The sequence below is a fragment of the Gangjinia marincola genome, assembly GCF_039523415.1.
GTDB lineage: Bacteria > Bacteroidota > Bacteroidia > Flavobacteriales > Flavobacteriaceae > Gangjinia > Gangjinia marincola.
Genome location: NZ_BAAAFG010000013.1, coordinates 1 through 57,671, shown reverse-complemented (window position 1 = coordinate 57,671; position 57,671 = coordinate 1). Strand labels below are relative to the sequence as shown.

At 37.1% G+C, this 57,671-nt stretch carries 51 protein-coding genes, 3 tRNA genes and 1 pseudogene (1 of these 55 running past the window's edge); 26 read left to right on the top strand and 29 right to left on the bottom strand.

All coding sequences use genetic code 11. The features are described from left to right. The 3 genes in view from ABD000_RS06025 to ABD000_RS06015 are tightly spaced (at most 49 nt apart) and all read left to right on the top strand, a layout consistent with a single transcriptional unit that may run on beyond the window. A protein-coding gene (locus ABD000_RS06025) for an alpha-amylase family glycosyl hydrolase (protein ID WP_343764858.1) crosses the window boundary here: on the top strand, positions 1–261 show its 3' end. It extends 1,155 nt beyond the left edge of the window; the window shows 261 of its 1,416 coding nt (coding positions 1,156–1,416); its start codon lies beyond the left edge, outside the window; its stop codon occupies positions 259–261. A 49-nt stretch (positions 262–310) separates the two neighbouring features. Then, positions 311–856: a hypothetical protein gene (locus tag ABD000_RS06020; RefSeq protein WP_343764857.1), complete on the top strand. Its 546-nt coding sequence runs from the start codon at positions 311–313 to the stop codon at positions 854–856. Continuing rightward, entirely contained in the window at positions 849–2,261 is a 1,413-nt protein-coding gene (locus tag ABD000_RS06015) for a DUF5723 family protein (protein WP_343764855.1), read from the top strand. The genes ABD000_RS06020 and ABD000_RS06015 overlap by 8 nt, the downstream gene beginning before the upstream one ends. A 4-nt stretch (positions 2,262–2,265) precedes the next feature. Here the strand turns inward: ABD000_RS06015 and lhgO are convergent, their stop codons facing one another. Further along, positions 2,266–3,492, bottom strand: coding sequence for an L-2-hydroxyglutarate oxidase (lhgO, locus tag ABD000_RS06010; protein WP_343764854.1), 1,227 nt, complete (start codon positions 3,490–3,492; stop codon positions 2,266–2,268). A gap of 120 nt (positions 3,493–3,612) precedes the next feature. Here lhgO and ABD000_RS06005 point away from each other — a divergent pair, with 120 nt between their 5' ends. Next, positions 3,613–4,380, top strand: a complete 768-nt coding sequence (locus ABD000_RS06005) for a hypothetical protein (protein WP_343764853.1) — start codon at positions 3,613–3,615, stop codon at positions 4,378–4,380. A gap of 16 nt (positions 4,381–4,396) precedes the next feature. Continuing rightward, the gene (locus tag ABD000_RS06000; protein WP_343764852.1) at positions 4,397–4,822 is read left to right on the top strand and encodes an ABA4-like family protein; all 426 of its coding nucleotides are present in this window, start codon (positions 4,397–4,399) and stop codon (positions 4,820–4,822) included. Here ABD000_RS06000 and ABD000_RS05995 read toward each other — a convergent pair whose 3' ends face one another. The 6 genes from ABD000_RS05995 to tgt all read right to left on the bottom strand — a co-directional run bounded on the left by ABD000_RS05995 (position 4,823) and on the right by tgt (position 12,142). Then, positions 4,823–6,082, bottom strand: coding sequence for an asparagine synthetase B (locus ABD000_RS05995; protein WP_343764851.1), 1,260 nt, complete (start codon positions 6,080–6,082; stop codon positions 4,823–4,825). It abuts the gene before it with no gap. A 162-nt stretch (positions 6,083–6,244) separates the two neighbouring features. Next, the gene (gene dnaB / locus ABD000_RS05990; RefSeq protein ID WP_343764850.1) at positions 6,245–7,789 is read right to left on the bottom strand and encodes a replicative DNA helicase; all 1,545 of its coding nucleotides are present in this window, start codon (positions 7,787–7,789) and stop codon (positions 6,245–6,247) included. A 168-nt stretch (positions 7,790–7,957) separates the two neighbouring features. Next, positions 7,958–8,911 (bottom strand): acetyl-CoA carboxylase carboxyltransferase subunit alpha, encoded by a 954-nt coding sequence (locus ABD000_RS05985; RefSeq protein WP_343764849.1) that lies wholly within the window; start codon positions 8,909–8,911, stop codon positions 7,958–7,960. Between the two features lie 59 nt (positions 8,912–8,970). Then, positions 8,971–9,882 carry a DMT family transporter gene (locus tag ABD000_RS05980; RefSeq protein WP_343764848.1) on the bottom strand — a complete coding sequence of 304 codons (912 nt, stop codon included), beginning with the start codon at positions 9,880–9,882 and terminating at the stop codon, positions 8,971–8,973. Next, positions 9,869–10,945 carry an LptF/LptG family permease gene (locus ABD000_RS05975; protein WP_343764847.1) on the bottom strand — a complete coding sequence of 359 codons (1,077 nt, stop codon included), beginning with the start codon at positions 10,943–10,945 and terminating at the stop codon, positions 9,869–9,871. Before ABD000_RS05975 ends, ABD000_RS05980 begins: the two co-directional genes overlap by 14 nt. 66 nt (positions 10,946–11,011) lie before the next feature. Further along, positions 11,012–12,142 (bottom strand): tRNA guanosine(34) transglycosylase Tgt, encoded by a 1,131-nt coding sequence (tgt, locus tag ABD000_RS05970; RefSeq protein WP_343764846.1) that lies wholly within the window; start codon positions 12,140–12,142, stop codon positions 11,012–11,014. Between the two features lie 223 nt (positions 12,143–12,365). Between tgt and ABD000_RS05965 the strand changes: the two genes are divergently transcribed. From ABD000_RS05965 to ABD000_RS05955, 3 genes are all read left to right on the top strand, one after another. Continuing rightward, on the top strand, positions 12,366–13,211 hold the full coding sequence (locus tag ABD000_RS05965) for a transketolase (RefSeq protein WP_343764845.1): 846 nt from the start codon (positions 12,366–12,368) through the stop codon (positions 13,209–13,211). A 159-nt stretch (positions 13,212–13,370) separates the two neighbouring features. Next, on the top strand, positions 13,371–14,324 hold the full coding sequence (locus ABD000_RS05960; protein WP_343764844.1) for a transketolase family protein: 954 nt from the start codon (positions 13,371–13,373) through the stop codon (positions 14,322–14,324). A 109-nt stretch (positions 14,325–14,433) separates the two neighbouring features. Further along, complete coding sequence (locus ABD000_RS05955) at positions 14,434–15,039, top strand: outer membrane beta-barrel protein (protein WP_343764843.1); 606 nt, start codon at positions 14,434–14,436, stop codon at positions 15,037–15,039. A 70-nt stretch (positions 15,040–15,109) separates the two neighbouring features. On the opposite strand, the gene ABD000_RS05950 is transcribed toward ABD000_RS05955, so the two are convergent. Continuing rightward, positions 15,110–16,375 (bottom strand): FKBP-type peptidyl-prolyl cis-trans isomerase, encoded by a 1,266-nt coding sequence (locus ABD000_RS05950; RefSeq protein ID WP_343764842.1) that lies wholly within the window; start codon positions 16,373–16,375, stop codon positions 15,110–15,112. A 78-nt stretch (positions 16,376–16,453) separates the two neighbouring features. On the opposite strand from ABD000_RS05950, the gene ABD000_RS05945 reads away from it, so the two are divergent. Both ABD000_RS05945 and ABD000_RS05940 read left to right on the top strand, forming a co-directional pair. Beyond that, on the top strand, positions 16,454–16,831 hold the full coding sequence (locus ABD000_RS05945) for an RNA-binding S4 domain-containing protein (protein WP_343764841.1): 378 nt from the start codon (positions 16,454–16,456) through the stop codon (positions 16,829–16,831). Positions 16,832–16,833: 2 nt separating this feature from the next. Further along, positions 16,834–17,337, top strand: coding sequence for a phosphoribosyltransferase family protein (locus ABD000_RS05940; RefSeq protein ID WP_343764840.1), 504 nt, complete (start codon positions 16,834–16,836; stop codon positions 17,335–17,337). Here ABD000_RS05940 and ABD000_RS05935 read toward each other — a convergent pair. Beyond that, positions 17,329–17,850 carry a shikimate kinase gene (locus ABD000_RS05935; protein ID WP_343764839.1) on the bottom strand — a complete coding sequence of 174 codons (522 nt, stop codon included), beginning with the start codon at positions 17,848–17,850 and terminating at the stop codon, positions 17,329–17,331. The two genes, ABD000_RS05940 and ABD000_RS05935, sit on opposite strands and share 9 nt — an antisense overlap. Before the next feature lie 119 nt (positions 17,851–17,969). Here ABD000_RS05935 and ABD000_RS05930 point away from each other — a divergent pair. The 11 genes and pseudogenes from ABD000_RS05930 (at position 17,970) to ABD000_RS05880 (ending at position 25,730) form a co-directional block, all read left to right on the top strand. Further along, a tRNA-Lys gene (locus ABD000_RS05930) sits at positions 17,970–18,042 on the top strand. An 80-nt stretch (positions 18,043–18,122) separates the two neighbouring features. Continuing rightward, positions 18,123–18,195: transfer RNA gene (locus ABD000_RS05925), tRNA-Lys, on the top strand. Positions 18,196–18,245: 50 nt separating this feature from the next. Continuing rightward, positions 18,246–18,328: transfer RNA gene (locus tag ABD000_RS05920), tRNA-Leu, on the top strand. 55 nt (positions 18,329–18,383) lie between these two features. Then, a pseudogene (locus ABD000_RS05915) lies at positions 18,384–18,593 on the top strand (GIY-YIG nuclease family protein); the annotation flags it as partial. A 221-nt stretch (positions 18,594–18,814) separates the two neighbouring features. Then, positions 18,815–19,708 (top strand): MerR family transcriptional regulator, encoded by an 894-nt coding sequence (locus ABD000_RS05910; protein ID WP_343764838.1) that lies wholly within the window; start codon positions 18,815–18,817, stop codon positions 19,706–19,708. 3 nt (positions 19,709–19,711) lie between these two features. Beyond that, positions 19,712–21,190 (top strand): phytoene desaturase family protein, encoded by a 1,479-nt coding sequence (locus tag ABD000_RS05905; protein ID WP_343764837.1) that lies wholly within the window; start codon positions 19,712–19,714, stop codon positions 21,188–21,190. After that, positions 21,187–22,026, top strand: a complete 840-nt coding sequence (locus ABD000_RS05900; RefSeq protein WP_343764836.1) for a phytoene/squalene synthase family protein — start codon at positions 21,187–21,189, stop codon at positions 22,024–22,026. The genes ABD000_RS05905 and ABD000_RS05900 overlap by 4 nt, the downstream gene beginning before the upstream one ends. Before the next feature lie 2 nt (positions 22,027–22,028). Further along, a complete protein-coding gene (locus ABD000_RS05895) occupies positions 22,029–22,475 on the top strand; it encodes a sterol desaturase family protein (RefSeq protein ID WP_343764835.1) in 447 nt (148 codons plus the stop codon). Between the two features lie 10 nt (positions 22,476–22,485). After that, entirely contained in the window at positions 22,486–23,958 is a 1,473-nt protein-coding gene (gene crtD / locus ABD000_RS05890; protein WP_343764834.1) for a 1-hydroxycarotenoid 3,4-desaturase CrtD, read from the top strand. Beyond that, positions 23,951–24,604, top strand: coding sequence for a carotenoid biosynthesis protein (locus tag ABD000_RS05885; protein ID WP_343764833.1), 654 nt, complete (start codon positions 23,951–23,953; stop codon positions 24,602–24,604). Before crtD ends, ABD000_RS05885 begins: the two co-directional genes overlap by 8 nt. Then, complete coding sequence (locus ABD000_RS05880; protein WP_343764832.1) at positions 24,591–25,730, top strand: lycopene cyclase family protein; 1,140 nt, start codon at positions 24,591–24,593, stop codon at positions 25,728–25,730. The genes ABD000_RS05885 and ABD000_RS05880 overlap by 14 nt, the downstream gene beginning before the upstream one ends. Here ABD000_RS05880 and ABD000_RS05875 read toward each other — a convergent pair whose 3' ends face one another. From ABD000_RS05875 to ABD000_RS05845, 7 genes are all read right to left on the bottom strand, one after another. Continuing rightward, positions 25,731–26,441, bottom strand: a complete 711-nt coding sequence (locus ABD000_RS05875; protein WP_343764831.1) for a DUF3291 domain-containing protein — start codon at positions 26,439–26,441, stop codon at positions 25,731–25,733. A gap of 98 nt (positions 26,442–26,539) precedes the next feature. After that, on the bottom strand, positions 26,540–27,295 hold the full coding sequence (locus ABD000_RS05870) for a hypothetical protein (RefSeq protein WP_343764830.1): 756 nt from the start codon (positions 27,293–27,295) through the stop codon (positions 26,540–26,542). 158 nt (positions 27,296–27,453) lie between these two features. Further along, positions 27,454–29,724 carry an aconitate hydratase gene (locus ABD000_RS05865; RefSeq protein ID WP_343764829.1) on the bottom strand — a complete coding sequence of 757 codons (2,271 nt, stop codon included), beginning with the start codon at positions 29,722–29,724 and terminating at the stop codon, positions 27,454–27,456. A 214-nt stretch (positions 29,725–29,938) separates the two neighbouring features. After that, positions 29,939–30,892: an AAA family ATPase gene (locus tag ABD000_RS05860; RefSeq protein WP_343764828.1), complete on the bottom strand. Its 954-nt coding sequence runs from the start codon at positions 30,890–30,892 to the stop codon at positions 29,939–29,941. Between the two features lies 1 nt (position 30,893). Next, a complete protein-coding gene (locus tag ABD000_RS05855; RefSeq protein WP_343764827.1) occupies positions 30,894–32,348 on the bottom strand; it encodes a peptidylprolyl isomerase in 1,455 nt (484 codons plus the stop codon). Continuing rightward, entirely contained in the window at positions 32,341–33,207 is an 867-nt protein-coding gene (locus tag ABD000_RS05850; RefSeq protein ID WP_343764826.1) for a peptidylprolyl isomerase, read from the bottom strand. The genes ABD000_RS05855 and ABD000_RS05850 overlap by 8 nt, the downstream gene beginning before the upstream one ends. Continuing rightward, positions 33,194–35,155, bottom strand: a complete 1,962-nt coding sequence (locus tag ABD000_RS05845; protein ID WP_343764825.1) for a peptidylprolyl isomerase — start codon at positions 35,153–35,155, stop codon at positions 33,194–33,196. The genes ABD000_RS05850 and ABD000_RS05845 overlap by 14 nt, the downstream gene beginning before the upstream one ends. 185 nt (positions 35,156–35,340) lie before the next feature. On the opposite strand from ABD000_RS05845, the gene ABD000_RS05840 reads away from it, so the two are divergent. Together ABD000_RS05840 and ABD000_RS05835 are read left to right on the top strand one after the other, a co-directional pair. Next, positions 35,341–35,790, top strand: a complete 450-nt coding sequence (locus tag ABD000_RS05840; RefSeq protein WP_343764824.1) for an SRPBCC family protein — start codon at positions 35,341–35,343, stop codon at positions 35,788–35,790. Next, positions 35,787–36,401, top strand: coding sequence for an alpha-ketoglutarate-dependent dioxygenase AlkB family protein (locus ABD000_RS05835; RefSeq protein WP_343764823.1), 615 nt, complete (start codon positions 35,787–35,789; stop codon positions 36,399–36,401). Before ABD000_RS05840 ends, ABD000_RS05835 begins: the two co-directional genes overlap by 4 nt. Here ABD000_RS05835 and ABD000_RS05830 read toward each other — a convergent pair. Further along, positions 36,373–36,804 carry a hypothetical protein gene (locus tag ABD000_RS05830; protein ID WP_343764822.1) on the bottom strand — a complete coding sequence of 144 codons (432 nt, stop codon included), beginning with the start codon at positions 36,802–36,804 and terminating at the stop codon, positions 36,373–36,375. The genes ABD000_RS05835 and ABD000_RS05830 overlap by 29 nt on opposite strands. Positions 36,805–37,030: 226 nt before the next feature. Here ABD000_RS05830 and ABD000_RS05825 point away from each other — a divergent pair, with 226 nt between their 5' ends. Further along, positions 37,031–37,318 (top strand): TIGR03643 family protein, encoded by a 288-nt coding sequence (locus tag ABD000_RS05825; RefSeq protein ID WP_343764821.1) that lies wholly within the window; start codon positions 37,031–37,033, stop codon positions 37,316–37,318. Here ABD000_RS05825 and ABD000_RS05820 read toward each other — a convergent pair. Beyond that, a complete protein-coding gene (locus ABD000_RS05820; RefSeq protein WP_343764820.1) occupies positions 37,315–38,100 on the bottom strand; it encodes a S1/P1 nuclease in 786 nt (261 codons plus the stop codon). The two genes, ABD000_RS05825 and ABD000_RS05820, sit on opposite strands and share 4 nt — an antisense overlap. Before the next feature lie 80 nt (positions 38,101–38,180). Between ABD000_RS05820 and ABD000_RS05815 the strand changes: the two genes are divergently transcribed. Then, entirely contained in the window at positions 38,181–39,443 is a 1,263-nt protein-coding gene (locus ABD000_RS05815) for a DUF819 family protein (RefSeq protein WP_343764819.1), read from the top strand. 57 nt (positions 39,444–39,500) lie between these two features. Beyond that, positions 39,501–40,235 carry a DUF4369 domain-containing protein gene (locus tag ABD000_RS05810; RefSeq protein ID WP_343764818.1) on the top strand — a complete coding sequence of 245 codons (735 nt, stop codon included), beginning with the start codon at positions 39,501–39,503 and terminating at the stop codon, positions 40,233–40,235. A gap of 56 nt (positions 40,236–40,291) precedes the next feature. On the opposite strand, the gene ABD000_RS05805 is transcribed toward ABD000_RS05810, so the two are convergent. From ABD000_RS05805 to ABD000_RS05755, 11 genes are all read right to left on the bottom strand, one after another. Beyond that, complete coding sequence (locus ABD000_RS05805; protein ID WP_343764817.1) at positions 40,292–40,558, bottom strand: hypothetical protein; 267 nt, start codon at positions 40,556–40,558, stop codon at positions 40,292–40,294. Between the two features lie 46 nt (positions 40,559–40,604). Further along, complete coding sequence (locus ABD000_RS05800; protein ID WP_343764816.1) at positions 40,605–41,582, bottom strand: type I phosphomannose isomerase catalytic subunit; 978 nt, start codon at positions 41,580–41,582, stop codon at positions 40,605–40,607. Continuing rightward, the gene (locus ABD000_RS05795) at positions 41,575–42,033 is read right to left on the bottom strand and encodes a peroxiredoxin (protein ID WP_343764815.1); all 459 of its coding nucleotides are present in this window, start codon (positions 42,031–42,033) and stop codon (positions 41,575–41,577) included. Before ABD000_RS05795 ends, ABD000_RS05800 begins: the two co-directional genes overlap by 8 nt. Next, the gene (locus ABD000_RS05790; RefSeq protein WP_343764814.1) at positions 42,033–42,443 is read right to left on the bottom strand and encodes a 6-pyruvoyl trahydropterin synthase family protein; all 411 of its coding nucleotides are present in this window, start codon (positions 42,441–42,443) and stop codon (positions 42,033–42,035) included. The genes ABD000_RS05795 and ABD000_RS05790 overlap by 1 nt, the downstream gene beginning before the upstream one ends. Further along, positions 42,440–42,964 carry an isopentenyl-diphosphate Delta-isomerase gene (idi, locus tag ABD000_RS05785; RefSeq protein ID WP_343764813.1) on the bottom strand — a complete coding sequence of 175 codons (525 nt, stop codon included), beginning with the start codon at positions 42,962–42,964 and terminating at the stop codon, positions 42,440–42,442. Before idi ends, ABD000_RS05790 begins: the two co-directional genes overlap by 4 nt. Positions 42,965–43,050: 86 nt before the next feature. After that, positions 43,051–45,495, bottom strand: coding sequence for an OmpA family protein (locus tag ABD000_RS05780; RefSeq protein ID WP_343764812.1), 2,445 nt, complete (start codon positions 45,493–45,495; stop codon positions 43,051–43,053). A gap of 16 nt (positions 45,496–45,511) precedes the next feature. Continuing rightward, entirely contained in the window at positions 45,512–46,444 is a 933-nt protein-coding gene (locus ABD000_RS05775; protein ID WP_343764811.1) for a PorP/SprF family type IX secretion system membrane protein, read from the bottom strand. 19 nt (positions 46,445–46,463) lie between these two features. Beyond that, positions 46,464–51,602: a DUF7507 domain-containing protein gene (locus ABD000_RS05770; protein ID WP_343764810.1), complete on the bottom strand. Its 5,139-nt coding sequence runs from the start codon at positions 51,600–51,602 to the stop codon at positions 46,464–46,466. A 174-nt stretch (positions 51,603–51,776) separates the two neighbouring features. After that, positions 51,777–53,759, bottom strand: coding sequence for an OmpA family protein (locus ABD000_RS05765; protein ID WP_343764809.1), 1,983 nt, complete (start codon positions 53,757–53,759; stop codon positions 51,777–51,779). A gap of 5 nt (positions 53,760–53,764) precedes the next feature. Next, the gene (locus tag ABD000_RS05760; RefSeq protein ID WP_343764808.1) at positions 53,765–54,700 is read right to left on the bottom strand and encodes a PorP/SprF family type IX secretion system membrane protein; all 936 of its coding nucleotides are present in this window, start codon (positions 54,698–54,700) and stop codon (positions 53,765–53,767) included. Positions 54,701–54,819: 119 nt separating this feature from the next. Continuing rightward, positions 54,820–57,671, bottom strand: a 2,852-nt coding sequence (locus tag ABD000_RS05755) for a DUF7507 domain-containing protein (protein WP_343764807.1), incomplete at its 5' end; no start/stop codon positions are given.

The following is a 57,671-nucleotide window of genomic DNA, read 5'->3' as shown; positions in this document are numbered from 1 at the left end:
TGGAATGGTAAGTACGGCGGAGTTATGAAACGTATTAAAAATGATAAAATGGATAAGATTGTATCATTTTATCGGGAAATGGAGAGTGATACCGTGATTACATTGGTAAACCTTAGTGATTCAAAAGTCAATGTAATTTTAAAAAATAAATCAATTCAAGGAGTGTATACTAATATTTTTGAGCATCGAAACGATACAATTTCAACACAGCGTCCTATGGAAATAAAGCCCTGGGGATTTAAGGTGCTTTCAAATCAGTGATTAAGCATAGTAACAGCAATATAAAAGCGCTAAAACCGTTTTAAAATAAATGAAACTCAACACGATTTACAGCTACTTTTGTCTAATTACGATCTTATGTGTAAGCTGCGTTGAGGATATTGATTTAAATCAAACAGAAGATATTGTACTATCCCCAGTTGTAGAATTAGATCTTATTTTTTTTAATCTTGATGAAACTGATCTGCTGGATCAAGACACAGGAACAGTCTTTAGCGCTATTCAAGATACAACGAGATTGGAATTTTTAGACGATTCTTTTATACGCGATAATCTCATTCGAGTTGATCTAGTCTTTGAATTTGAGAATTCGTTTAACCAATCTTTTAGCGGGGAAGCAGTTTTTTTAAACGAATCAAATGATCCTCAATATACTATTCCTATTGAAGTAGCAAGTTCGCAAGGAAATACAGAATCTACAATAATAACTCAAACGCTAACACAAGAAGATATACTTCTTCTCAACAATTCAAATCAATTAGCTATTTCTTTACAATTGAATGAAAATGGTGCGCCGGTTTTAGGTGCAATAGCCTTACAAAGCAAAGCCACTTATTATCTAGTTTTTAATGAGTAGGTATCTTTTATTTAGTTGTATTTTTTTTACCCAACTGTTTTTTGGGCAACATAAACCTCAGTTTTTAGACAAACGTGATCTGCCACAGTCCCTAATGCTCAATCCGGGAGCTGCTGTAGAATTTGATAAACATATAGGAATTCCTTTTTTATCAGGATTTTCGATCACCGGGGGTTCTTCAGAATTAAGTGTATACGATATTTTTCAAGAAGGTGGAGATATCAATCAGCGCGTAAGAGATGCTATTTTCACTCTTTCTGATCGGGATTTTTTCTCACTCAATCAGCAATTAGAAGCGATATCATTTGGTTGGCGAGGAACTGACAGTGGAAATTATTATTCTGCAGGAGTCTACCAAGAATTAGATGTCATGAGCTATTTTCCGAAGGATCTAGCTCTTTTAGCCTATGAAGGAAACGCAAATTATATTGATGTTCCATTTGATTTATCACACCTATCTACAGCGGCAGAACTCTTAACGATATATCACGTTGGGATCAATAAAAAAATCAAACCAGACCTACAGATTGGCGGACGGGCAAAGTTATACTCTAGCATTGCCAACCTCAACAGTACAGGTAATGAGGGTACATTCATTACGCGCACCACACCTGATGGACCCAACTTCTATAGACACGAAATCAATAATGCAGATGTTGCCGTAAATACTTCTGGGATTTATTCACTCACCGAGGAAAGCACTAACAGGACTACCCAGACCTTAACCAGAGCTTTTTTAAGTAGAAACTTAGGTGTTGGAATTGATCTGGGAGCAACTTATTTTGTAACTAATCGATTAGCTGTTTCTGCAAGTTTGCTGGATATAGGATTTGTAGCGCATTTAAATGATATAAGAAATTATCGGCTTTCAGGAGATTATACTTTTGACGGTATCGAATTCCAATTCCCCTCATTATTAGACGGTGTCGAACCTACTGATTACTGGGAAAACCTAGAAAGTAGTTTTGAAGAAGATGTCCCCTTTCAAGATGAACTGGAAGATACATACGTCACTTGGAGACCTGTGAAATTTAATGCTACAGGAAGCTATGGTTTTGGTAGTAAACGACCTGATTTTTGCGACTGCACGCAAACTAAAACTAAAAAGTTTAAGAACTATATTGGACTACAGGCATACGCAATAAAACGACCTAAAGGAATACAGGCAGCAACTACCGTCTATTTAGATAAAGAATGGGGGAAACTGTTGTCCACACGATTCACTTATACCGTTAATTCATTTTCAGCTACTAATCTTGGAGCATTATTTTCTATGAACTTGGGTAATTTTAATATGTACCTAGCGGCAGATAACATCTTATCCTATGAAAATCTCGCTGAAAGCACGCATGCCTCTATACAACTGGGCATGCAGATCGTAGTAGATAACATTTTTCAAGAATAGATTATCATTGTAATTTAAACTTCTCCTCTACCATCTCTACGACCCGATCCCCTATCGCCAGGGATGCGGTAGCCGCTGGGCTTGGTGCATTTAATATATGTATACTATCTTTTCCAAATTCGATTTTAAAATCAGTGCGAGTATCTCCAGCTTCATTTAACAATACTGCTCTAACACCACTTCGGGCGGGTTGAATATCGTTCAAAGTAAGCGAGGGTATCAAACCTTGTAAGGTCCTTAGAAATTTACGCTTAGAAAAAGCCCGCCTGTACTCCTCTATTCCAAAACGCCAATGCTTAAAAAAAAGTCGCCAGGTACCGCTGTAACTTAATGATTCATAGGTATCTTTTAGATTAAAAGATGTTCTACGATACCCTTCTCGTTTAAATGTAAATACTGCATTAGGACCGCATTCGATTCCGCCATTAATCATTCTGGTAAAATGGACCCCTAAAAAAGGAAATTGAGGATTGGGTACAGGATAGATGAGATGCTTTACTTTATGTTGTGCTTGCGGAGTTAATTCATAGTAATCCCCCCTAAATCCAACGATACGATCTGTTGTTTTTATTCCTTGCTTCTTGGCCAGCCGATCAGAAAACAAACCACCACAAAATACCATATATTTTGTTTTAAATAAAGCCGAAGCTGTTTTTAAAATATGACCGTTTTTACTTTCCTTTATGCTAATCACCTCCTGATTAAACCTAATTTGACTGGTTGGATTAATAGATGTTATTTTCTTAGCGAGTGTCTTTGCCACTGTCTGGTAGTCAATGATACCAGAGTCACCTACAAATATTCCGGCAACACCTTCACAATAAGGTTCTATTTCTTGAATCTCTTCTGCGGTTATCTTCCGTACGTTTTTTAGACCATTTTGTTTTCCGGTTTCAAGAATATCATCCAATTGCGAAAGCTCAGATACTTGAGTCGCTACTATTATCTTTCCGCAGATATCATAAGGAATTTCGTTTTCCTCCGCGAAAGCGATCATCTGTTTGAGACCATCCCTACAGTTTAATGCTTTAGAAGAACCGGGTTTATAATAAACTCCAGAGTGCAAAACTCCGCTATTATGCCCTGTTTGGTGAACCCCTGCATGTGCCTCTTTCTCAAGAATAAGTAAGTTTAAATACGGCCATTTTGACTGAATTTTATACGCTGATGCTAACCCAACGATACCTCCGCCAATAATAATAATGTCAAAAAAAGGTTTATTTAATTTCATTTTTTTTGTCGAAAACTATTTTGGTATAATTATCGTATATATCGTTAAAGAAAGACGTTATATTAATTAATATTCTATAATTTTTCAATAGCTTACATTTACAACCTAAAATAGAACGATTTGACTAAAAAAATTCTTTTTACCGTATTATTTTTTTCTTGTCTATGTTTTCGTGCTCAAGTTGGTATTAATACCGCTGATCCAGATCAATCCAGTATGCTGGATGTTGAAGCGACAGATAAAGGAATTTTGATTCCCCGATTAACGACAGCACAACGTGACGCTATAACACTACCGGCAACCTACCTTATCATTTTTAATACTGATGAGTTAGGATTACAATTTAACTTTGGAACTCCGCAAGATCCAAAATGGAGTACAATTTTAAGTAATGCAGAACGTGGATCCAGAGGATCGCTCAATTACAATGCACCCACTCCTACCAGCGGGCAACCCACCACATTTACCGGTACCACGGTAAATACCGGATCACCAGTAATAAAAAAACTGGATATTACTACTACAGCAAGTGACCTAAGGGATTTTGTTTCTACCGCAGATAATCGATTACAGTATACAGGAGACGTAACACGATTTTTTAGAGTAACCTACGCGGTATCCTTTTTTGCTTCTACCAATAATGTGATCTGGGCGTTTTACGTGGCCAAAGGCGATGATGAAGCAGTTGAGCCAATACTTTTAGAAGATACCAAATCTTACGTTCTTACTACAGGAACAGGAAATGACATTACCATCCCCGTAGTTGGATCGATAGAGCTGGCTCCCGGCGATTATATTGAAACCTGGGCAGAACGATATCAAGGAGGTGGAAATACGAACAGTACGATTTCACTTGAAGTGATCTCCCTCAATTTGGTTATTGACTAATTCGTATCTTTCTTAAATGGAAGAAATTTTTACGACAGTCAATATTGTAGCACTGAGTAGTTGGCTTTTACTTGCGATATTTCCCTATCGCAAATGGAGTAAAAAAGTATTACTTTCTCTTGTTATTTTTGGGCTATCCATCTTATATACCACTTTAATGATATCGTATTTTGATCCTGGGACGATGGACCAATTTTCTACCGTTAAAGGCTTAGTTGCTCTATTTGGTAATCAAGATACTGTTGTTATTGGATGGATACACTATTTGGCATTCGATCTGTTAGCCGGAATTTATATTACCAGTCAAGCTGAAAAAATAAAACTAAATAGAATACTCCTTACTCTTTGTTTAGTCTTTACATTTATGATGGGACCACTTGGATTTTTACTGTTTTTGATTATTCGAAGCATAAAAACAAAGCGATTACTTCACGATTTCTAATTAAGTTTTTTGCTTTTTCTTTTTTGCAGCAGGAAAGAGTACATTATTTAAAATAAGCCGATACCCCGGTGAAGTGGGGTGTAAGGATAATTCTGTTTTTGGATCACCTACTCTGTGTTGATAATCTTCAGGATCGTGACCGCCATAAAAGGTGAAAAATCCTTTTCCTTTGATTCCATGAATATAACGTGCTTCACCATTGCGTTTATTCTCCCCCATAATCAATACAGTTGGTTTTATTTCGTCCCTGTCATACGATGTAGTTTGTCCCATAAAACCTTTGACAAGCGTGGTATGATTTTGTGTTAACATCGTAGGAATTGGATCCCACTTTGCCGAATAAGTCATCAACGTAAAGTAATCTGTTTCTTTATTTATTTTGCGTTTACGCGTCATGTCTATAGAAGAGAATTCATAAACGGTAGGCTTACGTTCTAAGATGAAATCGGTGAAGGCGAAGGTCTGCCCATAATCCAGTTTATTTTGATAATTGGATTCACTGGGATCCCCGTCAAACATAGCTTCAGCAATGTCAGTATCTTTTGCCGCGAGAGCGATATCAAAGCTATCTGTAGCACTACACATCGCAAACATAAATCCGCCACCAGCCACATAATCTCTTATCTTGAGTGCAACGTCCCTTTTTGATTCGCTTACTTTATCGTAACCCAATTTAGCCGCTAAGGTTTCAGCATTTTTTTTCTCTTCAATATACCATGGTGCGGCGCGATAAGCTCCATAAAACTTCCCGTATTGACCTGTAAAATCTTCATGATGAAGATGTAGCCAATCGTAAAGAATTAATTGATCACTGAGCACTTCTTCGTCATAAATGGTTGTATAAGGGATTTCAGCATAGGTCAGCACCAAGGTCACTGCATCATCCCATGGAGCGTTCCCTTGAGGAGAATATACTGCAATTTTTGGAGCTTTTTCCAGTACTACAGCTTCCATATTTTGTGAGGGGCTGCTAATGAAATTAAGGATTTCTTCGGTTTTAGCATTGCTCAACACCTCAAAATCGACTCCGCGGATTTGACATTCTTTTCGCAAAGCATCAGTATCTGGTGCTAGAAATGATCCCCCTTGATAATTTAGAAGCCATTTTACCTTTTGCTGTTTGTTAAGTAACCAATATGTAATTCCATAAGCTTTGAGGTGATCTGATTGACCCTCGTCGTCCATTGGGATTAAAATGTATGATGCGAAGCTATTGGCAGAAAGCAAGATAACCAACAGAAATAAAAATACCTTTTTCATATGATAAAGGTACAAAATAGGGAGGTGAAATTTAAGTTGAGGACGTTCTTTACTTTTATAACGTAGACCTAATATACTGCTCACTAATTCTTCCGCTAAAGTTTCGGCAACACTCGGGCGCGCTAATGATAAAAGATTTCTGCCTACGCATGAATGAGACTATTAAAAAGGGACGTCGTTATCTTCCTCTAAATCATTCATCCCACTGCCAAAAGCCTGATCTGTACTTGGGAATACGTCTGGTTTGAAGGTATCATCGTTTGCTGCGGCATTTAATTTAGACTGAAACTCGAATGGCGCATCAAAGGTTTCTAAATTATCAAATTTTCCTAAATGCCCAATGAATTTTAGTCGTATGTTATCTAACCCACCATTACGATGCTTAGAGACAATAAATTCTGCTTGACCTTCGGTTGGGGTACGCTCCTCATCATCCCACTCTTCAATTTTGTAATATTCTGGTCTGTAGATAAAAGAAACAATATCGGCATCCTGCTCAATGGCTCCAGATTCACGCAAGTCACTCAATAAAGGGCGTTTGCTACCGCCGCGGGTTTCTACCGCACGTGATAATTGAGATAATGCGATCACTGGTATGTTTAATTCTTTTGCGAGTGCTTTAAGGTTTCGGGAGATCATTGAAATCTCCTGCTCACGATTACCTCCCTTTTGAGAGCCACCACCGGTCATCAATTGCAAGTAATCAATTACAATCAACTTGATATCATGTTTTGAAGCCAAACGTCTTGCCTTGGCTCTTAAATCAAAAATAGAAAGCGACGGAGTGTCATCAATAAAAAGTGGCGCATTCTCCAAATTTTTCACTTTCACATTAAGCTGCTCCCACTCGTGTTTTTCTAAGTTTCCGGTTCTAAGCTTCTCAGAAGATAATCCGGTCTCTGATGAAATTAAACGCGTGATCAACTGTACCGATGACATCTCAAGCGAGAAAAAGGCCACAGGCGTATTTTGTTCTACAGCCATGTTTCGTGCCATGGATAAGGTAAATGCCGTTTTACCCATACCAGGACGTGCAGCAACAATAACTAAATCACTAGGCTGCCATCCAGAAGTCAATTTATCCAATCGTGTGAAACCTGAAGGTATCCCACTTAATCCTTCTTGGTTGGAAATTTCCTCAATTTTTTTCTTTGCCTGAATGACCAGACTTTGAGCAGTTTCAGAAGATTTTTTAATATTCCCTTGAGTTACCTCGTATAATTTTGCCTCTGCGGTATCCAATAAATCAAAAACATCGGTGGTTTCATCGTATGCCTCCTCAATGATCTCATTGGAGATTTTGATCAAACTACGCTGAATAAATTTTTGAAGAATAATACGGGCGTGAAACTCGATATGTGCACTACTCGACACCTTTTGAGTTAATTGAATCAAATAAAAGTCCCCTCCAATTGCATCTAATTTTTCATCCTTCTTCAATTGTTGTGAAACCGTTAATAAGTCCACCGGCTCACTGTTTTCAAAGAGTTTGAAAATAGCTTCATAGATGTGTTGGTGGGATTCTTTGTAGAATACGTCTGGATGAAGAATATCGATAACTTCATCTACTCCTTTTTTATCAATCATCATTGCACCTAACACAACTTCTTCTAAATCAGTTGCTTGTGGAGGCAATTTTCCTTTTTCTAGTGCAATTACGTTCCCCCCGGAATAGCTAAAGGGTGCTGAAGCCTGTACTTTTTTCATTAGTGCGAATGTAAACAAAACGTTAAGACCTACCCTATTTTAAATGACTTCTATAGTTCACCGTCTGTCAACATTTGTGATGTTAATATCTTAAAATAGTGTGTTGATAAGTATAAAAAAAACCACCTTATAAAGATAAGACGGTTTGTGATAAGGGAAAAATGGTTTTTAACCTTTAAAGACTCCCATTTGGTCATATTTATTCATGCGCTCTTTGACCAATTTTGTTGGTGATAAGTTTTTCAGCTCTTCAAAAGACTTTAAAATTTCTTTTTGCACAGTAGAAAATGTTTTTTCACGATCACGATGTGCTCCACCTACAGGTTCTTTTACAATCATATCCACCAATCCCATTTTTTTCATGTCTTTTGCAGTAAGTTTTAAGGCTTCTGCAGCTTTTTCTTTATGCTCCCAACTTCTCCATAAAATAGATGAACATGATTCTGGTGAGATCACAGAATACCAGGTATTTTCTAACATGAGTACTCGATCTCCTACACCAATTCCTAAAGCTCCGCCGCTAGCTCCTTCACCGATGATAACCACTATTATCGGCACCATGAGTTTAGTCATCTCAAAAATATTTCTCGCGATCGCTTCACCTTGCCCACGCTCCTCGGCTTCTAATCCCGGGAAAGCACCCGGGGTATCAATTAACGTTACTACCGGCAGCCCAAATTTTTCTGCACTTTTCATTAAGCGCAAGGCTTTTCTATATCCTTCGGGACTCGCCATTCCAAAATTGCGGTACTGGCGCATTTTAGTATTTACTCCTTTTTGGGTACCAATAACCATAAAACTTTGATCCCCTATCTTTCCTAATCCACCAATCATTGCTTTGTCATCTCCAAAACTTCTATCCCCGTGAAGCTCTAAAAAAGAATCTCCACAAATTGCATTGATGTAATCCAGGGTATATGGTCGATCAGGATGACGTGACATTTGAACCCGCTGCCAGGCTGTAAGGTTCTTATAAATATCCCGCTTTGTCTCCTTTAACTTGGTTTCAATTTGTTTACACGTAGCCGTTACATCTACATCACTTTCTTCGCCTATTTTACTCGCTTTTTCAAGCTGTTCTTCTAGCTCCTTAATGGGTAGTTCAAATTCTAGATACTCCATAAAATTATGGGCTTTAATTTAGTTGTTGGTATAAACAAATATACTATTTAAGTCCTGTTTTAATGAGCAGATTGTTGTAATTTTTTACGGTTTTTGAGAATTCCATTTAAAATAACAGTGCTCACAATCACAACAGCACCCAGGTAAAATTCTGTACTCATTTTTTCTTTGTTCCCGAAAATAAAGTAAGCTAAAATAATCCCATACACCGGCTCAAGATTTATCGTCAGCATAATAGTATAAGGAGAAAGGTGTCTCATTACCATAACCGAAGCTATAAAAGCATATGCTGTACAAACCGAAGCTAACACTCCAATATATACCCAATCCATTGAGGAAAGAACAAAAAAATCAGCCGTAAATCCAGAGCCTTCTGCAACAAAGGTCATAATGAGCAAATACAGTGATATCCCTACTACTCCAAAACCTAATTCGTAAAATGAGATTACCGCAGAATCTGCCTTACTCACCATCTTACCGTTAATTAGAGTAAAAATAGCAGATAAAAACGCTGAACATAAGGCTAAACCTATTCCCAACAAATATTCGGTTTCTACTTTAAAGATGATGTATAATCCTATGATGACAATTGTTCCAAAGACGAGTTCATACCAAATCAACTTTCGCTTATAGAAAATAGGTTCCAGGATAGAAGTGAAAAAAGCGCCTGTTGACATCAACGCTAAGGTAATGGACACATTACTGGCTTTAATCGCTCCAAAGAATGTAAGCCAATGAACTGCAATCACTATACCCGCAACAGCAAGTACCTTAATATTTTGCGGCGAAATTTTTAATTGTTTTCGTTTAAAAACAATCCAGCCCAGAATAAAGAAACTGGCGAGTAGCATACGATACCATACTAACGGGATCGCATCTATACTTATCAAAGCTCCCAATATAGCCGTAAAACCCCATATAAAAACAATGAAGTGAAAATGAAGGTAACTCTTAAATTTATCGCTTGGCATTTCTCAATAGATAAAATGCAAGCACGCCAAAGAACAGGTTAGGTATCCACACGGCCAGCAGAGGAGAAAAATCTGATTTTTGAGCAATTGTGCCAAATACCTTATCTAGAAATACGTATGAAAATGCGATGGCAATACCGATAGCCAGATTTACTCCCATCCCACCCCTGCGCTTCATTGCTGAAACCGCTACAGCAATGATGGTTAAGATAAAAGCAGAAACCGGTATACTCAAACGTTTGTAGGCTTCTACTTTATACGTATTAATATTGGCCGATCCCAGTCGCTCTTCTTCGGCTATGAAATCTCTCAATTCAAAGTAATTTAATGTTTCGGCGACATAAGACAAAGGAGTTAAGGTCTCTATCTCAAAGGGCAAAATGGTATCGAACTTTGACTTGCTTACTAATATATCTTCGGCTTGACCGATTATACGTTTATCATAATTCGTTAAGGTATACGTACTATCTTTATCATTGTATTGAAGCCGCGATGCCGTAATTTTAAATTTTAATTCATTATTCTCAAAATGTTCTAACATAAAATTACGCGCAGACTTGGACTTAGGTAAAAAATTACTTGCGTATACAAATTCGTCATCATTGATTTGCCGATACACATTACTTGTTTCTTGTGTTTTAGAACGTTTTTTTAAATACGCATATTTAAATTCATTGAAGCCCTTACTGGCAGACGGTGCCAAAAAAAGACTCAACGCCAGAGCTGCAAAACAAACCAAGGTGGCTCCAACCAAATAGGGGCGTAAAAAACGTGAAAAGGAAACTCCGCTACTTAAGAAAGCAATGATTTCTGTATTATTCGCCAGTTTAGACGTAAACCAAATCACCGATAGAAATAAAAATATCGGAAATAGTAAATTCGCAAAATAGATGGTAAAGTTACCATAGTACTTAACCACTTCCATAATCGGTACATCATTGGCTAGAATCTTACCTATTTTTTCTGCAAGATTTACTGTGATACCAATGGGTACAAATAATGCCAACATGAGTAAAAACGTGCCCAGATATCGCTTGAGTATGTACCAATCTAAAATCTTCATAACATTTTCCGCGAAAGCGGTAAACTTTTATAATTGCAGGTCATTTACAATGTAGGGGAATATTTATTATAACCTTTTATCCATTTGTTTGACCATCATATTCTTCCAGGATTTAAAATCTCCCGCTAAGATATGTTTTCTGGCTTCTCTTACCAACCATAGATAAAAGCCCAAATTATGAATAGTTGCAATTTGCCTGCCTAAAAATTCATTTACCTTAAATAAGTGTTTCAAATAAGCTTTAGAATATTCAGTATCCACCCAGGTATAGTTAGCCTCATCAATTGCAGAAAAATCATCTTCCCACTTTTTGTTTTTGATATTTATGGTGCCATGCGCAGTAAAGAGCATCCCGTTGCGGGCATTTCGAGTAGGCATAACGCAATCAAACATGTCAATCCCTAAGGCTATGTTTTCAAGAATATTTATTGGTGTACCAACACCCATGAGATAACGCGGTTTTTCATGTGGCAGAACGGCAGTAACAACTTCAGTCATGGCATACATCTCCTCTGCCGGCTCTCCTACTGATAATCCACCAATAGCATTTCCATCTGCATTAACTCCTGCAATGTATTCTGCTGACTGTTTTCTTAAATCCTTATACGTACTCCCCTGAATAATAGGAAAGAAGCTTTGACTGTAATCATAAGTATATGGCATTTCTTTAAGCGCATTCATACATCGATCCAACCATCGATGCGTCATATGCATTGAGTCCTTCGCATAACCGTAGTCACATGGATAAGGTGTACATTCATCAAACGCCATAATAATATCTGCGCCAATATCCCGCTCAATTTGCATGACTGTTTCGGGCGTAAACCAATGCATAGATCCATCAATGTGAGATTTGAATTTTACACCTTCCTCGGTTATTTTTCGATTATTAGCAAGTGAGTATACCTGATATCCACCACTATCGGTAAGAATATTTCGATCCCAATTCATGAATTTATGAATTCCCCCGGCTTTTTTGAGAATATCTGTATGAGGTCTAAGATAAAGGTGATACGTATTTCCTAGAATGATATCAGGATTAATGTCTTCACGTAATTCTCTTTGATGGACTGCTTTTACTGTTGCCTGCGTGCCCACCGGCATGAAAATAGGTGTTTCAATACTACCGTGATCAGTTTGTATTTTACCTGCTCTGGCCTGAGTTTCGGGATCAGTATGCAATAAATCAAAAGTCATTTACTCGCTTTAAAAAGTGCGCAAAGATACTTTATCCTCTCTAGTAAAGAGAATTCTCTTTAGAGTTTATTCGTCTAATGAATTTGTGCTTACAATTTCACCCAGCGACATTTTGAATTTAAAATGTTGGTAAAATCTCAAAATCGTTAATAAGTGAATCAGACCTTAATTTGCCTCACGGGCTTAAAAAAGTATTTTTGCATCGCATAAAACAACACAACACATGTCATCACATTCTTCTTTACCTGATTTTGTCCAACAAGTTCGTAGAGATATCCTGCGCCAGGTACATAAGGTTAATTCTGGTCACCCTGGTGGATCTTTGGGTTGCGCCGAATTTTTTTCAGTTTTATATCAAGAAGTTCTGCGCTATAAATCTGATTTTAAAATGAATGGGGAGGGCGAAGACCTCTTCTTTTTATCAAATGGTCATATTTCGCCGGTATACTATAGTGTCCTGGCACGAAGCGGATTTTTTCCCATAGACGAACTTAATACCTTTAGGCTTATTGATTCGCGACTTCAAGGACATCCCACTACGCATGAAGGATTACCAGGTGTTAGAATTGCATCAGGATCGCTAGGCCAGGGAATGTCTGTCGCTATAGGTGCTGCCGAAGCTAAAAAACTCAATCAAGATGATCATCTTATTTATACCTTACACGGTGATGGAGAATTACAGGAAGGTCAAAACTGGGAAGCGATCATGTATGCCGCCGGGAACAATATTGACAATCTAATTGCAACTATAGATTATAATGGGCAACAAATTGATGGCAGCTTAAAAGACGTACTGCCAATGGGTTCATTAAGAGCTAAATTTGAGGCCTTTGGCTGGCACGTTATTGATGTAGAAAATGGCAACGATATAGATGCGATAAGAAAAGGACTGCAAAAAGCAAAGTCAATGACAGGTCAAGGCAAACCCGTTTGCATGTTGTTACATACGGTGATGGGTAACGGTGTTGATTTTATGATGCATACCCATGCGTGGCACGGTAAAGCACCAAATGATGATCAGTTAGAAACTGCCTTAGCGCAGAATCCTGAGACTTTAGGGGATTATTAATTCCCCACCTAACTTCCCAAAAGGAGAGGAAAAAAATACTAATTAAAGTACCAGTGCTCCTCTCCTTTGGAGAAGAACACTAAATATCATTTAATATAAGTAGTTACTTCTATACAGGCATATAACTTCAAAAGATTACCGCTTTCGCGGAAAATGACTATGAAAACATACACAAACACAGGAAATAAGGATACACGTTCAGGTTTTGGAGCAGGTCTTACACAACTTGGTAAAGAAAATGATAACGTCGTTGCATTATGTGCAGATCTTACCGGATCATTAAAAATGGACGAATTCAAAGCAAATCACCCTGAGCGATTTTTTCAGGTAGGTATAGCCGAAGCGAATATGATAGGAATAGCTGCCGGTCTAACGATAGGCGGTAAAGTACCGTTTACAGGAACGTTTGCTAATTTCTCAACCGGAAGAGTGTACGATCAAATAAGACAAAGTGTTGCTTATTCTGGTAAAAATGTGAAAATATGCGCTTCGCATGCAGGAATTACCTTGGGTGAAGATGGCGCCACCCACCAAATTTTAGAAGATATAGGTCTGATGAAAATGTTACCTGGAATGACCGTTATTAATACATGTGACTTTAACCAAACTAAAGCTGCGACGCTTGCAATCGCTGCTCATGAAGGTCCAGTATATTTGAGATTTGGACGCCCAAAAGTTCCTAATTTTACGCCAGAAAACGGCACATTTGAACTCGGTAAAGCTGTGCACTTGATTGAGGGCAGTGATGTTACTATCATTGCCACTGGCCATTTGGTATGGGAAGCATTAGAAGCTGCAAAAATACTACATGATAAAGGAATCTCAGCCGAAGTAATTAATATTCATACCATAAAACCCCTGGATGAAGAGGCAGTGGTTGCTTCGGCTAAGAAAACGGGTTGTGTGGTTACGGCAGAGGAGCATAACTTTTTAGGGGGACTAGGAGAAAGTGTAGCCAGAACACTGGCACTTCATTATCCTACTCCGCAAGAATTTGTCGCTACCAATGATACCTTCGGCGAAAGCGGAACTCCAGCTCAACTCATGGATAAATACGGTTTAAATGCAGAGGCCATTGTAAGTAAAGCTAGAAAAGTTGTAGCCAGGAAGTAGTTTTAGCATAGCATTATGAAGTGCAATAAACCTTTAGTCTTAGCTAAAGGTTTTTTTATGCAATCCAATAAAGCAAGAAGATTTGCGTTTTGAAAACAAAACAAACATCATGAAAACAACACGAATTATTCTACTGGTATTACTAGTTACCGGCCTGAATTTGCATGCCCAATCCTTTGAGTATGGAGTAAAGGGAGGTCTTAATTACGGATCAACCGATGATCTTGAGGGATCACTTGCTGGAATAGATATTGATGAAACGGCTGATAATAAAGTGGGATTTCATTTAGGATTGTATTCTAAGTTTGAAGTGATCGGTATTTTCATCCAGCCAGAACTGGTTTACACGCGCTTAAATAGTGAGTATGAGCTGGGTGACTACTCCATAAATAAACTTGATCTGCCAATTTTAGCGGGAATTGAGTTGATAGGACCTTTAAACATCAAACTTGGACCCAGCTTTCAATATATATTTAGTAACGATGATCTAGATTCCATCGAAATAGGAGAAGTTGAAAACGACATAACAGTGGGCTATCAGGCCGGTTTAGGTCTGACTTTAGGCAGATTGGGAGTGGACGTTAGATACGAAGGAAATTTCTTTGAAAATGAATCGGTCGCTGTTGATGCAGCTGAAAATACTTCATTTACCTTAGATAACAGACCATCACAATGGATATTAAGCTTATCGTACAGCTTGGGAGGAAATGATTAAAATTTCTATATGTCCAAAACAAAAAACGCCTGCTTTAGAAAAGCGGGCGTTATTAATTTAACGAGTGTGATTAATCTTCATCGGTATCACTGCGATCTTCAGTCACATCTGGATCGAGATAAGCTGGCAGACCATCGGCATTTTCGTAAAATTCAATTTCATCCAAGGTAACCCTTCCATCGTCCATCGCATTTTCTGCAATTGTGATTTCATCCCGTGTTAATACACCATCACCATCGTCGTCTGCGTCAAAGAAGTTAGGAGCAGTGTTTTCATCTGTATCATCATCTATAACAAATCTATCCTCATCCAGATCTTCTAAATAAGAAGGAATACCATCGTTATCATGGTCTGCTTCTTGTACTAGCAGGACCTGAACACTAAATATTAAGGGTTCATATAATGGAATTCCACTGGGAGGATTAGCAAAATAGGCAAGCCCAGAAGGTATGAAGATTGCACCTATACCGTAATCGCCAGAAAAGCTAAATGTTCCATCATCTTCCATCATAAATGAAGATGCGCCACTAAATTCTGTCAAACCTTCTCTGTAACCAGTAATAAGAGATCCACCCGGTTGCCCAGTAGAAGAAAAACTTAGAACTCCGTTTTGCCATAATGGTAACGGCGATTGATCGAACACACGGCTATTGTCGTAAAAACTATTGTCAAAACTATCAATGATGCCATCATTATCTTCATCTAGCTTACCATCATCTGTTCCAGGTACACCATCATCATCAGCATCTGCATCATCGTTTATACCATCCTCATCCTCATCCTGAGGGTTATCAGGATCTTCATCGTCATCATCACCGTCATAATCTACATCTGCCTCATTAGGAATTCCATCAAAATCAACATCATCAGTATTGTTAGTTGATCTAGTGAAAATACCGCGATAAGATAAAAAAGTAGAATCGGCAAAGGTCGGATTGCCTACTTGAGTATTTGCACCTGGCTCGAGCTTAAGCACATAATACAGATATTCAATCGTTTCTTCCTCTGTTTCAAAACTAAACGTATTTTCTTCTAAACGAGGATAGATTCCTTCTTCTAAATCTAAAAGACTAGCGATTGGTGTTCTAAAGTCCTCATTATAATCGGTAATAGAGTCAAATCGTATTGACAATAGATTTGGATTTAAATCGTTTTCGACAACAGTATAAAAGTGATTTTCCAGATACGACATTAAACTATCTCTGTTTTCTTCTTCAACTTCTGCTCTATCCCTGGGTGGAACGGTTGTAATACCGTCATCGTCATCTCCTCCACAGGATACTATGCCTACCGAAAGTATGGTAAAATAAATAATACCTTTTATAATGTTTTTCATTGCTTTATTTTAAGACGGCGCAAGATACAAAATCTTGTATTTTAGCCCTTAAAATAACGCTAGTAAATAAGTTAACGTATGAGGATAGATAAGTATTTATGGTGCGTACGAGTTTTTAAGACAAGGAGCCTGGCTACAAAAGCGTGTAAAACGAATAGCGTTAAAGTCAATGATGAGCCTATAAAAGCTTCTAGAGAGGTATATCCTTTAGATAAAATTGAAGTAAGAAAGAACCAAATTAATTATATTTTTGAGGTTATTAATCATCCTCCTTCACGCGTTGGGGCTAAACTTGTAGGTTTATATATGGTAGACCTTACCCCTAAAGAGGCATTTGAACAACAAGATATGATAAAAAATGCCCAGGATTATTATAGAAAAAAAGGAGAAGGACGTCCAACTAAAAAAGACAGACGTGAATTAGATGATTGGTTTATTAATACTGAAGAAGAGTAACAATGACAGCACTACCAACAAATCTTATCATGGATCATCAACAGATAGATAATACCATACGGCGTATGGCTTACCAGATCTATGAAAATAACATTGACGAACAAGAAATCATTCTCGCCGGAATAGATAAAAGTGGTTTTACTCTCTCTGAGAAGTTATGCGAAGAGCTTAAAAGAATATCACCTATTACGATAACTTCTTGTAACGTTTCTGTGAATAAAAGAAATCCGTTAGATGAAGTAAAGGTATCGATTGCTCAAGAGCGCTATACAAATAAATCAGTCATTTTAGTAGATGATGTATTGAACTCTGGCGCAACACTGATTTATGGGATCAAGTTTTTTTTAAACGTTCCATTAAAGAAGTTCCAGACCGCTGTGTTAGTGGATAGAAGTCATAAAAGGTTTCCGGTTAAGGCAGATTATAAGGGAATTTCATTATCTACCTCATTGCATGAAACTGTGAAAGTAACATTTGATAAGGTTAACAAAGTTGTTTTAAAATAAGACTTTCCTAATCTCCTCGGCTAACATTTTTATTGATTTATGATCTGTTGAGATTTTGTAATCTGCCTGATTATAATAATAGGAACGTTCAAATAAATGCTTCCGAATAAAATCATTTAAAGCAATTTTATTTGTCAAATGAGAAATTAAGGGTCTTCTATTTATTTCGGAAAAAAGACGATTTGTAAGTGTATCAATAGATGTTTCCAAATAAATTAAGCTTGTATTGCTAGCATCTTTAATTAAGTTGATGTTATTTGAATAACATGGTGTTCCACCACCTAAACTAATAACAAAATTGCCATCGGTGTCAAGTAGTTTTTTAAGATAAGCGTTCTCAATCTTCCTAAAGTAAATTTCAGAATGATTAGTGAATATTTCTACTATGTTCTGCCCTTCTCCCTTTTCAATGTATTCATCTAAATCTGCGTATTTATATGCTATAGTATTTGCTAATTTTCTACCAATAACTGATTTCCCAGATCCCATATATCCCATCAATACTACTTTCATAATAATACTTGCTTATTGTTTTAATACAAAAAATACTCGTGTAAAATTATGTCTTTTTGTTCTTGAAAAATAAATATATGATAGTATATTTGCACCCGCGTTAGAAAACGCTTGTTTATGACTTGGTAGCTCAGTTGGTAGAGCATCTCCCTTTTAAGGAGAGGGTCCTGGGTTCGAGCCCCAGCCAAGTCACTTTTTTAATTGGGTTTCTTATTATTCTGGTTTAGGCTTAACCAAGCGTCTTTTTTTGAATAATTACCTTTATAGAGGAAGACCTGGTAGCTCAGTTGGTAGAGCATCTCCCTTTTAAGGAGAGGGTCCTGGGTTCGAGCCCCAGCCAGGTCACTTATTTTTCTATACATAGTTTATCTGCTTTCTTTTGCAGAAGCTTTTCTACCCGGGTGCTGAAATTGGTAGACAGGCACGGTTGAGGGCCGTGTGCACTAGTTGCGTGTGGGTTCAAGTCCCATCCCGGGTACAACTTTACATTTATTATGTCCACCATCTACGCAATTTAAAGTGTTCATAAAAAATGTATCTACGTAGGACTTACTAGTAATCTATATAAACGTTTAAAAAGATATAATAACGGACTTGAAAAAACAACCCGACCTTATGCACCTTTTAAATTAATTTTTAAAGAATATGCTGATGATCGAAAGAATGCTAGAATCAGAGAGAAATACTGGAAATCTGGTAGTGGTAAAGAAAAATTAAAATTACTTGAATGCAAACTCATTTAAAAGTGTGGGCCTGCCTGCTAGCAGGCAGGTTCAAGTCCCATTACGGGTACACTATTTTCTTTCATGGTTTGGCTTGTGATTAGTTTGAATAAACATTTCTGATTTATAATTCAATACTATTTTTGTTTTTCTCAAAAACCACTTAATTGTTTAACCTTTTAACATAGTTTTTTAAACAAAACTAATAGATATATTTAGATTTGTTTAATAGAACATTTGTCATGGGAGAGATTAAGCAACAATTTAGCATTAAAGATTTAGAGGCCTTTAGTGGTATTAAAGCGCATACTATTAGAATATGGGAAAAGAGATATGATATTTTGAAGCCTAAACGAACTGACACCAATATAAGACTTTACGATCTGGAAAGTCTTCAAAAGATTTTAAACATCGCTTTCCTTAACGAAAATGGCTATAAAATTTCACGTATTTCTAAATTAGATAATAACGAAATATCCTCTCTAGTAAATAGAATTTCTGCTTCCAACAGCACCAAGTCAAGGGCTATTAAATCCTTTAAAATTGCAATGGTCAACTTTGATCACGAACTTTTTTTATCTTCTTTCAATACGCTTAAGCTTACTAAATCTTTTAGAGATATTTTTCACGAAGTTTTTCTTCCTTTATTGCATGAAATTGGAGAACTATGGCAAACTAATACGATAAATCCCTCTCATGAGCATTTTATTACTTCTCTCATAAAACAGAAAATATATACGAATATAGAACAACTTCAATCTATAAAACCTCATAGAAAAGAACGAAATTTCATTCTTTATTTACCTAATGGGGAGATTCACGACATTGGCTTGCTTTATTTACATTACGAAATATTATATCACGGTTACAACGCAATTAACTTGGGACATAGTCTACCCATTGAAGATTTAAAACATTTGGCTTCAACTCAAGAAAATGCGCATTTTGTAAGTTTCTTTACAGTAAAACCAGATTCTTTAGAGCACCATTTAGAAGAAATTAAACAAGAGCTTTGCGAACCCTATAATGCTCATTATTGGTTTTTAGGCAGAAAAGTTAAAAATCTTACTAAATCCCTGCCAGATTCAAGAATGAAGTCTTTTGAATCAATTAATGAGTTTATATTATACCTGTAATAAATGAACAAAAAGGTTATAGTTATCGGATCCGGATTTGCCTCATTGTCTGCTGCTTGTTATTTAGCTAAAGATGGATTTAAAGTAACTGTTTTAGAAAAAAATGGTAGTGTTGGAGGACGAGCAAGGCAGCTTTTAAGAGAGGGATTTACATTTGATATGGGTCCTTCATGGTATTGGATGCCGGATGTGTTTGAACGATTTTTCAATGATTTTGATAAAAAACCTTCAGATTATTACCACCTGGATAAGCTAGATCCGGGATATTCGGTTTATTTTGGAAAGAATAATAAAATCGATATAGGAGACTCACTGGATAAAATTTACGCGACGTTTGAAGATGTTGAACCAGGTAGCTCAACGAAGCTTAAAAAATTTATACATGAGGCACGAAGTAACTACGAGATAGCTATAAAAAACTTGGTTTATAAACCTGGGATTAGTCCGTTAGAGCTTGTTACTACTGAAACAATTAAAAGAGCAGGTCAGTTTTTTAGTAATATTTCAAAAGAAGTCAGGAAAGAATTTACTAATCACAAACTAATTCAAATCCTCGAGTTCCCGGTGTTATTTCTAGGTGCTAAACCTAGTGATACTCCGGCTTTTTATAGTTTTATGAATTTTGCTGATTTTGGTTTGGGAACCTGGCATCCTAAAGGAGGTATGCATCAAGTAATTTTGGCGCAAAAGAAACTTGCCGAGGAATTAGGTGTCAATTTTAAATTTAATCACGCCGTTGAAAAAATTATGTCAAAAAACGGCAAGGCTGATGGAGTTATTGCAAATGGAGAGGCGTTTTTGGCAGATGTTATTTTAAGTGGTGCCGATTATCATCATACTGAAACACTATTAGAACCCAAGTATCAGCAATATTCAGAACGGTATTGGGATAAAAAAACATTCGCACCTTCTTCCCTTTTATTTTACGTTGGATTTGACAAAAAATTAAAAAACGTTAGTCATCACAATTTATTTTTTGATGTTGATTTTAACTCCCATGCAGAAGCAATTTACGATCAACCAAAATGGCCCAAAGAACCTTTATTCTACGCCAATTTTACCTCTCTCACCGATCCTAACACTGCGCCAGAAGGAATGGAGAATGGTTTTTTTCTCATTCCGTTAGCGCCGGATTTAAAAGACACCAAGGAATTAAGAGAAGAGTATTTTGACAAAATCTTAACCCGCTTTGAAGCTATCACTCAACAAAAAGTTAAAAAAAATATTATCTTTAAGGAAAGCTTCGGGGTAAAAGATTTTGTAAAAGAATACAATTCTTATAAGGGTAACGCTTATGGAATGGCTAATACATTATTACAAACTGCCTTTTTGCGACCTAAATTAAAAAGTAGTAAAATTGAACAGTTATATTTTACAGGACAATTGACGGTGCCAGGTCCGGGGGTTCCTCCATCACTAATATCGGGTAAGTTAGTTTCAGAATTGATTTCAAAACATCATCAGGTAAAAACAGTATCATGAAAGTATTATTTGACGAAGTATCAAGAAAGTGCAGTAAAACTGTTACCAATTCTTATAGCACTTCATTTTCTATTGCGACTAAATTAATTGCTCCTTCCATACGCCAGGACATTTACAATATTTATGGTTTCGTACGATTTGCTGACGAAATTGTAGACTCCTTTCATGATTATGATAAAGAAAATTTATTAGATCGATTTACAGAGGAGCTGGATAAAGCGGTAAACGATAAAATTAGTTTAAATCCTATTTTAAACTCCTTTCAAGAAACAGTACACAAATATGACATTCAGGCAGAATTGTATCATGCTTTTCTTAAAAGCATGCGACTAGATTTGCATAAAAGTAAGTACTTGACGACTGAAGAATACAAAGAATACATCTATGGCAGTGCTGATGTCGTAGGATTAATGTGTTTAAAAGTTTTCGTGAAAGGCGATGCCAAGCGCTATGATGAGCTCAAGGGTGATGCTATGCGCTTAGGTTCTGCTTTTCAAAAGGTAAACTTTTTAAGAGATCTCAAAGCTGATTTTGAAGATTTAAATAGATCTTATTTTCCTGATACGAACTTATCTGAATTGAACGAAGAAGATAAACAGCGAATCATTGATGAAATTGATGCTGACTTTCAAGCTGGTTTGAGAGGGATTTGCAGGTTGCCCGTTGAAGCGAAATTAGGAGTTTATACCGGCTTTATTTATTATCTTCGTTTGCTTAAAAAATTAAGGAGAACTCCATCCATGGAGATTAGAAATCGAAGAATTAGAGTTCCTAACTATGAAAAAGCAGGATTACTCGCCAAGTCATATATCTCTTATCGTTTAAATCTGATTTAGGTATGCATACTATCCTCTGGATATTACTTTTCATAATCACTTTCTTAGTTATGGAGTTTATGGCGTGGTTTACCCATAAATATGTTATGCATGGATTTTTATGGAGTTTGCACAAAGATCATCACCATAAAGATCATGATAGTTGGTGGGAGCGTAATGATCTGTTCTTTATTTTTTATGCTGTGGTGAGCATGACTTGTATTATGACCTCTAGCCCAGATTATTTTTGGATAGGTAAGCCTATTGGTTTTGGGATTTTAGCCTATGGCATAGCTTACTTCATAGTTCATGATATTTTTATACATCAACGATTTAAATTTTTTAGAAAAGCGAATAATAAATACGCAAAAGCAGTTCGCAGAGCACATAAAATGCACCATAAGCACCTTGGAAAAGATAAAGGTGAAAATTTTGGAATGTTGATTGTTCCATTAAAATACTTCAAATAAATTCTCCCGAATGCCTAAGGCTATTGTAATAGGTGCAGGAATTGCAGGAATTGCATCTTCAATACGACTCAAAAAAAAAGGCTATGATGTCACTGTTCTTGAGGCGAATCCTTACGCGGGTGGAAAATTGCACGTCTTAGAGCAAGATGGCTATAGATTTGATCTAGGTCCTTCACTATTTACGATGCCGCAGTATGTTACTGAACTCTTTGAAATCTTTGATGAAAATGCAAACAATTTCTTTGAGTATAAGAAGAAGGATATTGTTTGCAATTACTTTTGGGAAGATGGGACTACATTTTCTGTCTCGGCAGATAGAAATGTTTTCATCCAGGATGCTTCTAAGACCTTTGGGATCGATCAAGCTATTTTGAGCGAATATCTTTCATCTAACAAAAAGAAATATGATTATACTGCTAAACTTTTTTTAGAAAAATCTCTTCATAAGATTGAGACTTATCTTTCTAAGGATACGCTTAGAGGTATTTGGGCAATTCCCGGGCTTCATGTTTTTTCAAGTCTACATCAACTAAACAAAACTAAACTTAAGCATCCCAAATTAGTACAGCTCTTTAATCGATTTGCTACCTATAATGGGTCTTCGCCATATAAGACTCCGGGGATTTTGTCTATGATTCCTCATTTGGAAATGCACTATGGTACTTTTTTTCCAAAAAAAGGAATGCATGATATCTCGCAGAGTCTCTATAAGTTCGCTAAAGACCAGGGCGTTGAGTTTTGCTTCCGCGAAAGCGTAAAAAAAATCCATCATCAAGGTAATAAGGTGACTAGTGTTACTACAGAAAAAAGAGCACTGGAAGCGGATATTGTCGTTTCAAATGCAGATGTTTATCCTACCTATAAAAATCTATTAAAAGATTTACCGGCTCCTGAAAAAGTACTAAAACAAGAACGTTCCAGTTCTGCGCTTATTTTTTATTGGGGAATCCACGGGGAGTTCTCAAAACTAGATTTGCATAACATTTTTTTTAGTGAGAACTACCAAGAAGAATTCAAAGCAATTTTCGAGGATAAAACATTACATTCTGATCCTACAATTTATGTGAATATAACCAGTAAAGAAAAATGGGATGATGCACCTAAAGGCTGCGAAAATTGGTTTGTTATGATCAACGCTCCCGGGAATTACGAACAAAATTGGGATATTTTAATACATGAAGCCAAAAATGCAATTTTAAAAAAATTGTCCAGAATACTAAATGTTGACATTGAGTCCCTCATCCAAACCGAATATATTCTAGATCCCAGAGGAATAGAAAAAAATACGAGTTCGTATCGTGGTGCATTGTACGGAGCTGCTAGTAATTCGCAATTTTCGGCTTTTCTACGCCATCCTAATTTTTCAAGAAAATTGAACAATCTTTTCTTTTGTGGTGGATCGGCTCATCCTGGAGGCGGAATTCCTCTTTGTTTACTGTCTGCTAAAATTGTAAGTGATCTAGTCCCTCCTGCGCATGATTAAAGCTTTTTTTCCACATAGAGAAGAAAAAGTTGCTTTGTTGAGCATCTTTGTTGTGTGGTTGATGCACATCACTGCTATGATAGGAATAGGTAATGGTAATCTCAATTTTTTTGTTGAAAAAACTCCATTTACGTTATTAATAATTACCGGGGTTTTAGTATTCAATTACAAACTAGACAGTATAAAAAAACTAGTTTTATTTGTTTTATTCGGCTTAGTAGGAATGCTGGCAGAATGGCTAGGTGTGAGTTACGGGTTATTCTTTGGCGAGTATGTCTACGGTACAAACTTTGGTCCAAAACTTGATGGGGTTCCTTATCTTATTGGAGTGAACTGGGCTATTTTAGTTTTTATTACCGGCTCCATTTCTAACCACTTATCTAATAATATAGCAATAAAAATTTTATCCGGCGCTCTCCTAATGGTAATCTTGGATTATTTTATGGAAACCTCAGCTCCTATATTTGATTATTGGACATTTGAGGGCGGGATAGCGCCTTTACAAAACTATGTTGCCTGGTTTATTATAGCTGCTCTATTGCACACTATCTATCAATTATGTAAGCTTAGGGGAAACTTTGTAATTTCTCTACACCTATATCTTGCTCAACTGATTTTCTTTATCTTCTTCTATGGACTATTCTAAATTTGATTATATCATCATAGGAGCGGGAGCTGCGGGTTTACAATTAGCACTTAAACTTATTGAGGATAATTATTTTGAGTCGTGTACAATTGGTATTTTAGATAAATCACTCAAAGTCCAAAATGACAAAGCCTGGTCATACTGGGAAAAAGGAAAAGGAAAATGGGATCATCTCATAGCAAAAAGCTGGAGTAAGGGATTATTCTATTCTTCTAAGAAAAAGAAAGTTCTTGACTTAGACTCTTACACCTATAAGACACTAAGATCCATCGATTTTTATACCTATGCGCTGGATAAAATTGAAAGCAGTTCTACTGCTACTTTTATTCCTGTTGAAGTTATTAAAACGGTAGAATACAAAGATTATGTAGACGTAATAACGTCTAATAATAACTATCAAGCAACACATGTTTTTGATAGTAGAATTGATCCTTCTTTTCACGACACCAAAAATAGCATCACTCTCTTACAACACTTTAAGGGGATCGTGATTGAAACCGAACAACCCAGTTTTGACGACAATGTATTTACCATGATGGATTATCGCTTAAAACGTCCCAACACCACATCATTTACTTACGTGCTCCCTTTTTCACCTCGCAGAGCGCTGGTTGAGTTCACTTATTTCACTCCAACACTTATTAAAGACTATGACGAATGGACACATAGCTATATTCAAGAAATTTTAAATATTGATAAGTATTCCATCCTGGAGGAAGAAGGTGGTATTATTCCTATGAGTAATTTTAAGTTTGAAAAAACTCATTCGAACAAAATCTCAAAAATAGGAACGGCCGGTGGCTGGGTAAAACCATCTACGGGATACTCGTTCAAATCTACAGACCGGTTTATAAATAAACTCATTAGTAATATTAAGAAAAACAGAATCCCTCATCACAACTTAATTCATAAGCGACATCGGTTTTATGATACCATCCTATTAGATGTTTTATATCATCACAATGAAAAAGGAGAAGAAATTTTTGAAAAATTTTACTTAAGAAATTCGCTAACTGATGCTTTTGATTTTTTAGACGATCGATCATCCCTTTTCACCGATATTAAAATAATGTATTCCTTGGCATCTATGGATTTTATAAAAGCATTTTTTAAACGTTTTACCTGATCAAGGATTCACTCCATCATCAAACCACGTCCTACCCTGCCATTGCCCAATAGATTTATACGGTTGAAATCTAGAAAACAGCTCCTCACTGTACCAATTTAATGCTCTGGTTTTTGCGATCGCCTCTTTATGTTCTTTGCTATTATAAGCAAAATTCATTAAGGATACCTTATCCTTCCAAATACTAAATGTTGCCATCTGTATAACGGGCACCTCTCCTATTCCTTTTGTATAGAGTAAACCATCACTATTTTCAATAGGTCGTTGAGATATAGGAACGTATTTCCAGAATTTTATGAGGTAAGACGGCTTAATCGTTGCTCTCGTAATTACAGCCAAAGCTGTATTGTTGTCATCCAAATCCTTACTTTTTTGAAAAGGATTCTTACCAGACCATTCCCCGTGTGCTTTGATGCTTTTCATAAATAAGGTGAACTGTTCGTTTGTTTTCTTTCGGAAGCGGCTGACCAGAGAATGCTGTTTAAAAAACGTATCTGCCGAAGTTTCATCATCCCAGACTTGAAGCAAAGCATACGTAGACCAATCTGGTAATGGATTAAACTTTTCACGACCACTTCCCAGTAATTTATAAAACTGAAGCCCATCTACCTTACTCAAAGGCTTATGAGCAAACTGCATCATCCCAAAGGCCCATGCTTTTGCTGCAAATGAATCGTATGAAAAAAATGTCAATGTGGTGATTTGACTCATACCTTAAAAGTACGAGGATTAACCAGCTTATCCACTTTATCTAAAGAGAAAAAGCTCAATAAATTGAGCTTTTTACATTTACTAAAACTGCATTTAAATTAAGTTCGATTAACGGTTATAGGATTAGATAAATCAAAATTCCCTTCAAGATCGTCTGCATTTTCACCCATTGCTGCACCTTCAAGATCTCCTTCATACCTTAAATACCAAATCAAACAAACTCCTGCACCAGCGCCATCAAAGTCAACTCCTTCTACTGCTTCAAGCGTTGGTGGAAGTCCTAAAATATTCCCTTGATCATCTGTAACTACCCAAGTAGATGACTCTCCCGCTGCATCACTATTATCTAACGTAATACCAGAAACAAAATCTGGCGTACCATCTACCGTAAAATTAAATGGCCCACCTGAAATTGTTCCAGCTTCGGCATTTTCAACTCGATTAACAGTTATAGAATTACTCAATGCAAAGTCACCTTCAAGATCTGCAGCATTCTCACCCATTACAGCGCCTTCAACCTCACCGTTAAATCGTAGGTTCCATATTAAGCATGTCCCTACTCCAGCACCATCAAAGTTTTGACTCTCTACCGCATCTAAGGTCGCTGGCAGTCCTAAAATATTCAATTGATCATCTGTAATAACCCAAATATTACTTTCTCCAACAGCATTACTTTCATCAATACTGATCCCGGAAACGAAATTCTCTACCTCTCCATCTACTACAAAGTTAAATGGACCGCCAGAAATGATAGCCGCCTCAGCCATTGGTACTGAAATACTATTGTCGTCATCGTCGCTGCAAGAAAATGCAGTTAGAGCTACTAATCCAATTACTAAAATTACTTTTTTCATGTGTTATGATTTTAAGTTTACCTAAGGGTAGACGACACGAAAATCCACAACTTACCTTAAATGGAATCAATTATGATTAAATTAACTTTTACTACTTAACATAAAAAAACGCTTTGCAGTAAAGCAAAGCGTTTTGAAACCTTGTCTATAGATTTAACTTATGCGTTTTGAGCCTTAATCAAATTAAGTGCTGACCCCGCTTTATACCAGGCAATCTGGGCGTCGTTGTACGTATGATTAAGTTTTATATTCTCCTTAGTACCATCCTCATGCACTACTTCTAGCGTTAAAGGCTTATCTGGAGCAAAATCTTCAAGATCAATAAAATTGAAGGTATCATTCTCCTGAATTTTATCATAGTCAGCTTCATTGGCAAACGTAAGTCCCAACATCCCCTGCTTCTTTAGGTTTGTTTCATGAATTCGTGCAAATGACTTTACGATTACTGCTTTTACTCCTAAATGACGTGGTTGCATCGCTGCATGTTCTCTAGAAGATCCTTCACCATAGTTATGATCACCTACCACAATTGTAGGAATATTTTTAGCTTTATATTCACGCTGTACATCTGGAACACCCCCATATTCTCCTGTTAGTTGATTCTTGACAAAATTGGTTTTCTTATTAAAGATATTAATTGCACCAATCAACGTATTGTTTGCTATGTTATCTAAGTGTCCTCTGTACTTTAGCCAAGGACCCGCCATAGAAATATGATCTGTGGTACATTTACCATATGCTTTGATGAGCAATTTGGCTCCCATGATATTGTTACCATCCCATGGCTCAAAAGGTTCCAATAACTGAAGGCGATCTGAATCCTGTGAAACGCTCACTGTGACATTGCTTCCATCTTTAGCAGGTGATTGATATCCCGCGTCTTCTACATCAAAACCTTCAGGAGGTAATTCATATCCCCTTGGTTCTTCTAAACGAACCTCTTCTCCATCTTCATTAATTAGAGTATCTGTTAATGGATTAAAATCTAATCTTCCGCTGATTGCGATAGCAGTTACCAATTCTGGTGAACCTACAAAAGCTAGTGTATTGGGATTTCCATCTGCTCTTTTGGCAAAGTTTCGGTTAAACGAGTGAACAATCGTATTACGTGGTCCATTGGCAGCATTATCGCCATAGCGATCCCACATTCCTATACATGGTCCACAAGCGTTAGCGAACACAGTTGCTCCAATATTATTAAATGTATCAATAAAACCATCTCGCTCAATGGTAAATCGCACTTGCTCTGATCCCGGTGTTATAGTAAAATCTGATTTTGTTTTCAAATTTTTCTCAGATACTTGCTTTGCTAAAGATGCTGCTCTTGAAATATCTTCGTAGGATGAGTTTGTACAGGATCCAATAAGACCTACTTGTACATTTAGCGGCCAATCATTTTCTTTAGCTGCTTCACTCATTTTAGAAATAGGCGTTGCTAAATCTGGAGTAAAAGGTCCATTGAGGTGCGGTTCTAACTCTGATAAGTTGATTTCAATTACCTCATCAAAATAATCCTCTGGTGACTGATACACCTCAGGATCTGCGGTGAGATATTCTTTAACTTGATTCGCTGCATCTGCTACATCTGCTCTTTTGGTGGCTCTCAAATAACGGTCCATAGACTCATCATATCCAAATGTTGATGTCGTAGCACCAACCTCTGCTCCCATATTACAGATAGTACCTTTACCTGTACAGGACATTGAGGTTGCTCCTTCTCCAAAATATTCAATGATTGCTCCTGTACCTCCTTTTGCAGTTAAAATTCCTGCTACTTTAAGGATTACATCTTTTGGGGCAGTCCAACCAGAAAGGTTTCCAGTGAGCTTTACACCTATAAGTTTAGGGAATTTAAGCTCCCAGGGCATTCCTGCCATTACATCCACAGCATCGGCTCCACCAACTCCAATAGCGACCATTCCCAGTCCTCCTGCGTTAACGGTGTGTGAGTCTGTTCCAATCATCATTCCGCCAGGAAAGGCATAATTTTCCAACACGACCTGATGAATAATACCCGCTCCAGGTTTCCAAAAACCAATCCCGTATTTATTGGATACTGATCCTAGAAAATCAAAAACTTCATTACTGGTTTTGTTTGCTCTCTTTAAATCTGCTTCAGCACCTACTTTTGCCTGGATCAAGTGATCACAGTGAACGGTAGTGGGAACAGCCACCTGTGCTTTGCCCGCATGCATAAATTGCAGTAAAGCCATTTGAGCGGTAGCATCTTGACAGGCCACGCGGTCTGGAGCAAAATCTACGTAGTCTTTACCACGCGTAAAAGCTTGAGTGGGTGTTCCATCCCAAAGATGGGAATAAAGTATTTTTTCTGAAAGTGTAAGAGGACGACCTACTATTTCTCTTGCTGCATCAACACGTTCTGCAACACGGCCATACACCTCTTTAATCATGTCTATATCGAATGCCATATCGTAATTTTATGTGGGTTGCAAAACTACGAAATTTGAAAAAAATTAAAAAGTTTTTAGCAAATCATTAAATTCATTAAATAATTGATGGCTAAACCTGGAAATCACTTCGCTAAATTTAAAATTTTCAGTTTTTTACTCCTTTTTCTATGGAATTGATAAATTAGTAAGGTGATTTAAGAATTTTTGCTAATCTCGTCGTGTTACTAAACTATTATAACAACGAAGAAATGATTTTATCAATTGTAAATCCTTCGGCTTCTGCCTTATAATTACGAATGATTCTATGGCCAAGAATACCAGGCGCTACTGCTTGAACATCTGCAATATCTGGTGAAAACTTTCCATGAACCGCAGCGTGTGCCTTTGCAGCTAAAATGAGATTTTGTGACGCCCTTGGTCCTGCTCCCCAATCAACAAACTCTTTGACAATCTCTGTCGCCTTTTCTTTATGAGGTCGGGTCTTTGACACAACATCTACCGCATATTCAATCACATTATCTGCGACCGGTATTTTTCGAATTACTTCTTGATAGGTAATGATCTGTTTTGCTGTGAAAAGTGCTTCTACTTTTGAGGTTTTATTGGTTGTAGTAGATTTCACTACGTCAACTTCTTCTTGGAAACTTGGGTAGTCTAAGTTGATCGAAAACATAAAACGGTCTAATTGCGCTTCGGGTAAAGGATAAGTCCCTTCTTGTTCTATAGGATTTTGGGTCGCCAACACAAAGTAAGGCAAATCTAATTGATAGCGATGCCCAGCAACAGTTACCGATCTTTCTTGCATGGCCTCAAGTAGTGCTGCCTGTGTTTTAGGTGGAGTACGGTTAATTTCATCTGCTAAAATGATATTGGCAAACACTGGTCCTTTAATAAACTTGAATTCTCTGTTTTGATCTAGAATTTCAGCTCCAAGAATATCACTGGGCATTAAATCTGGAGTAAACTGTATGCGTTTAAAATATAATCCCAGTGCTGTTGCAATAGTATTTACCATCAATGTTTTCGCTAATCCGGGAACCCCAATTAGCAACGCATGACCTCCAGAAAAAACTGATAATAGAATTTGATCTATGACACTTTCCTGACCAACGATTATTTTTGAAATTTCCTTTTTTAACTCCTGGTGTTTAACTACCAACTGCTCTACCGCTGCTACGTCTGACATATTATTTCTTTAACCAATTACTAGCGAAGTTACAGGTTTTAAAATCACCATTAATCTTAACGTAAGTTTCTTGAATTTTTTCTTCCTGCCAACCCTGAATCGCTTTTAATTGCTTTTCACGCAACGCCAGTTCTTTGATTTTTGAATAATCCTGAGCATAGTTGGCAATATGCTCATCATAACGTTTTAGTACTGTCACTATCTTGAAAAAGGTTTGACCTGTTCTTGTTTGATCAGTAAGTATCAAAGACACCTCACCTTCTTTTAAATTTACTACTTGATTGTAAATAGTTGGATCAATTTTAGACAACTCAAATCTGGTGTCTCCTGTTCTAGGGTTTACCAATTTACCTCCATCTTGCCGGGTTTCTTCCTGATCGCTAAACTTGCGTGCAGCTGCTTGAAACGTTATGCTATCTGCAACAATTTGAGTGCGAATGGAGTCAAGTTTCTTTTGAGCTTTTTCAACCGTGTAGGATGTTACCTCTGGCATGAGAATAATGTGGCGAATATCTAAACGCTGACCTAAAATCTTATCGACTTGAATGATATGCCATCCAAACTGAGATTCAAACGGCTCACTAACCTCTCCTTCTTGCATTGAGAAAGCAATATCCTTAAAGGTTCTATCCAAGGGGTCCTTTCTAGTAATGCTCATTGCACCTCCATCTTTAGCGGTTCCATCTTTTGAATAGAGAATTGCCTTAGTTGCAAAACTAGCCCCATTATAAAGAATGTCCTCTCTAAATTGATTAAGGCGTTCAATTACTTTTTGCTTTTCACTTTCGGGCACCTCTGGTTCAATGATAATTTGAGCGATTTCTACTTCATCTCCCAGCAGCGGACGTTCATCTTCGGGTATTTTGTCAAAGAAGGCTCTCACTTCTTCAGGCGTTACCTCAACATTATCCACAACATTTTGCTGCATGCGGCGAGCAAGAATATTTTCATTATTTACTTTATACAACTCAGACCTCAAATCTGCTTCATTGTCTTTATTATAAAAAGCCAATAGTTTCTCCATTGATCCAATTTGTTGTACAAAACCAGCTACTTGCTGATCTACCGTGGCATTAATTTCAGAATCAGACACAACGATTGTACTATCCTGTTCTGCTTGATGCGCAAAAAGTTTATTCTCCAGCAAGCTCCCAAAGAGATTACACTGTGTAATATCCTCCTTGCTTGCGCCTTGTGCCTCTAGATCAGCATACATTTTTTGAATATCACTATTCAAAATAACGTATTCACCAACAACAGCCGCGACACCATCAACCTTGTATCGCTTAAATGGTACGACAGAGTCACTCATTTTTTCTACGGTAGTGATAATAGAATCTTTAACATTCTGTATTACCAAACTAGTAGAATCCTTTGTTGTCATCACTTTTTTATCCTGTGCGTATGATAAGCTACAAACTAAGGTCACAACCACGATGGTAAAAAACCTATTCATATAATTCAAACTGTTTATTATTAAGTGCATCTTTTGTAATTTCTTTTTCTAACTCTTTAGTTAATTCAAGTTTTCTTTTATTTAGAATAATCTGACGTATGGTTGGCTCAACGTAACTAATAGGAGCATAATCTCCCACTTTAAGCGCATCTTTTATAAAAATTAAATACGTACTATCACCATCTTTTACCTGTAGCGTAGACTGCTTGCGTGTTAATCTACTTTCTTGTCGATCATTTAATGCTGTAAACTTATTCATAATGCGTTTAGGAGGCATCCACAGACTATCATTAAATGAATACCCAGAGAACGCAGATAAGTTCTCATTAAGAAGCTCCCGATCATCATCTGTATATCTTGATAATTGTCTTTTTATTGTATATAAATCAGGATTTGCAGCTTCCAGAATTATATATCTAAATGCCACAACATCCTCATTTAATTTAAAATTTTGAATGTTCTGCTCATAGAAGTCTTTAATTTCCTTAGCAGAAATAACAGTATCCAACTTTTTGGCAATTACGCGATCTTTGTACGCCTTTGTAAGAAGATCAACGCGATAATCGTCCACCATGCGTTCAAAATCTTTTTGAGTATCCATAGTCAAATTGAATTTGGATCTCTCCAGTAATAAGCGTTGTTTAGCCCATCGATCGATATATGCCGAAACCACCACGGCACTATCCTGCGGACTCATATTATCTCTAACAAGATTCGCAATATCGCTCTTATATAAATACGTATCGTTAACTCGTGCAACAGGATCACCAGGATCAACTTCTTCTACCCCGGTTTTACATCCAATAATTACGAGTAAAAAAAGGATCGTTACTAAGTGATATGAATTATGCCTTTTCAAGTTCTTTCTTGATCTTTTTTAAATTCTTTTTATTAACCTTGACCGTATATTTTTCTTTTAGAGACGCTTTAAATTTTTCTTCAAGGTATTGCTGATAATCGCTGATCACTTCTCCCTTGGCATCTTCAAATGATTTGATTCCACTTGGGATTATATCTTCGATATGTACAACGGTAAACGTATCCCCTTGTGTATAAATTGCAGAAACACCTTTTTCTTCCTTGAGATCTGCAGGAAAAATACTATTATCTACCTCATATTTCCCTTTAGAGAAAATTACATCCTTACGGGCTTGAGGTGAGAGTGATTTTTTAATATCTACAACTGCCATTTCTTCTTCTAAAGACGTTTTAACTAACTCAATGTTGCGTTTATTTTTTCCTTTGGCGATCACTGCTTCAAATCTCTTGCTAGACTCGTATTTTTGTTTATTCTCTTTATAAAAATTGTTCAAACCTAAACTATCATCTTTAGCTTTGTTCCATACCTCCTGCTCCATTAAATCAAATAGCAACAATCCATCCCTGTATTCTCCCACTAAATTCGCGAAATCTTCATTTACGTTCTCTAAATTTTCTTGATGATATTGAAGCACGAAATCCCTAATAAAACCATCATACCATTTTTTTATGGTCGCATTTTTATCTGACACACCTTTAATACCACGCTGGCGTGTAGCAATGTATTTTGCAAAATCCTGATAGGACTTTGATTTATCTCTCAAAGAAATAATCTTTTTCTGCGGAATGGATTCAAGTGCTTTATAATTCCATTTTCCTACGAGAATACTGTCTGAAACATTCTCATAGAAATAAGCAAGCGCCTCTTTATTATCGGTTATCTCATAACGATCTTTCAATTGTTGGGATAAACTAGTAGTGATCACTTGAGCGCGACTGTCTTTTTTTACTTTAGCTTCCAGCTCATTTTTCATTTCTTCAAAAGAAGCAACCGGAAATTTTTCAATCAGTTTTATGATATGCCACCCGTATTTAGTTTTAACCGGTTGCGATAAATCTCCTGGATTTTCTAATGCAAAAGCAGCGTTTTCAAATGCTTCAGAATTTAATCTACCTGCACTAAATCTACTAAGTTCTCCTCCTTTTTTTGCTGTATTACGATCATCACTGTATTGACGTGCAAGTTCATCAAACGACTCTCCTTGTTTTAGCCGATCATAAATTTGATTTATTTTTTCTTCGGCATTGATTAAGGAGTCCCCTTTTTTTAAAGCAACCATGATGTGTGCGGCAGAAACCTCACCCATAGACTTGCGTTTATCCTCTACTTTAATGATGTGATAGCCAAAGGTAGTTCTAATAGGCATTGACACCTCTCCTACCGGTGTATCATAAGCACCACTTTCAAAAGGATAAACCATTTTAAATGCACTAAACCACCCCAGGTCACCTCCATTCTTCTTGGCTGAAGGATCTGTAGAATATTCTTTTGCCACGATATCAAAAGCTGCCCCATTAATAATCTTGTCCCTTGCTTCAATGGCTTTGTTATATGCTTTTAAAGTATCCGCGCCAGAGGCTACCGCATTCATCCCAATGAGAATATGACTGGCTTTTACCTTATACTGTAATCGCTCATGAGCTTCACGAATAAGTTCATTCGTTACCTTTGTATCAGTAAGATAATTTTTAGCTAATTGAGATCGGTATTTTTTAAATTCCTTCTTAAAAGAAGCTTCGTCATCCAGTTTAAGCGCCTCGGCTTCTTTAACCTTAAGTTTATACTCTGTAAATAAATCTAAATATTGATCGATATCTTTATGTTCTTCGTCTTGAACCAAATCTAAGTTTTTCAAATATACCCGCTTAAATTCTGAGCCATAAATGGGAGTATCTTCAATGGTCAAAAGCACTTTATCTTCATTCTTTTGCGCGAAAGAAATTCCGCTGTAAAGCGCAATTAAAAAAATAACATAAATCCTTTTCATATGATAGCTATGATTATTCTGCAATGCCGACAAAAATACTAAATTAGAAGGGTTTTGCAACTAAGATTAGAGATACTTCGCAGGCTAAGAAAACAGCACCTGTTTATTCGTATATTTGGACTGATCTATAGAATAAAATAAATGCTTTAATCCTAAAATGTGAGTACTTTTAGTGTACATACCCAATGAAATACACCACACAGATTAAAATAAATGTTCCCCTTGAACATGCCATCAAATTATTTGAAGAAGCGAAAAATTTCCCCAAATGGCAAAGAGGCCTAATCTCTACCAAAGCAGTAGATCAACCTGAAGGTGAAGTGGGTAGTAAACGCACCCTCAAACTAAAAATTTACGGCCAAAAAATAAAAATGACCGAAACGATCACTAAGAAAAATCTTCCGCACGTGTGGCATGCTATTTATAGGTCAAATGGAATCACTACGATGCAGGAAAATTATTTTGAGTCTATTGATGAAAACACTATGCAATGGAATAGTGTGAGTCGTTTTAAGTTTACCGGATTGTTATCTATTGTTGGTAGATTACAGCCTGAACTTTTCAAACAGCGTTCTTTACAAATCATGAAAGATTTTAAGGCTTTCGCGGAAGATGGACAAACGGTCAACTCATGAGTACTTCATTATTTCATCACGCTAATCCAGAAAAAGTTAATCTTGACTTGATTGATGCAGAAGTTGTTTATTTTCCGCATTTTTTTTCTGGCTCAAACGCTGATTCCTATTATAATATCTTAATGAATGATCTTAAATGGAAGCAGGATAATATTAGATTATTTGGAAAAGTTCATCCCCAGCCAAGATTGACCGCTCTTTATGCAAGCAATGATCGTAGCTATTCCTACTCTGGGATTACCATGCATCCTCTACCCTTTACTAAAGAATTACTAGAGATAAAAAACAGGATTGAACAGGAATGTACGCAAAGATTCACTACTTGTTTAGCAAATTTATACCGAAATGGTAAAGATAGTAATGGATGGCATGCAGATGATGAAAAAGAATTAGGACAAAATCCTGTGATCGCTTCGGTAAGTTTTGGTGAAACCAGAAAATTTAAACTTCGATACAAGAAAGATCATAGCATCAAGTGCGATATTGAACTCGCCCATGGTAGCCTTTTGCTAATGACGGGAACAACACAACATTACTGGCAACATCAAATACCTAAGACTCAACGAAATGTTGATCCAAGAATTAACCTAACTTATCGCGTGATACAGTAGTTTTTTTATTGATTACAGTGTCAACAGAAAAGTAGTTATACTCTTCTTTAAGCAAAAGAATCAAAGAGATAAAAACAATAAAAACATAGATCATACCCAGACCGTAGGTATTCGCTTTAAGAACAAATGAAGCGAAGAATAACACCAAACCAGTCGCGATATACAGTACTTTTTTAGTGAATAAACCGCAAATGAGTAATGCGCCTAAAATGAATTCTTCAAATGGAACAAGTGGTGCAGTAGCGATTAAGAAATCATTATAAAATAAATCTTGTTTTTCAAAATAGTGGTCCAATCGATTCAAAAAATTAGAAAAAAATAAGGCATTATAAAAACCATGTATGACTAAGAAAATTCCAATAATCATTCGCAGTGTCGTATAACTTATTACCTTGATATTCATACTATTCTATTTAGGTTACAAAATTACTATGCGCGCATAACATATTCAAGCGATAAAATCACAAATTTCCATCTAAATAACTGATAACCAGAATAACTACACCGTTATAGTTCATTGAAATAGCTCTTCTAAACTAAGAATTTATCAATCATTAACTCAATTTTATAGGTGGTTCATCGTAATTTGAATATTCTGCTGCTATTTTAGCAGAAAAATTATTAAAGCTTTGAACGAAGAACAATTTTCTACCAGAGAATTAGATCGCATAATTGAAATGGCATGGGAGGATCGCACGCCTTTTGACTCTATTAGATTTCAGTTTGATATCACCGAAAAAGAGGTTATTACGCTAATGCGACGCAATATGAAACCTTCAAGTTTTAAAATGTGGAGAAAACGTGTTCAAGGAAGATCTACCAAACATGCCAGATTGAGAAGCGATGAAGTTGGTCGCTTTAAGTGCAGCCGTCAACGCAGTATAAGCATGAATAAACTATCTAAACGAAGACGTTAATCAAATAGTTCATTTAGCACTTTGGCCAATCTAACTCCACCTTTCTGTAATTGTGTGCGCACTAATGGAAACCAATTATACATATATTGATAACTAATATTATCACCTGCTTTGGTAGAATTATATATATCTTTTGCATACGCCCTGGATTCATTAACCCAATCCATAAGTTCCCCCTCTTGATAAAAAGCCAACTGGCGTTTAGATAATTCTTCCCTATTATTCGCAAGTTCTGTATAACTCATTTTATATGACTCAATCATATCTGTATCCCAAACCCGGTGCAAGTTTGAATCATCCCAAAACCATTGGAGTTTAATATCATTCCCACCTCTATTCTCGCTTAATCCTGTATGCAGTGGTTGATGCAAATCCCCTATTAAATGAACTAACATTTTTAAGTGAAAAACTTTATCATCATTTGAAGAATTCTCATCATTGAGAATTTCTACACAGGTATTTATTCCCTGGATAAGATCCCCTTTTGGATTTTTAGGATGAGTATCATACGTTTTATCAAAGGGTATATTCACATAATGCCAGGGTCCATACTTATCATATCTATCATCACTCTTTATCTCATCAGCATAAATAGAGACTAATGCTAATCCTTGTCCTTTTAAAAGCTTATCAATATTCTTACGCGCTTTCTTTGAGAGATGGGCCGCAGCAATTTCACCAATTACGCGGTGACCCGTTTTTCCCCAATAAGGATTTGTAGCGAAATTTTGTTGCGCATAAAAAAAGCAAAAAACTAAACTAATCAGTGCAATCTTCTTCATGATGTAAATATAAGTTTCCCAAGTTTAAAGAAACATTAAATTTATGCAAGTTATCGCTTATCTTGGTCAAAATTATATTCATGGATTCTCCTATTTTTGAAAACGATGCGATTGTCTTAGGGCTTTTAATGGCTGCGCTTGGACTTGTATTTTACACCTCTTCTATCAAGTCTGGCTTTTGGAAAAACTTTTATCGCTTCATTCCCGCACTTTTAATGTGTTATCTCATTCCATCAATCTTCAACAGTCTGGGTTTAATTAGCGATGAAATATCTCAACTCTATTTTATTGCAAGTCGTTATTTATTACCCGCATCGTTGGTTTTAATGACTTTAAGTATAGATCTTAAAGCCATATTTAATTTAGGGCCTAAGGCTCTTATTATGTTTTTGACTGGTACGTTGGGCATTATCATTGGTGGACCATTGGCGATTTTGCTTATCTCTGCGTTCTCTCCCGAAACTGTTGGAGGTGTTGGACCAGATGCAGTTTGGAGAGGACTTACAACCATCGCCGGAAGCTGGATTGGAGGCGGTGCAAACCAGGCCGCCATGTTAGAGATTTTTGAATATAATCAGGAAGAATACGGCGGGATGGTTTTAGTAGATATTGTAGTCGCTAATGTTTGGATGGCCATTATTCTTATAGGCATTGAACGTAACAAACGCATTGACAACTGGCTTAAAGCGGATTCATCTGCTATTACCGCTCTTAAGAAAAAAGTAACTGCATTTTCAAAAAAGAGAGAACGCAATCCCAGTCTTAATGATCTTGTGATTATGCTGAGCATCGCCTTTACCGCAGTAGGAATTGCACATTGGGGATCAGAACTCATTTCTACCGGCCTCACAGAAAATTTTGAGGCTTTTACAAATAAAAGCAGTGCATTAGCGTCTTTTGCTTCTACTTTTTTCTGGATGATTACTATTGCCACCCTCATAGGAATTCTCCTTTCGTTTACAAAAGCCCGCAATTACGAAGGTGCAGGCGCCAGTAAGATTGGGAGTATTTTTATTTATGTTCTGGTAGCAACCATTGGAATGAAAATGGATTTAACTAAAGTGGTAGAAAATCCCGGCCTCATTGCAATTGGGTTTGTATGGATTAGCATCCATGCCGGTTTACTCATACTAGTAGCTAAATTGATCAAAGCGCCCTATTTTTTCTTAGCAGTAGGTAGCCAGGCGAACGTTGGTGGAGCAGCATCTGCCCCTGTGGTTGCCGCAGCCTTTCATCCGTCTCTTGCAACAGTAGGTGTACTGCTGGCAGTCCTTGGCTATGTAGTAGGTACTTATGGCGCCATGTTTTGTGCCGTTTTGATGGAAATTGCCGCAACTTCCTAATGACTCTAATTTTTTATAAAGAATAAATACGATATTTGCGCTCTCAAATAAATGAACATGAAATCTAGCTCTAGGCTTTTACTTCTCTTTGCAATTTTATTAAGTTGTTCAACTAAAAAAGAAGGCAATATGATCGTAACAGGTTCTGTCAAGGGTCTTAAGAAAGGAACGCTGTATCTTCAACGAATACAAGATTCAATATTAGTGAATGCCGATTCTATTGTAGTGAAGGGACAGCCAACATTTAAGCTAAGTACAACCGTTACTGAACCCGAAGTTTTTTATCTCTACCTGGACAAAGTTGACCAAAGTGACTATGACGATCGCATTGAATTTTTTGGAGAAAAAGGAACGATTTCTATAAAATCAAACCTGGACCACTTTCAACGAGATGCCGAAGTAAAAGGATCCAAAAATCAAAAACTCCTTAAGGAATATCGAACGAATGCACAAAAACTAAACGATCAAAACCTTGATCTCATTAAAGAAAATTTTGAGGCTCAAAAAGAAGGAAATGAAGAGAAAATTTTTGCATTGAATGCTCAGTATGATAATTACCTCAAACGCAAATACCTATACACCATTAATTATGCTGTAAACAACGCAGATCATGAGGTTGCACCTTATCTTGCACTTAATGAAATTTTTGATGCTAATCTTAGATTTTTAGACACCATATACACCAAGCTTACACCAAAAGTGAAAGAGTCTCTCTATGGTAAGCAATTGGAGAAGTTTATTGAAGATAGGCGCGATTTAGAACTTTTAAAACCTCAAGATAGTATTCAATAAAAAACGGTCACCTAAAATAAAACTTCTTCCAGATGACCGTTCTTAAATTAATGTTACTATAAACTATTTACCTTCTCCACCAAACGCTGAGCGTTAGATTGAAAGTCATTTCTAATGTCCTTATAGTGTTTCTTTGAATCTTCAACATCACGTTTATTAATGCGCGCTATCAAGGCATCAAAAGCGTCGATACACTCATCTACAATTTCTTCAACCTTAGCATTATCTGCGTTTTTTCCATAATCTTCTTGAAGATACGCTGCTTCAATAATATTGGCGAAAACATCATTTAATTCTTTTTTTAATTCTCTTTTATTTGCCATGTTCTGGAATTCTTATTTCTTAGTATAATGCAAAAATACGTATTATCTATACAATGACCTGTAAGAGTTTTGATTCCTCGCTTTTTAAACTAATCCCTCTCGAGGTTGCAGGAATAAGTAGAGTTTGTCCCTTTTGCAACTCCAATCTATAGGTTTGATCAACGTTGATATGTGTCAAGCCTTCTATTCCAATAAGGATTACAAATGAATTTGTATTAGAGAGATCCCTATCTGTTTCACCTTTGATATGATAAACACTGGTTTTGAAATATTCATTTTCAACCAAAGACACCGCAGTATTCTCCTTAATATGATACTGAATCTTGTAGTTTCCAGGGTGGTTGAAGTCCATCGCTTCTAAAGCCTCTTCTTGATGAAGCTCACGAAATTTACCTTGACTATCTTTCCGATCATAGTCGTAAACTCTGTAAGTGATATCTGAGGTCTGTTGAATTTCAGCTAACAGAACTCCGCTCCCAATAGCGTGAATCAAACCAGGACTTATAAAAAAGCAATCCCCGGATTTAACCTCATGCTCTTGTAGTACCTCTTGAATTGTGCCTTTTGTTACGTGCTGCTTATACTCTTCTTTAGTAACTTTCTTTGATAAACCTACTATAAGCTTAGCTCCTGGATCTGCCTGCATCACGTACCACATTTCTGTCTTTCCAAAAGCGTTATGCTTCTTAAGCGCAAGCTTATCATCTGGATGAAGTTGAACGGAAAGATCTTTCTTTGCATCAATAAACTTAATCAATAACGGAAATTGATCTTTAAATTTTGCATACACCTTCTCACCTACCAGTTTACCTTTGTATAAATCAATTACCTCTTTGAGCGATTTTCCTTTTAGGGGTCCATTAGCAATAATTGAACTATTGCCATCTACTCCACTTAACTCCCAACTTTCTCCGCAATGGTCTGATGAATTCTTACCCAATACTATCCTAAGCTTTGAACCACCCCAAATCTTATCCTTTAAAATAGGATTAAAACTCAGTGGATATAAATCAGGTCTACTCATGTAAATTTTTAACGACTTTTAGTGCTTTCCTAATGTGTTCTTTAGCTCCCATACTACTAAATCTTAATCTAACCACGCCCTGGCGGTCAATAACAAAAGTCTCTCGCGCAGGGAGCAATCCTAATAAAGATGATGTTACGCCAAACTTTTTTGCTAACGCTCTATCCTTATCAGACAAAAATAGAAAAGGAATCGTATATTTTTTCGAAAATTTTTGATGAGAGGATGGTTTATCTGCACTAACACCTATTACCTCTGCTCCAAAATCTGTAAAGTCTTCGTATTGATCCCTAAAGGAACATGCTTCTGCGGTACATACCGGTGTGAAATTTTTAGGATAGAAATACAGCACTACTATCTTCTTACCTATGAGCGTTTTACTGTCAAATGTCTCTCCTCTTTGATCAACCGCTATAAAATGAGGTGTTTTGTCTCCAACGTTTAACCCCATTATTCTCCGCGGTAAGTTACAAAGTTACGCGGAGTCTCATACAGTTTCACTTCTAAGTCTAATGCACTTTCTAATTTATTGCGCAGTCTATTCCAAATAACATACGCAATATGTTCTGCTGTGGGATTTAGAGTTTTGAACTCCTCAACCTCTTCGTTTAAATTTTTATGATCCATGTAATCTTCAACTTCGAACTTGATATGATCTTTCAAAATCTTTAAATCAATCAGGTAACCTGTTTCAGCATCTACCTCACCTGTAACCGAAACAATTAAATCATAATTATGTCCATGGTAATGAGGATTGCTGCATTTGCCAAATACTTCAGTATTTTTCTGATCGCTCCAATCTTTTCTAAATAACCTATGAGCAGCATTAAAATGAGCTTTTCTATGTACGGTCACTCTCACGCTGCGATATAATTATAATATTTATCAAAAATGATTTTAAACCAGGCGGTATAAACATCTGGATTTAGTGAGATATCCTTTTTAACATCTTCTAACTTCATCCACTTCCAATCTTCAACCTCTTTGGGATTAACCTTTGGCGCATCTTGATAATATCCCACTAGAATATGATCGTATTCGTGTTCTGTTAATCCATTATCAAAAGGCGCTTTGTATATAAATGAAGTAATATTTTCTAATGAAGTTGTAAAACCCATTTCTTCCTCAAGTCTTCTTTTACCTGCGGAAATGTTATCCTCACCAACCCGTTGATGACTACAACAGGTATTGGTCCATAAGCCTGGCGAATGATATTTGCTTTTTGCACGCTGCTGAAGCATTAACTCACCCTTATCATTATAAATGAACACAGAAAATGCACGATGAAGCACTCCTTTTTCATGAGCTTCAAGCTTAGGCATAATTCCAGTTTGCTCATCATTTTCATTTACCAAAATGACTTGTTCTTCAAGTTTATTCATTACAAAAGTTAAGATCGGTACGAAGTTAATTTAAAAAAAACGTCTCTTTAGATAAGAGACGTTTTTTTGGAAAAGTTTAATAGATGTTAGAAACGCTCAAGCCCCCGCAGACCAACCACAAAGACATCTGATAAGCCTTGATCTTTTAATTGAAGTTTATAATTATTTGCTTCTTCTCTTGTTGCAAATGTACCTGAGAAATATCGGTTAAATCCATCTTGATATTGATGGTTAAATACATTGCCTAAATAGTCAAACTGATTCGTTGAACGTTTACCTATAGCCGCTATTTGAACAGTAAATATTTCCTTAGTGTTAGAGGATGAAAAGTTATACCTATCATTTGGATTTACAGTTTCCACGGGTTGAACAGGAGTGGTCTCTGTTTGGGTTACAGGCTGATCTTTTTGTGAGATTGACGTATTGACCTCAACAACAGGAATATCATTCTTTACTACAGGATCTATTGTAGCGCTAGGTTGTGAAGTGTTTTCAGTTTCAACGGGAGTACCTTGGTTCACGATGACCTCATTTACAATCTCTGTAGCTTTACTTACATCAAATTCATTATCGTCGTTTGTAATAATAAATTCTGATCTTCGGTTTTTTTGATGCTGATCTTCGGTGCAATCGACCCCATCTGAACATTCGTTGACGAGTTGAGCTTCACCATAACCTCTACCACTTAGCCTAGAACGATCAATCCCTTTTTCAACCATATAATTGATTGTAGATTTGGCTCTACGATTGGATAAATCTTCGTTATAACCTATATAGCCCTTACTATCTGTGTGGGATCGAACGTCAATTTGCATTCTGGGATATGAACGCAACACTGCAATAATTTTTTGTAGTTCAACTTCGGCATCCGGTCTAATATTGCTTTTATTAAAGTCAAAATAAATAGGATCTAATTGTAATAATTTGAACAAATCATCCCCTGGTCTTGCGGTAGTTACTCCTAAATCGCTCCCTCGTTTCATATCAATAGGAACGAAGAATTTACGCTCAAACTCATTAGTGGTTTCTATGATCTCTTCTTTTGTTTCAAATCCTTCTTTAACGACGCGAATAATGTAATTTTTATCACACTCAAGTTTGAACTCATAAAATCCATTTTCGTCAGTAATCATGCTTGAGATCAAGTTGAGTTCCTCGTCATAAAGCTCTACAGTTGCAGCAGCTACTACTTCATCAGAATCAGGATCTGTAACCGTACCGCTCAAATATTGATTACACTCTTTAATTAAGACTTCCTTTTGCTTAAACCCATAAATATCATCTTCTCCTAATCCACCTTCTCTATTTGAAGCGAAATATCCTAAATTGGTCTCTTTATCAATAATAAAACTAAAGTCATCTTTAGGACTATTTACCGGGCGACCTACATTGTAGACCTCATCAAAATTACCTTCGTCATCCACACTTGCGACAAAAATATCCAATCCTCCCAGGCCTGTATGACCATCTGAAGAGAAGTACAAATCATTTGTTGAGCTTACAAAAGGAAACGTTTCTTTACCTTCTGTATTAATGGCATCGCCTAAATTTTTTGGAGTCCCAAATGAGCCGTCCTCTGCGATATCAACTACAAAGATATCAGACTGACCTAATGAGCCCGGCATATCGCTAGAAAAATACAGCTTTGTTTCATCAGCATTAAGTGCAGGGTGAGCCACATTGTAATCCTGACTATTAAAAGGAAGTTCTACGGGATTTTGCCATTTACCCCCTTCTTTGCGTTTTATACGGTAAATTTTTAAAAAGTTAAACCCTGCGTCATTACGCTGTAATTTACCGTCATAATTATTCCGTGTGAAATAAATCGTATTTCCGTCTTTAGTGAATACGGCAGAAGATTCGTGAAACTTAGAATTTACATCTCCCGGAAACTCGGCTACATCTTCGCTCAATGAGTTATCCTCGCTACGCTCAGAGTAATATAAATCTAAAAAGCCCTGTTCGTTCCACTCATGAACGCGTTTTGAGGTTGAAGCAACCTCTCTGTTAGAGGAAAAGACCAATTTATCACCAAAAAACGTAGGTGAAAAATCTGAAAGCCTTGAATTAATATCAACTTGCTTGAGGTCAAATTTGCCTGACTGCATTTCAATCAACTCAAGATAATTTCGTTCTTTTTGAAATAATTCTGCACGTCGATCAGTGTCTTGTAAGTTTTCAAACTTAGCCATGATCTTATCAGACTCTTCATATTTTTGTACACTCTTTAACGAGATAGCATACTTGAATAGGTATTCTTTCTCTGGAGAGTTGTCCAATTTAAATAACTCACCGTACCATTTGGCCGCTTCTCTAAATTTACCATTAAAGTAATATGAATCACCTAACTTCTTAAAGAGATTGACCGACTTGAACCCACTATTGGCTACTTCAAGATAAATTTCTCTCGCATCAATAAACGCGTACTCATTAAATTTAGCATCGGCCTTTTTAATCTTATCTCTTTGTGCAGAAACGGTAAATGCCGAAAATAATAAGACAATAAGTAATATATATGTAGAAAACTTCATTCCCATTTAATAGGTATTAAAAGAATCGCGGTGTAACCATCTTATCATAACGTTTAAATAATTCATACCTAAACATTACCTCAAAACTACCCCCGGAATATTCTTGCAAATCTGTCGTATCAATATCATATGCAAATCCAACATACATCGAATCCACAAACTGAAAACCAACTAATGCCGTTGCAGCTGCATCCAGTCTATATGCCGCTCCTAGGGTAAGCGAATCATACAGCAAGAAGTTTGCCGATACATCAATCTGTAATGGACTACCTGCTACTGCCTTTGTAAGAATTGTTGGTTTGAATTTCACATCTGAGGTCAAATCAAATACAGAACCTGCAATAAAGTAATAATGCAAACGCTCTGCAGCAACCGAAGATGATGAAAGATCACCCGCCTCTTGAAAATGTCTTGTTTTTAATAGGTTAGGAGAACTCAATCCCGCGTAAAATTTATCGGTAAAGTAGTAAAATCCAATCCCAACTTGTGGTGCAAACCTATTGTCTACTTCAGCTTCTTCTGATAATGCAGGATCCTCCATTTGTGTGGAAACGTCGCTATAATCTACATTAAGCAAATGCCCACCTGCTTTTAGTCCAAAACTTAACTTTGATTTATAATTGAATTGAATGGTATAGCTTCCTGCAATATCCAGATATTGCTCTGTCGCCGGACCAATATTATCATTCATAATATTAACTCCTAATCCTATGTTACCATACCCAATAGGAGTATGAGCAGATAGTGTTTGAGTTGCCGGACCACCATCGATACCTACCCATTGACTACGATGTAAGCCTACCAGACTAAACACTTCTCTAGATCCTGCATATCCCGGATTAATACTTAAGGTGTTATACATGTACTGACTGTACTGTGAATCCTGTTGAGCGTGTGCCAGTTGTATACAGCATACACACACTATTATTCCAAGAACGCTATTTTTCATCTGCTTTATCGTCGCCATATTAATCTGCATTGATATAAATGAATCCTGTTAGTTCTCTAGTTCTATCTAAAAAGTCCACATATTCAAAAATGTAAATATATGTGCCAGTTGGCAACTTCTCATTCTTTGCAATAGTGATACGACCGTCACTGGTACCGTCAAACTCTATGCGCTCTCCATCTTCAATAGAGCCGTATGCTTCGGCTTCATATACCAACACACCCCAACGATTAAATATTTTCAAATTGTTACTGGGGAAGTTTTCTATGTTCTCAATGATAAGCACATCGTTAATTCCGTCTCCGTTTGGTGTGATACCATTATAGAAAATGACATCATCTGGCACGTCAAGTAGCACTACGGTAGGATCATCATCTTCGCCTGTATCGTCAGCCGGGTTTGTAGAGTCTGAAACATCTTCTACCGATCCACCATTGGTGTTGAAACCAGTAGCAGTTGCAGAGTTGACTTTTTCTCCCGCTTGAAGATCAGCCTGAACGAGTGAATAAAGGATTTCTTCTGACGTAAATATCTCACCCGGAAGCAGTGTTCCTACCTCAATGGAAACATTAATATCATCAACATCATCAATGACAATATTAAACAAGGTCGTATTACCCGTGTTGGTTAGCGTGAATTGATAATTGATTTGATCACCTACATTGACCATTTCATTTTCATCAGTATCTACATATACTCCTGATTTGAGTAGAGCCAGCCCATTCTCAATTAATAAAGGAGTAACCGTGGGGTCATCATCTTCATCACCATCATTATCATTGGTTGAGTCAGAAACATCTTGAACATCTTCATTCAGATAAATTCCTATTGCGGTAGCCGAGTTTACTACCTCACCGACATCAATATCACTTTGTTGGAGAGTATAGGATAGCGTAAACGTTTCTGCTACTCCGGGGTTTAAATTAAAGGGACCAAAGATAATGTCGTTAGTCACCTCAAAGAGTGGATCTAAAATGATGACATCTGCTAATGGAGCATCACCCGTATTGGTCACCGTAAACGTATAGTCAATGGTTTCTCCCGGCTGACTTAGCCCGTCGCCATTTTCATCATTGAGAACGCTTCCCTTTTCAAGGACAATCCCGGTAACTAATTCTAGTGGAGTACATATGCTAGCTTCAGAGGTTACACTGATTCCATCAGGATCAAATCCTTCCGCTACAGCTGTATTGCAGAATTCACCAGCATCTATATCCTCCTGTATGATGATATAGTTTGTTGAAGCATCTGTACTTACTTCAGCACTTACACCGGGAGCTAGTGATCCCGCCACACTAATATTTTCAAAATTGATCGTTGCATCATCAAGTTCAATATTAGAGATGTTCGTACCACCAGTATTGGTCACGGTAAAGGTATATTGAATCTGATCACCCGCATTTAATGTGTTGTCATCGCCTAATAATACTGTTGCTGATTTTACAAGCACTATAGAAGAAATAAAGCCATCATCCAGATCAATGCACACTTCATTACTCTCATCACTTACGTTGATGTTTGATGGAGAAGAAACACCCTCTACACTGGCGATATTACATACCTCACCTTCCTCAATATCACTTTGTTCTAATCCATAAATTTGTATAGGTAGAGTAAACTCTTCTCCTACTGCGAGGTTAAAAGGTGATCCTATGTCTCCTCCTAACAGAGGATCTTCGACTTGTATAGAAGTTAAATCTTCGCTTCCGTTATTAATTACTGTCAAAGTATATTGAATCACATCATCTACATCTACCACCCCGTTGTTGTTGGCATCAACTAAAACCCCAGATTTTACAATGCTTATCGCAGCAGCGAACCAACAGGTTTCGTCATTATTCCCGGGACCATCTAATGGATTGGTAGAATCTGAAACATCAGTTACTGTTCCCTGAGTACTTGATCCAATGGCAATAGCAGAATTACAAAATTCACCAGCATCTATATCTGACTGAGTTAACACATAAGTCGCAGTTGCTGTGCCGGTTTCATCTACACCTAATGTTGATGGTGATACTACAATACCGGTTTGACCAATATCTGCATCGTCAATACTAAGGTTGGTCACTTCCAGGTCTCCGGTATTAGTTACTGTAAAATCATAAGATAATTCATCTCCTGCATTAATGATTCCATCGTTATTTGCATCAACATAGGTAACGCCTTTGAGTAATTCTATGGATGCTACATTAGATAAGGTAATAATTTCGGTACTACAGGATTCAGTTACCGGGCTACCGGTAGGATCATCTGCATTCACACAGGCGGTGTTGGTAACAAAGCCATTCGTTATATCATTTTCTATGATGGCATAAACATAATTAGCATCATTCGATCCACTCAATATTATTTGCTCTCCAGGTGCTAAGTCTGGAAGAGTAAACGGCGAGTTTGGAAGTAACGGATCATCTAGGACCACATTATTCAATGAAACGTTTCCGGTATTTGTTATGGTGAAGGTGTATTCAATCAAATCTCCTGCATTTAATACACCCACTGGATCGGTATCTACATAAATTCCTGTTTTCACGATTGAAATTGCGGGACTAATAGATAAAGGTGTACACAATACGTCACTATCTGTGACCGGTGTACCTTCAGAGGTTTCACCATTAACAGTTGCCAGATTACAAAAAACACCCGCAGCAATGTCCTCATTACTTATTTCATAAAATAAGGTATTTTCATCTTCTACATCTCTAAAATCTCCCGGTTCCAATTCATTAGCAACAAATAGGTTTGTAATACCAATATCATCGTCGTCTATGGTTATATTAAAGACTGGGAAATTTCCAATATTCTCAACTCTAAATGAATAAACGATTCGATCTCCAACATCAACAAATCCATTATTATTAAAATCAACGTAAGTACCAAACTTAATGATATCCAGTTCGCCTACCGGCGGAAGAGGAGTACACGTAATATCATCATCTGCTCCTGTATCATCAGCTATATTCACAGAATCTGAAACATCTGAAACAGGTTCGTCCGTTGGAGATTCTCCTGAAACTGTTGCCTGATTACAAACGACTCCGGCATTAATATCATCTGGCGTAATGGAATAGGTAGTTACACCACCTGTATTAGTTGCGTTAAATTCTATAAAAGCTCCTACCGGAAGATCAAAAGGACCAATAATTGGATTAGTGGGATCAAGCAAAGGATCGACAATGAATGCATTTTCAATTGTAACATTACCCGTATTGGTTACCGTGAATGTATAGTTAATGACATCGTTTGGATCTAGTTGACCATTCCCGTCATCAACAAATTGTCCTCCTTTAAGTAGGGTTAATTGTGGGTTTAGTTCTAAGACTACTATTTCCTGATCGGTGCTGGGTATAGCGGTTTGACCACTTTGACATTCCCAGTTTGCTTCAGCGTTATTAATCACCTCGCCTGCATTGAGATCTGATTGTTGTATATTATACGTAACCGGACCTAAAATTCCGGTTTCACCAGGAGCAAGCGTACTGGGACTTACAAATGCGTTGGTTAATCCTAACATTCCATCGGTAATGCTTACTCCAGTGATAAGTTGATCACCCGTGTTAGTTACCTCAAAGGTATATTCAATAACATCATTTGTGGTAATTTCGCCATCACCATCATCTACCAACACGCCTGTTTTAACCAAGTTGGTTTCGCATAAATTTTCGGTTGCAGTACATACTTCCTCAACAGTGTCCTGCACCTCAAAGGTTTCTGGAGTAAATCCAGTCACAGTAGCAATGTTGCACACTTCGCCTGCATCAATATCTGCAGCTGTAATGAAATAGGTTGCCGTAAAAGTTGTCGTATCAGATTCTCCAGGCAGCAAAGCAATAGGCCCACCTGACACCGGTACTAACACATCGTCAATCGTAATATTTGATAATTGTCTGTTCCCTGTATTGGTAACTGTAAAGGTATATTCAATCGCATCCCCTACACTTACACCACCATCGCCGTTGGTGTCTACATAATCTCCAAATTTTTGTAAATCAATTTCTGGTACAGGACAAAAGAAGCCGTCAAAACCAGCAAAAGTTTCTTCATCATCTACTACAATATCAACAAGCGCATCAGAATCAATAGATCTTAATACTTGATTAGGACAACCAATATCAACAGTGACTTCTACCACATCAGAGGTATAAGTCCCTGGCTCAAGGTCAACCGTCCACACTCCTTCATCATTTGTTTGAACAAAATTATTATTCCCGGGTCCAGAAATCACTTCAATACTTACAGAAACTCCTGGGATTCCCGGTTCACCTACATCCTGAATACCGTTAAAATTAATATCGTTAAAAACGATACCTGTGGAAGTACCAAACTCTGGAGGGAAAAACCCAACTTTTGCATCCCCAACTCCGTCTCCATTATTATCATCACCAAAAAAAATGGTTTGTCCGGCAACGATTATTGTTTGAGATGGATTAACTCCTTGAGTAACATCTGAGTCTGGATCAATGTTAGGAGTACCTGTATTAGTCACGACCAATGCAGATATATTACCAGGAACGGTACAAGCTTCCCAAATACCATTCGCATCAGTAATTTCAAAAAAATCTTCTATCAATGGATCATCAGGATCAATAATCACTGTGGCCCCGGCAACCGTAGACTCAATACCAACATCAAATATTCCGTTACCGTTTTCATCAATATACACACAACCGGTGACACAACCCAATACTGCATAACCAACTGGACCTGTGTTTAAACTCCCTCCCTCTGTAACCGTAACTGTTTTTGGATCAGCACCCAATGTAAGAGTTAATCCATTTTGAGGAAAATCAGAATCCAATACTGTAGGAAATACTACGCCAGCATCCACTTCATCTTGATCAAAATCCTGAATATCAACTACAGTTTCACCAGCCGGAACTACTGCAGTCCAATTACCCAGTGAATTTGTAACAACTGTTTGCTCAACGTCATTAACATCAGTAATCTGAACGTCTATATTTGCAAATCCAGGTTCGCCTGGATCTTTAATTTTATTATTATTTAAGTCTTGGAAAATATTACCCGTAAGTGTTCCTGTAACTGCAAACGAGTTTCGCTGTTGTTTGGAAGCATAAGAAAAGAGAGAGCCAATCGCAGCTATCAGGATAATAACATATACAAGCGAATACGTACTCGTTAATTTAAAATATTTTTTTCGCATAAACTTTCATTTATAGCGCACAGTAGGTAGGGTAACTGCAAACTTAATTTGGGGTTCTTTTGTTAACAGGCTCTCAACACGTTATTAACAACAAATATAAAAAAAGCCATATAATAGTATGTACAAACGATATAAATTAGATCAAATTCGCTAAACCATCCATCAAAGGTAACTTTATTCCCCTTTTATTTTAAATAATATCGTGAACTCAGATCTACGGTTTAATTGATGCTTCTCCTTACTACAAGGTACACCATCTGCACATTCATTGAGAAGTTGAGTTTCGCCGTAGCCTTTTGCTACAATTCTTTCAGCTTCCAATCCGTTATTTAATAAATACTCTTTTGTTTGATTAGCCCGTCGCTCAGACAATCCCTCATTATATTTTTTTGACCCCCTACTATCTGTGTGTGAGGAGATTTCAATTTCAAGTTTGGGATACTTTTTCAAAATAGCCACAATCTTGTTCATCGCTTCTGTTGCATCCGGCTCACGCACTTTTGATTTGTCAAAGTCAAAATAAATGGGTTCAAGCGACAATAGTGTTTCTAAATCTACAGGATCAACCTCATTTTGCACTTCTTTTGTTAAGGCAATGGATTGTTCAAATTCTTCAATTCCTTCTGGAGTAACAAAAAAGCGGTCTTGTGAAATGTATCCATCTCTCTCTGCCCGCAGTGTATACTCTGTATCACAATCTGCTACAAAGGCATAGTTTGCCTCCTCACCTACGATAGTTTGCTCAAGTGTTTCTTTGGTTTCTTCTTCAATTAACTTTACTTCGGCTCCAGGCAATTTCTCCCCGGTGTCCGTATCTGTTACAATTCCTGTAACTACTACTCTACACAAGTTTCTAGGAAGTTTCTTTTGCTGGAACGTATAAATATCATCACCTCCCTGACCTCCTTCGCGATTCGAAGTTAGATAACCTCGCTTACTCACGTCGCTTACCGCAAAGGCAAAATCATCATCTGGGCTGTTTGCCGGTTCACCTACATTGACTATTTCACCAACTTTGTTATCTACAGTTAAAGAAGTAACAAAAATATCTAATCCACCAAGCCCGGGATGACCATCTGATGCAAAATATAAATATCCCTTTTCACTTACATAAGGAAATGTTTCCCTTCCTTCAGTATTAATCTCTCCCGGTAAACGCATGGGTTTACCATAGGTATTATCGTCATAAATTTCAACACAAAAAATATCAGACTGCCCAACTGTACCAGGCATATCACTTGCAAAAAACAATTTCTTTTCGTCTGGGCTCAACGCTGGATGTGCCACTGCATAGTCATCACTATTAAATGGCAACTCTTCTATACGATCCCATGATCTGGTCAAATCATTAAATGTAGCTTTATAGATTTTTAAACGGTTATAAAACTTTTTATCTTGTCTGTATTCCCCATCATTATAATTGTTACGTGTAAAATACATTGTTTTACCATCTTTGGTAAAAACTGGTGTAGATTCATGGTAGATGGTGTTGACATCTCCTTTAATCTTCTTAACATTGGATAAATCTCCATCAATGCTATCGGCTTCTGCTGTATATAAATCCAAGAATGCCTGATTATTCCATTTATTGATTTTTCTTGTGAAGGTCCCGGTATCCCGAGTAGACGCAAAAACAACCTTTTTGTCATAAAAAGCTGAACCAAATTCAGAAAATTCAGAATTTATACTCACAGGGTCTATCTCATATCGCCCAGACTGGTAACTAATTTGCTCCAGGTAGTCCTGATTTTCAGTAAATAAGGCTGATCGCGTATCATCACCTCTAGCAGCTATAAATCGCTTCATCCATTGATCACTGGCATCATAATCTCTTAATGACTTTAAACTTTGAGCATACCTAAAATAATATTCCGGATCTGTAAACTCGCTGAATTCTTCCATGAGTTCCCCGTACCATTTAGCTGCACCTTTAAAATCTCCGTTATAATAATAGGTATCCCCCAGTTTTTGAAACAATTCCTCTCCGCGGTAGCCGTCTTCGACTACCTTTAAATAAAGACGCTGAGCCTTAATATAAGAAAGACGCTCATATTCTCTATTTGCTCGTTCTAATCGGGTATTTTGAGAAAAGGAGGGCTGCGCAGTAAAAACTACAAATAGCACTAGTAAAATTATCTGTCTCGTTTTTCCTGTCATACCCATTAAAAGAATCTCGGATTTAAAATTCGACCGTACTGCCTAAATAACTCAAAACGCAGAAAAACTTCAAAACTACCGCTATTGAATTGTGCTAATTCAGTGGTTTCCCTGTCGTAGGCAAATCCTATCATCATGGCGTCTGAAAACTGAAATCCTGCCATCGCACTCCATGCAGCGCTCAGACGATACGCTCCTCCTAATGTGAATTTTTCATACATCAGCGCATTTAAGGACAAGTCTAATTGCAAAGGAGCACCTGATACAATTTTGCTTAGCACAGCAGGTTTTAGTTTAAGATCATCATTTACCTGAAAAACATAGCCTCCCATAAGATAAAAATTGACTCGTTCTTTAGCAATACGAGCAACCCCATCAGAATCTTCAAAATGATCATTCTCTAATAAATTAGGAGCACTTAGTCCAACGTAATAATTATTATTATACATATATGCTCCTAAACCTATTTGGGGAAGAAGCCTGTTGTCAATTTGTTGTAAGTAAGAAGGGTCAACCTTTTCATCTAATACCAATCGATTAAAATCATTATCCAATAATTGAGCTCCAGCCTTAACTCCAAAACTCAACTTGGTTTCTTCTGTTACATTTATGTTATAACTAAATATGGCATCAAAATAGGTTTCTCTTGTAATGAAAATTTCGTCATTCGTTAAATTAAACCCTACTCCTATTTTACCTATCCCTATGGGAGAATGAGCAGAAAATGTTTGAGTTCTTGGGGCTCCATCTAGACCTACCCATTGTGACCTGTGCAAACCAAGACCACTAAATACCCCTCTCGTTCCCGCGTAACCAGGATTAAAACTCATCGTATTATACATATACTGGGTATACTGCGCATCTTGCTGAGCATTTACCGCATAACACATACTAAGTACTACAAGAAAAAATAATTTATTTAAGTACTTATGGAGCCTCATTTACACTCTTTAAAATTGATGGATTAAACCGAAGAAAAATTACAAACAATACCATGCACTGTATAACATTCCTGTACATACTTATGCACAGGAATGTTAACAATTACATTATGATTTGTCTATCTGTTAAGATACAGTGGACCAGCTTGTTCTCTTAGTTTTCCTTCGTCCTCTCCGTTCCTATCTTTATAGGTCAGGATGTAATAATATGTTCCTACCGGGAGTTTATCTCCCTTATTGATTGTAATTCTTCCATTACTTTCACCTGTAAAATATTCTACACCAGGTGTTTCATATCCGTCTGTTTCAAAGACTAACACACCCCATCGATTAAATATTTTCACATTGTTATCTGGGAAACGGTCTAGCCCTTTAATTCTAAACTCGTCGTTTATACCGTCATCATTTGGCGAAATACCATCATTTACAATAAAGTCATCCGTTTCAGGGAATATTTCTATATGGCTGTCTGTATCTTCTACTTGCTCACCAAGTGGTGATATTGCAGAAACTTCTGCCGTGTTTGTAAATTCTCCTTCATCAATTTCACCTGTTGTGATTTGATGAGTTCCTGTAAAGGTTTCACTTTCATCCGGTGCCAACTCATCTAACGTAAAGGTGAAATCAGCATCAGGATCCTCAAAGATGAAGTTGTCTAATGTTACATTCCCAGTATTTGTGATGATAAAGGTATATTCGATAAAATCATCAGAGTTTACAATACCATTATCATCTGCATCCAAATACATACCAGTTTTCACTAATGAAACACTTGGTACCTGCTCAAATTGAGTAATTGTTTCTTCATCCTGACCAGCTTCAAAACTATCATCATCAGAGATATCATCAATTAAATCTCCATTAGGATCAATTGATTCAACTACCGCCGAATTAAAGAATTCACCAGCATCGATATCTGATTGCATGATGGTGTATACTGCAGTCGTTATTCCTTGCTGACCAGGTAATAAGGTATTTGGATCAACCAATAAGTTTGCCACTCCAATCACATTATCGGTCACATTCACGTTGGTTAAGGTCACGTTACCCGTATTTAAAACAGTAAAGGTGAATACAATTTCATCTCCCGCACTATCTAATCCATCGCCATCCACATCAATAATTTCAGAGGTTTTAATCAAGGCAATTCCAGGGAATTGCTCAATCTCAATCACCGTTGGATCATTGGTTGGATCACCATCTGTATTACCTTCACCATCTGGTGTTTCAACCGTTTCATCACCCGTATCAGACACATCGGTATCGCTCAATCCTCCTAGCGTATCTTCTACCGTAACGGTTGCGCTATTCTGCACATATCCTAAATCAATATCTGCTTGCGTCAAGACGTAATCCACCGTTGTAGATGTAGCCGTTTGACCTGGATCTAGTGATACCGGTGTAAAACTTACCCCAGATAGATCTCCTAGCAATGGATCGATCAGATCAAAGTTGGTTATAGTAACATTACCCGTATTGGTTATTACAAAGGTATAGGTAGCCGTATCAATCCCTGCGTTTGGAACACCATCGCCATCCACATCATTTAATACACCCGTCTTAGTTAAGAACATATCAATAACTTGCTCTAAGGGTTCTACCGTAGGATCATCATCTGCCCCGGTATCATCAGACGGATTACCAGAGTCTGAAACATCTTCAGCTGGGTCACCTAATAAAGTTACTCCATCTATTTCAGCCGAATTCACCTTTTGACCTTGGTTGATATCCTCCTGTTGAATCACATAACTAGCATCTGTAACGGTAACACTCTCACCCGGTGCTAGTGTTCCAATAGGAATAGTTACACCAATATCATCTGCATCATCAATTTCAAGATCAAATAATGTCACATTACCTGTATTGGTTACCGTGAAAGTGTATTCAATCGTATCAATACCCGCATCTGGAATTCCGTTGCCGTTATTATCAATAAACTGACTACTCTTCACCAGTTCTACGGAAGGATTCTGTGGTACGATGGTCTCTGTCGGATCATCTTCAGTATTTCCGTCAGTATCATCATCATCATCACTTACATCTGTTGTATTAGTTCCGTCTGGCCCATCTCCGGCAGCGGTAACCTGATTAGCCACACCACCATTATCTGCATCAGATTGTGTCAAGGTATAAGTAGCGGTATACGTAGCTATTTCGCCCACCTGAAGATCACCTTCAGCAGAACCTAATGAACCGTTTACAAAGTTAGGACCACTGTCTAGGGTTAATGGGTTTCCATTTAAATCCACTAGAACATCAGTTATCGTTACATTATCCAGTGTTACATTACCCGTATTTTCAACCGTAATCGTATAGGTTATGATGTCTCCAGCACCATTAATTCCGTCACCATTATCAGTCACTGCAGCCGTTTTAACAGCATTCAATTGTGGTAACTGCGGAATGTCAAGCACAGTAGGGTCATTGGTTGGATCGCCATCGGTATTTCCGTTTCCATCTGGAGTCTCAACCGTCTCATCTCCTGCATCTGAAACATCTGTCGTAGATAAACCTATCACCGTATCATCGACTTCAATCGTTGCGCTGTTTTGCACAAAACCATCATCCACATTATCTTGTGTCAATACATAGATATCGGTCAAAGTTCCTGTCGCGGTCTCACCCGGATCAAGCGTGGTGTTATCAAATACGATTCCGCTAGCATCAAACAATGGATCAGTCAATACAAAGTTTGTGATCGTTACATTTCCTGTGTTCGTTACGACGAATGTATAGGTTACCGTATCGCCCGCATCGATTACTCCATCACCACCGTCATTTATCACACCGGTTTTAGTGAGCGTAACATCAATGACTTGTTGTAGTGGCTCCACTGTATCATCATCATCTGCTCCTGTATCATCAGCAGGGTTCAATGAATCTGAAACATCTGTCGCAGTCAATCCGTTTGGTCCATCCGCAGTTACAGTAGCTGAATTTACTACTTCACCGTTATTGATATCTGATTGTT

Bases quoted from the DNA above. Each gene is read 5' to 3' on its own strand.
- ABD000_RS06020 (WP_343764857.1), top strand. From the start codon at position 311: ATGAAACTCAACACGATTTACAGCTACTTTTGTCTAATTACGATCTTA.
- ABD000_RS06015 (WP_343764855.1), top strand. From the start codon at position 849: ATGAGTAGGTATCTTTTATTTAGTTGTATTTTTTTTACCCAACTGTTT.
- lhgO (WP_343764854.1), bottom strand. From the start codon at position 3,492: ATGAAATTAAATAAACCTTTTTTTGACATTATTATTATTGGCGGAGGT.
- ABD000_RS06000 (WP_343764852.1), top strand. From the start codon at position 4,397: ATGGAAGAAATTTTTACGACAGTCAATATTGTAGCACTGAGTAGTTGG.
- ABD000_RS05995 (WP_343764851.1), bottom strand. From the start codon at position 6,082: ATGAAAAAGGTATTTTTATTTCTGTTGGTTATCTTGCTTTCTGCCAAT.
- dnaB (WP_343764850.1), bottom strand. From the start codon at position 7,789: ATGAAAAAAGTACAGGCTTCAGCACCCTTTAGCTATTCCGGGGGGAAC.
- ABD000_RS05985 (WP_343764849.1), bottom strand. From the start codon at position 8,911: ATGGAGTATCTAGAATTTGAACTACCCATTAAGGAGCTAGAAGAACAG.
- ABD000_RS05980 (WP_343764848.1), bottom strand. From the start codon at position 9,882: ATGCCAAGCGATAAATTTAAGAGTTACCTTCATTTTCACTTCATTGTT.
- ABD000_RS05975 (WP_343764847.1), bottom strand. From the start codon at position 10,945: ATGAAGATTTTAGATTGGTACATACTCAAGCGATATCTGGGCACGTTT.
- tgt (WP_343764846.1), bottom strand. From the start codon at position 12,142: ATGACTTTTGATTTATTGCATACTGATCCCGAAACTCAGGCCAGAGCA.
- ABD000_RS05965 (WP_343764845.1), top strand. From the start codon at position 12,366: ATGTCATCACATTCTTCTTTACCTGATTTTGTCCAACAAGTTCGTAGA.
- ABD000_RS05960 (WP_343764844.1), top strand. From the start codon at position 13,371: ATGAAAACATACACAAACACAGGAAATAAGGATACACGTTCAGGTTTT.
- ABD000_RS05955 (WP_343764843.1), top strand. From the start codon at position 14,434: ATGAAAACAACACGAATTATTCTACTGGTATTACTAGTTACCGGCCTG.
- ABD000_RS05950 (WP_343764842.1), bottom strand. From the start codon at position 16,375: ATGAAAAACATTATAAAAGGTATTATTTATTTTACCATACTTTCGGTA.
- ABD000_RS05945 (WP_343764841.1), top strand. From the start codon at position 16,454: ATGAGGATAGATAAGTATTTATGGTGCGTACGAGTTTTTAAGACAAGG.
- ABD000_RS05940 (WP_343764840.1), top strand. From the start codon at position 16,834: ATGACAGCACTACCAACAAATCTTATCATGGATCATCAACAGATAGAT.
- ABD000_RS05935 (WP_343764839.1), bottom strand. From the start codon at position 17,850: ATGAAAGTAGTATTGATGGGATATATGGGATCTGGGAAATCAGTTATT.
- ABD000_RS05910 (WP_343764838.1), top strand. From the start codon at position 18,815: ATGGGAGAGATTAAGCAACAATTTAGCATTAAAGATTTAGAGGCCTTT.
- ABD000_RS05905 (WP_343764837.1), top strand. From the start codon at position 19,712: ATGAACAAAAAGGTTATAGTTATCGGATCCGGATTTGCCTCATTGTCT.
- ABD000_RS05900 (WP_343764836.1), top strand. From the start codon at position 21,187: ATGAAAGTATTATTTGACGAAGTATCAAGAAAGTGCAGTAAAACTGTT.
- ABD000_RS05895 (WP_343764835.1), top strand. From the start codon at position 22,029: ATGCATACTATCCTCTGGATATTACTTTTCATAATCACTTTCTTAGTT.
- crtD (WP_343764834.1), top strand. From the start codon at position 22,486: ATGCCTAAGGCTATTGTAATAGGTGCAGGAATTGCAGGAATTGCATCT.
- ABD000_RS05885 (WP_343764833.1), top strand. From the start codon at position 23,951: ATGATTAAAGCTTTTTTTCCACATAGAGAAGAAAAAGTTGCTTTGTTG.
- ABD000_RS05880 (WP_343764832.1), top strand. From the start codon at position 24,591: ATGGACTATTCTAAATTTGATTATATCATCATAGGAGCGGGAGCTGCG.
- ABD000_RS05875 (WP_343764831.1), bottom strand. From the start codon at position 26,441: ATGAGTCAAATCACCACATTGACATTTTTTTCATACGATTCATTTGCA.
- ABD000_RS05870 (WP_343764830.1), bottom strand. From the start codon at position 27,295: ATGAAAAAAGTAATTTTAGTAATTGGATTAGTAGCTCTAACTGCATTT.
- ABD000_RS05865 (WP_343764829.1), bottom strand. From the start codon at position 29,724: ATGGCATTCGATATAGACATGATTAAAGAGGTGTATGGCCGTGTTGCA.
- ABD000_RS05860 (WP_343764828.1), bottom strand. From the start codon at position 30,892: ATGTCAGACGTAGCAGCGGTAGAGCAGTTGGTAGTTAAACACCAGGAG.
- ABD000_RS05855 (WP_343764827.1), bottom strand. From the start codon at position 32,348: ATGAATAGGTTTTTTACCATCGTGGTTGTGACCTTAGTTTGTAGCTTA.
- ABD000_RS05845 (WP_343764825.1), bottom strand. From the start codon at position 35,155: ATGAAAAGGATTTATGTTATTTTTTTAATTGCGCTTTACAGCGGAATT.
- ABD000_RS05840 (WP_343764824.1), top strand. From the start codon at position 35,341: ATGAAATACACCACACAGATTAAAATAAATGTTCCCCTTGAACATGCC.
- ABD000_RS05835 (WP_343764823.1), top strand. From the start codon at position 35,787: ATGAGTACTTCATTATTTCATCACGCTAATCCAGAAAAAGTTAATCTT.
- ABD000_RS05830 (WP_343764822.1), bottom strand. From the start codon at position 36,804: ATGAATATCAAGGTAATAAGTTATACGACACTGCGAATGATTATTGGA.
- ABD000_RS05820 (WP_343764820.1), bottom strand. From the start codon at position 38,100: ATGAAGAAGATTGCACTGATTAGTTTAGTTTTTTGCTTTTTTTATGCG.
- ABD000_RS05815 (WP_343764819.1), top strand. From the start codon at position 38,181: ATGGATTCTCCTATTTTTGAAAACGATGCGATTGTCTTAGGGCTTTTA.
- ABD000_RS05810 (WP_343764818.1), top strand. From the start codon at position 39,501: ATGAAATCTAGCTCTAGGCTTTTACTTCTCTTTGCAATTTTATTAAGT.
- ABD000_RS05805 (WP_343764817.1), bottom strand. From the start codon at position 40,558: ATGGCAAATAAAAGAGAATTAAAAAAAGAATTAAATGATGTTTTCGCC.
- ABD000_RS05800 (WP_343764816.1), bottom strand. From the start codon at position 41,582: ATGAGTAGACCTGATTTATATCCACTGAGTTTTAATCCTATTTTAAAG.
- ABD000_RS05795 (WP_343764815.1), bottom strand. From the start codon at position 42,033: ATGGGGTTAAACGTTGGAGACAAAACACCTCATTTTATAGCGGTTGAT.
- idi (WP_343764813.1), bottom strand. From the start codon at position 42,964: ATGAATAAACTTGAAGAACAAGTCATTTTGGTAAATGAAAATGATGAG.
- ABD000_RS05780 (WP_343764812.1), bottom strand. From the start codon at position 45,495: ATGAAGTTTTCTACATATATATTACTTATTGTCTTATTATTTTCGGCA.
- ABD000_RS05775 (WP_343764811.1), bottom strand. From the start codon at position 46,444: ATGAAAAATAGCGTTCTTGGAATAATAGTGTGTGTATGCTGTATACAA.
- ABD000_RS05770 (WP_343764810.1), bottom strand. From the start codon at position 51,602: ATGCGAAAAAAATATTTTAAATTAACGAGTACGTATTCGCTTGTATAT.
- ABD000_RS05765 (WP_343764809.1), bottom strand. From the start codon at position 53,759: ATGACAGGAAAAACGAGACAGATAATTTTACTAGTGCTATTTGTAGTT.
- ABD000_RS05760 (WP_343764808.1), bottom strand. From the start codon at position 54,700: ATGAGGCTCCATAAGTACTTAAATAAATTATTTTTTCTTGTAGTACTT.